46 protein-coding genes (1 of these 46 running past the window's edge) are annotated in these 57,671 nt (G+C 32.5%); 22 read left to right on the forward strand and 24 right to left on the reverse strand.

Annotation, left to right across the window (positions count from 1 at the left end):
* Positions 1-206: 206 nt before the first annotated feature.
* The 5 genes from AC4FRF_RS15425 to thrA all read right to left on the reverse strand — a co-directional run bounded on the left by AC4FRF_RS15425 (position 207) and on the right by thrA (position 6,045).
* Positions 207-518, reverse strand: coding sequence for a hypothetical protein (locus tag AC4FRF_RS15425; protein ID WP_491160806.1), 312 nt, complete (start codon positions 516-518; stop codon positions 207-209).
* Between the two features lie 38 nt (positions 519-556).
* On the reverse strand, positions 557-814 hold the full coding sequence (locus AC4FRF_RS15430; RefSeq protein WP_491160808.1) for a DUF7660 family protein: 258 nt from the start codon (positions 812-814) through the stop codon (positions 557-559).
* Between the two features lie 374 nt (positions 815-1,188).
* Positions 1,189-2,478 carry a threonine synthase gene (thrC, locus tag AC4FRF_RS15435; RefSeq protein ID WP_491160810.1) on the reverse strand — a complete coding sequence of 430 codons (1,290 nt, stop codon included), beginning with the start codon at positions 2,476-2,478 and terminating at the stop codon, positions 1,189-1,191.
* 116 nt (positions 2,479-2,594) lie between these two features.
* On the reverse strand, positions 2,595-3,515 hold the full coding sequence (locus tag AC4FRF_RS15440) for a homoserine kinase (RefSeq protein ID WP_491160812.1): 921 nt from the start codon (positions 3,513-3,515) through the stop codon (positions 2,595-2,597).
* Between the two features lie 82 nt (positions 3,516-3,597).
* Complete coding sequence (gene thrA / locus AC4FRF_RS15445; protein WP_491160814.1) at positions 3,598-6,045, reverse strand: bifunctional aspartate kinase/homoserine dehydrogenase I; 2,448 nt, start codon at positions 6,043-6,045, stop codon at positions 3,598-3,600.
* A 672-nt stretch (positions 6,046-6,717) separates the two neighbouring features.
* On the opposite strand from thrA, the gene AC4FRF_RS15450 reads away from it, so the two are divergent.
* From AC4FRF_RS15450 to AC4FRF_RS15460, 3 genes are all read left to right on the forward strand, one after another.
* The gene (locus AC4FRF_RS15450; RefSeq protein WP_491160816.1) at positions 6,718-7,362 is read left to right on the forward strand and encodes a DUF47 domain-containing protein; all 645 of its coding nucleotides are present in this window, start codon (positions 6,718-6,720) and stop codon (positions 7,360-7,362) included.
* Between the two features lie 29 nt (positions 7,363-7,391).
* Positions 7,392-8,726 (forward strand): inorganic phosphate transporter, encoded by a 1,335-nt coding sequence (locus tag AC4FRF_RS15455; RefSeq protein ID WP_491160818.1) that lies wholly within the window; start codon positions 7,392-7,394, stop codon positions 8,724-8,726.
* Positions 8,727-8,830: 104 nt separating this feature from the next.
* Positions 8,831-9,679 carry an EamA family transporter gene (locus AC4FRF_RS15460; RefSeq protein WP_491160820.1) on the forward strand — a complete coding sequence of 283 codons (849 nt, stop codon included), beginning with the start codon at positions 8,831-8,833 and terminating at the stop codon, positions 9,677-9,679.
* Here the strand turns inward: AC4FRF_RS15460 and rimK are convergent.
* Together rimK and AC4FRF_RS15470 are read right to left on the reverse strand one after the other, a co-directional pair.
* Complete coding sequence (rimK, locus tag AC4FRF_RS15465) at positions 9,676-11,049, reverse strand: 30S ribosomal protein S6--L-glutamate ligase (protein ID WP_491160822.1); 1,374 nt, start codon at positions 11,047-11,049, stop codon at positions 9,676-9,678. The genes AC4FRF_RS15460 and rimK overlap by 4 nt on opposite strands.
* A gap of 144 nt (positions 11,050-11,193) precedes the next feature.
* A complete protein-coding gene (locus AC4FRF_RS15470; protein WP_491160824.1) occupies positions 11,194-13,743 on the reverse strand; it encodes an ATP-dependent Clp protease ATP-binding subunit in 2,550 nt (849 codons plus the stop codon).
* 256 nt (positions 13,744-13,999) lie between these two features.
* Here AC4FRF_RS15470 and gyrA point away from each other — a divergent pair, with 256 nt between their 5' ends.
* The 5 genes from gyrA to AC4FRF_RS15495 all read left to right on the forward strand — a co-directional run bounded on the left by gyrA (position 14,000) and on the right by AC4FRF_RS15495 (position 20,067).
* Positions 14,000-16,642 carry a DNA gyrase subunit A gene (gyrA, locus tag AC4FRF_RS15475; RefSeq protein WP_491160825.1) on the forward strand — a complete coding sequence of 881 codons (2,643 nt, stop codon included), beginning with the start codon at positions 14,000-14,002 and terminating at the stop codon, positions 16,640-16,642.
* 41 nt (positions 16,643-16,683) lie between these two features.
* Complete coding sequence (locus AC4FRF_RS15480; RefSeq protein ID WP_491160827.1) at positions 16,684-17,958, forward strand: tetratricopeptide repeat protein; 1,275 nt, start codon at positions 16,684-16,686, stop codon at positions 17,956-17,958.
* Between the two features lie 160 nt (positions 17,959-18,118).
* Positions 18,119-18,700 carry a 5'-methylthioadenosine/S-adenosylhomocysteine nucleosidase family protein gene (locus tag AC4FRF_RS15485; RefSeq protein WP_491160829.1) on the forward strand — a complete coding sequence of 194 codons (582 nt, stop codon included), beginning with the start codon at positions 18,119-18,121 and terminating at the stop codon, positions 18,698-18,700.
* 47 nt (positions 18,701-18,747) lie between these two features.
* The gene (locus tag AC4FRF_RS15490) at positions 18,748-19,104 is read left to right on the forward strand and encodes a hypothetical protein (protein WP_491160831.1); all 357 of its coding nucleotides are present in this window, start codon (positions 18,748-18,750) and stop codon (positions 19,102-19,104) included.
* A gap of 165 nt (positions 19,105-19,269) precedes the next feature.
* Complete coding sequence (locus AC4FRF_RS15495) at positions 19,270-20,067, forward strand: hypothetical protein (protein ID WP_491160833.1); 798 nt, start codon at positions 19,270-19,272, stop codon at positions 20,065-20,067.
* A gap of 69 nt (positions 20,068-20,136) precedes the next feature.
* Here AC4FRF_RS15495 and AC4FRF_RS15500 read toward each other — a convergent pair whose 3' ends face one another.
* The 10 genes from AC4FRF_RS15500 to AC4FRF_RS15545 all read right to left on the reverse strand — a co-directional run bounded on the left by AC4FRF_RS15500 (position 20,137) and on the right by AC4FRF_RS15545 (position 28,337).
* Positions 20,137-20,661, reverse strand: a complete 525-nt coding sequence (locus AC4FRF_RS15500) for a hypothetical protein (protein WP_491160835.1) — start codon at positions 20,659-20,661, stop codon at positions 20,137-20,139.
* 12 nt (positions 20,662-20,673) lie between these two features.
* The gene (locus tag AC4FRF_RS15505) at positions 20,674-21,150 is read right to left on the reverse strand and encodes a hypothetical protein (RefSeq protein WP_491160837.1); all 477 of its coding nucleotides are present in this window, start codon (positions 21,148-21,150) and stop codon (positions 20,674-20,676) included.
* Position 21,151: 1 nt separating this feature from the next.
* Positions 21,152-21,748 carry a peptidoglycan DD-metalloendopeptidase family protein gene (locus tag AC4FRF_RS15510; RefSeq protein WP_491160839.1) on the reverse strand — a complete coding sequence of 199 codons (597 nt, stop codon included), beginning with the start codon at positions 21,746-21,748 and terminating at the stop codon, positions 21,152-21,154.
* Between the two features lie 205 nt (positions 21,749-21,953).
* Positions 21,954-22,691 (reverse strand): acyl-[acyl-carrier-protein] thioesterase, encoded by a 738-nt coding sequence (locus AC4FRF_RS15515; RefSeq protein ID WP_491160841.1) that lies wholly within the window; start codon positions 22,689-22,691, stop codon positions 21,954-21,956.
* A 34-nt stretch (positions 22,692-22,725) separates the two neighbouring features.
* Positions 22,726-23,649 (reverse strand): tRNA (adenosine(37)-N6)-dimethylallyltransferase MiaA, encoded by a 924-nt coding sequence (gene miaA / locus AC4FRF_RS15520; RefSeq protein WP_491160843.1) that lies wholly within the window; start codon positions 23,647-23,649, stop codon positions 22,726-22,728.
* 100 nt (positions 23,650-23,749) lie between these two features.
* Positions 23,750-25,111: an exonuclease domain-containing protein gene (locus AC4FRF_RS15525; RefSeq protein ID WP_491160845.1), complete on the reverse strand. Its 1,362-nt coding sequence runs from the start codon at positions 25,109-25,111 to the stop codon at positions 23,750-23,752.
* A 76-nt stretch (positions 25,112-25,187) separates the two neighbouring features.
* On the reverse strand, positions 25,188-25,850 hold the full coding sequence (locus tag AC4FRF_RS15530) for a YggS family pyridoxal phosphate-dependent enzyme (protein ID WP_491160847.1): 663 nt from the start codon (positions 25,848-25,850) through the stop codon (positions 25,188-25,190).
* 27 nt (positions 25,851-25,877) lie between these two features.
* A complete protein-coding gene (locus AC4FRF_RS15535) occupies positions 25,878-26,765 on the reverse strand; it encodes a 3-hydroxyacyl-CoA dehydrogenase family protein (protein WP_491160849.1) in 888 nt (295 codons plus the stop codon).
* Between the two features lie 3 nt (positions 26,766-26,768).
* Entirely contained in the window at positions 26,769-27,365 is a 597-nt protein-coding gene (locus tag AC4FRF_RS15540) for a hypothetical protein (RefSeq protein WP_491160850.1), read from the reverse strand.
* A 6-nt stretch (positions 27,366-27,371) separates the two neighbouring features.
* Positions 27,372-28,337 (reverse strand): Gfo/Idh/MocA family protein, encoded by a 966-nt coding sequence (locus AC4FRF_RS15545; protein WP_491160852.1) that lies wholly within the window; start codon positions 28,335-28,337, stop codon positions 27,372-27,374.
* A 122-nt stretch (positions 28,338-28,459) separates the two neighbouring features.
* On the opposite strand from AC4FRF_RS15545, the gene AC4FRF_RS15550 reads away from it, so the two are divergent.
* Positions 28,460-29,101: a protein-L-isoaspartate(D-aspartate) O-methyltransferase gene (locus AC4FRF_RS15550; RefSeq protein WP_491160854.1), complete on the forward strand. Its 642-nt coding sequence runs from the start codon at positions 28,460-28,462 to the stop codon at positions 29,099-29,101.
* Between the two features lie 20 nt (positions 29,102-29,121).
* Here AC4FRF_RS15550 and smpB read toward each other — a convergent pair whose 3' ends face one another.
* On the reverse strand, positions 29,122-29,580 hold the full coding sequence (smpB, locus tag AC4FRF_RS15555; RefSeq protein WP_491160856.1) for an SsrA-binding protein SmpB: 459 nt from the start codon (positions 29,578-29,580) through the stop codon (positions 29,122-29,124).
* Positions 29,581-29,650: 70 nt separating this feature from the next.
* Between smpB and AC4FRF_RS15560 the strand changes: the two genes are divergently transcribed.
* Positions 29,651-29,878 (forward strand): VF530 family protein, encoded by a 228-nt coding sequence (locus AC4FRF_RS15560; RefSeq protein WP_491160857.1) that lies wholly within the window; start codon positions 29,651-29,653, stop codon positions 29,876-29,878.
* 187 nt (positions 29,879-30,065) lie between these two features.
* On the opposite strand, the gene AC4FRF_RS15565 is transcribed toward AC4FRF_RS15560, so the two are convergent.
* Both AC4FRF_RS15565 and AC4FRF_RS15570 read right to left on the reverse strand, forming a co-directional pair.
* Positions 30,066-30,455 (reverse strand): DUF3575 domain-containing protein, encoded by a 390-nt coding sequence (locus tag AC4FRF_RS15565; protein WP_491160859.1) that lies wholly within the window; start codon positions 30,453-30,455, stop codon positions 30,066-30,068.
* A gap of 120 nt (positions 30,456-30,575) precedes the next feature.
* Positions 30,576-31,430 carry an aldose 1-epimerase family protein gene (locus AC4FRF_RS15570; protein ID WP_491160861.1) on the reverse strand — a complete coding sequence of 285 codons (855 nt, stop codon included), beginning with the start codon at positions 31,428-31,430 and terminating at the stop codon, positions 30,576-30,578.
* Between the two features lie 125 nt (positions 31,431-31,555).
* Here AC4FRF_RS15570 and AC4FRF_RS15575 point away from each other — a divergent pair, with 125 nt between their 5' ends.
* Together AC4FRF_RS15575 and cmk are read left to right on the forward strand one after the other, a co-directional pair.
* A complete protein-coding gene (locus AC4FRF_RS15575) occupies positions 31,556-33,814 on the forward strand; it encodes a M1 family metallopeptidase (RefSeq protein ID WP_491160863.1) in 2,259 nt (752 codons plus the stop codon).
* Positions 33,815-33,968: 154 nt separating this feature from the next.
* Entirely contained in the window at positions 33,969-34,658 is a 690-nt protein-coding gene (gene cmk / locus AC4FRF_RS15580; RefSeq protein ID WP_491160865.1) for a (d)CMP kinase, read from the forward strand.
* Between the two features lie 51 nt (positions 34,659-34,709).
* On the opposite strand, the gene AC4FRF_RS15585 is transcribed toward cmk, so the two are convergent.
* The 4 genes from AC4FRF_RS15585 to AC4FRF_RS15600 form a co-directional block, all read right to left on the reverse strand.
* A complete protein-coding gene (locus AC4FRF_RS15585) occupies positions 34,710-35,819 on the reverse strand; it encodes a PepSY-associated TM helix domain-containing protein (protein ID WP_491160867.1) in 1,110 nt (369 codons plus the stop codon).
* Between the two features lie 48 nt (positions 35,820-35,867).
* Positions 35,868-38,312 (reverse strand): TonB-dependent siderophore receptor, encoded by a 2,445-nt coding sequence (locus AC4FRF_RS15590; RefSeq protein WP_491160869.1) that lies wholly within the window; start codon positions 38,310-38,312, stop codon positions 35,868-35,870.
* A gap of 238 nt (positions 38,313-38,550) precedes the next feature.
* On the reverse strand, positions 38,551-38,988 hold the full coding sequence (locus tag AC4FRF_RS15595) for an Hsp20/alpha crystallin family protein (RefSeq protein ID WP_491160871.1): 438 nt from the start codon (positions 38,986-38,988) through the stop codon (positions 38,551-38,553).
* 337 nt (positions 38,989-39,325) lie between these two features.
* Positions 39,326-42,385: an SIR2 family protein gene (locus AC4FRF_RS15600; protein ID WP_491160873.1), complete on the reverse strand. Its 3,060-nt coding sequence runs from the start codon at positions 42,383-42,385 to the stop codon at positions 39,326-39,328.
* A 422-nt stretch (positions 42,386-42,807) separates the two neighbouring features.
* Between AC4FRF_RS15600 and rpsA the strand changes: the two genes are divergently transcribed.
* The 10 genes from rpsA to AC4FRF_RS15650 all read left to right on the forward strand — a co-directional run.
* Entirely contained in the window at positions 42,808-44,583 is a 1,776-nt protein-coding gene (rpsA, locus tag AC4FRF_RS15605; RefSeq protein WP_491160875.1) for a 30S ribosomal protein S1, read from the forward strand.
* A 285-nt stretch (positions 44,584-44,868) separates the two neighbouring features.
* Positions 44,869-47,031 carry a T9SS type B sorting domain-containing protein gene (locus AC4FRF_RS15610; RefSeq protein ID WP_491160877.1) on the forward strand — a complete coding sequence of 721 codons (2,163 nt, stop codon included), beginning with the start codon at positions 44,869-44,871 and terminating at the stop codon, positions 47,029-47,031.
* Between the two features lie 31 nt (positions 47,032-47,062).
* Complete coding sequence (locus AC4FRF_RS15615) at positions 47,063-47,998, forward strand: PorP/SprF family type IX secretion system membrane protein (protein WP_491160879.1); 936 nt, start codon at positions 47,063-47,065, stop codon at positions 47,996-47,998.
* Positions 47,999-48,008: 10 nt separating this feature from the next.
* On the forward strand, positions 48,009-50,033 hold the full coding sequence (locus AC4FRF_RS15620) for an OmpA family protein (protein WP_491160881.1): 2,025 nt from the start codon (positions 48,009-48,011) through the stop codon (positions 50,031-50,033).
* Positions 50,034-50,141: 108 nt separating this feature from the next.
* Complete coding sequence (locus tag AC4FRF_RS15625) at positions 50,142-50,603, forward strand: hypothetical protein (protein ID WP_491160882.1); 462 nt, start codon at positions 50,142-50,144, stop codon at positions 50,601-50,603.
* 484 nt (positions 50,604-51,087) lie between these two features.
* Positions 51,088-51,756, forward strand: a complete 669-nt coding sequence (locus tag AC4FRF_RS15630) for a TetR/AcrR family transcriptional regulator (protein WP_491160884.1) — start codon at positions 51,088-51,090, stop codon at positions 51,754-51,756.
* A gap of 55 nt (positions 51,757-51,811) precedes the next feature.
* Positions 51,812-53,146 (forward strand): TolC family protein, encoded by a 1,335-nt coding sequence (locus AC4FRF_RS15635; RefSeq protein WP_491160885.1) that lies wholly within the window; start codon positions 51,812-51,814, stop codon positions 53,144-53,146.
* An 11-nt stretch (positions 53,147-53,157) separates the two neighbouring features.
* Positions 53,158-54,252, forward strand: coding sequence for an efflux RND transporter periplasmic adaptor subunit (locus AC4FRF_RS15640; RefSeq protein ID WP_491160887.1), 1,095 nt, complete (start codon positions 53,158-53,160; stop codon positions 54,250-54,252).
* A gap of 6 nt (positions 54,253-54,258) precedes the next feature.
* Positions 54,259-57,312, forward strand: coding sequence for an efflux RND transporter permease subunit (locus AC4FRF_RS15645; protein WP_491160889.1), 3,054 nt, complete (start codon positions 54,259-54,261; stop codon positions 57,310-57,312).
* A gap of 35 nt (positions 57,313-57,347) precedes the next feature.
* Positions 57,348-57,671 carry the start of an SDR family NAD(P)-dependent oxidoreductase gene (locus AC4FRF_RS15650; protein WP_491160891.1) on the forward strand. The gene runs 480 nt beyond the window's last position, so only the first 324 of its 804 coding nucleotides appear in the window; it begins with the start codon at positions 57,348-57,350; its stop codon lies off the right edge, out of view.

A 57,671-nucleotide genomic window follows, 5' to 3' on the forward strand; every position in this document is an offset into this window, starting at 1 on the left:
CTTTATTTGGGTTGTAGATTATGAAAATTGGGAGGTTTTAAAGAAAAAAAGAGGTTTTTTCACAGCCTGACGTTTTGGCGCTTGGCGAAGAAGCGGATTTCGATGCACTGAACTGTCTGCCAGCACTGAACTTGTTACGAAGCACCAAGCTTCATTTAAGCACTGAACCCGCTTTTTTGCCAAACGCCTGTTAGCACCAGTTTTTTTCATTGTTTGTCAATTAAATTATATTCTTCAAGTGCGTCTGTCCAAATATTGTCTTTATTCAACCGAATTAGTTCTAAAACAATCTTTGTGATTTTTTCTTGGTCTAAGTTCTCCTTACTAATTTGTTCAACAAAGTCCTTCGATAATTGGTCGTCTATGCATTTTGCTTTAAAATCAAGATTACAACAACCATATCCGTCAAATGAAATTCTACATAAGTCAATACGTTTTTCTGTCGTGTAATTGAAGTCGAGAAACACGCAACCGTCAAGGCAACCTAAATAGAAGTCAGCTTTTCGACTATCTGGCATTGTTGTCTTGAAAAATTCAAAGTCTTGTTTCATTTCGGTTATTCGTAAATTTTGGCTCCTGAAATAATGTCTGCGAATGTTGCCCAGTCTGGTTTGTCAGCGCTTTTATTTTGCTTTGTGTTGTCGTAATAACCTTGTATGTCGTTTGCATAAGCACTCAATGCTTCTAGAAAGTCTGGAAGATTTTTGTTTTCCCAACTTTCAGGATTATCTATAAAGTCCTTGTGCAGTAAGTCAAGAAACTTAATGAAAGATTGTCTGTCGTTTACTCTAATATTGTCAAGTGTCTCGTACATAAAATTGGTGCTAACTAGTATATATGTCTTATAAAATCAGACCTATCACTCTATTATTGGGTGGATAGGTCTGACAACTTTCATATTTTATTTTTTATCAAATATATAGATATTTCATTACAAATCATCAAAAGGACTTTTGATTTGCTGTAAACTTTTTGTACTTAATCTGTTTTAATACCAATGTCAATTCTAAATTTTCTGCTATGCAGGGACTGAGTGAGGGATCAAGGCGGCATCCTCGAAGTGTAACGGAGAGATATAGCCGAAAGCCCGACCCAGTCTCGTCTTTTTTTGACGAGACTGGGGCACGCCCAAATAAAAAACGGCTAAAGATTACTCCTTAGCCGTTTCTATATTTGGATTTTGAAAGCTTAATTTAAAAACGCTTTCAATTCGTCGTAAGTTTTAATTTTTGTGCTTACTTTTTCTTTGTTTAATACGCTTTCAATTTGCGCAGGAATCGGTAAAGTCACTCCTAAAGCAGGTTCTACCACATCTAAAAACTTGATAGGGTGTGCCGTTTCTAAGAAAACTCCAATAGCATTAGGATAGTTTCGCAATTCTTTTTTCAGTCCTAAATAACCTACTGCTCCGTGTGGTTCGGCAATGTAACCATCGGTGTTGTAAATGGTTTTCATAGCTGCCAGCGTTTCTTCGTCAGTATAAGTATAAGAAGAAAAATCTTTTTTGAACTGCTCTAAATCGTTGCCATACATTTCCTGAATACGGATAAAGTTACTTGGGTTTCCTACGTCCATTGCATTAGAAATGGTTGCAATAGAAGCTTTTGGATCATAAATCCCGTTTACTAAAAATCTTGGCACCGTATCATTTACATTGGTAGCCGCAACAAAATGCTCAATGTTTAATCCCATTTTCTTGGCGATGATACCCGCACAAATATTTCCGAAATTCCCACTTGGGCAAGAAAATACTAATGGTTTGTTTTGTCCTTTCAAGGCTTTGTAAGCAAACAGAAAGTAGAACATCTGTGGTAACCAACGTGCAATATTAATCGAGTTAGCCGAAGTCAGGTTTTTATGTTTCAAGCTTTCGTCCAAAAACGCTTTTTTTACCATGTCTTGGCAATCGTCAAAAACGCCGTCAACTTCCAGTGCTTTGATGTTTTGTCCCAGCGTAGTTAATTGTCTTTCCTGAATGTCGCTTACTTTTCCGGAAGGGTATAAAATAACCACTTCAACTCCTTGAACTCCAAGAAAACCACTTGCAACAGCACCTCCTGTATCTCCAGAAGTCGCTACCAAAACGGTATTGGTATTGTCTTTTTTGTCTTTGTTGAAATAACCCAGACAACGCGACATAAAACGCGCTCCAACGTCCTTAAACGCCATCGTTGGGCCGTGGAATAATTCCAAAGAATAGATTCCGTTTTCTACAGGAACAACCGGGAAATCAAAGCATAATGTTTCGGCAATGATTTGTTTTAGGGTTTCCGTTGGGATTTCGTCACCCACAAATTGTTGAATCGCTTCAAAAGCAATTTCTTCGTGGCTTAAATTTTCAATATTATCAAAAAAAGATTGCGGAAGCGGCGTGATGCTCTCCGGAAAATACAATCCTTTATCGGCTGCTAATCCTTGTATTACGGCTTCTTGAAAAGAAACTTTAGGTGCGTTATGGTTTAAACTGTAATATTTCATTTTTTTAGTTCTTAGTTTTTTAGTCCTTAGTCTTTAAAAGATTTATAGTCCTTAGTCCTTAGTCCTTAGTTTTATTAATATTTCTAAGGACTAAGTACTCGGGACTAAACTACTTTTTAAAGAACTCTCATTCCTGTATCATTCACTTTACACACATGAATTTCATAAGGTAAATTCATGGTGTCGTAGACTTTGCTCATGCCTTTGGCGATTTTTTCGGCGGTGGCTGCCCCTCTGCTTAAAGCAAAAATAGAAGGACCGGAACCGGATATTCCTGAACCTAAAGCACCGTTTTCTAAAGCGGATTGTTTGATTAAATCAAAACCGGGAATCAATACGCTTCGCAATGGCTCTACAATTTCGTCATGCAAGGAACGCCCGATTAATTCGTAATCCTGCGTGTACAATCCCGCTACTAATCCACCAACATTTCCCCATTGCGTAATAGCGCTTTTTAGAGAAACGGTTTGTTTTAGTACCGAACGGGCATCAGAAGTTTTTAATTCAATTTGTGGATGAATTACCGTAGCATACAATTCGTCTGGACTGTCAATTTTGATAATATCCAAAGGATTGGAGCTTCTTACCAAAGTAAAACCTCCCAAAAGGGCAGGGGCAACATTATCAGCATGGGCATTTCCCGAAGCTAGTTTTTCCCCTTGCATGGCAAATTTCACCAATTCTTTTCGGGTAAATGGATTGCCTAATAATTCGTTGGCAGCAAAAACGGCTCCAGCCGAACTAGCCGCTGAACTTCCAATTCCGCTTCCTGCTTTGATGTATTTGTATATTTCAATTTCGAAACCAAAATCGGGATCAACTTCTTCCAGCATCGCTAATAAAGCTACTCCGGCAACGTTTTTTTCTGCTTCCAAAGGTAAATTAGCTCCCTCGATTTTAGTGATACGAACGCCTTTTTCAGTCGTTTTTCGAACAATCATTTCGTCACCTACATTATCCAAACACAATCCTAGAACGTCAAATCCACAGGAAAGGTTGGCAATAGTTGCAGGGCAAAATACTTTTACTTCATTCATAAATTTATGTTGTGGGTTGTCAGTTGTTGGTTGTCGGTTGATTTTTTAGCTATCAACCCTCAACTAATAACTTTCAACTAAATTATACATTTCCAATTCTAATTACATCGGCAAAAATTCCCGAAGCAGTAACCGCAGCTCCAGCACCAGCCCCTTTAATTAATAAAGGTTGGTCCACATAACGGTCTGTAAAGAATAAAACGATATTGTCTTTTCCTTCTAAGTTGTAGAACGGATGGTCTTTCGGGATGAATTGCAGGCCTACGCTAGCTTTTCCATTTTCAAATTGAGCCACAAATTTCAATCTACTGTCTTTTGCAATGGCTTCCGCCAAAATACCTTCAAAATGACTGTTATATTCAATCAATGATTTGAAAAATTCTTCGTTATTAGCTGTCGCCATACATTTCGCTGGAAGGAAAGCTTGGTTTTCAATATCTTCAATTTCCATTTTGTAACCGCTTTCGCGAATTAAAATCAGGATTTTTCTGGCTACGTCAATTCCACTTAAGTCAATTTTTGGATCTGGTTCTGTGAAACCTTGAACTCCAGCTTCTTTAACCACATCATGAAACGAATTGTCTTTGTCGAAATTGTTAAAGATAAAGTTTAAACTTCCGGATAAAACCGCTTGAATCTTATGTACTTTATCTCCTGATGCAATTAAGTTTTTAACCGTATCAATAATTGGTAATCCTGCACCAACATTAGTTTCAAACAAGAATGGCGCATTGTATTGACGAGATAATTTTTTCAGTTTTTTGTAATTGTCGTAAGCCGAAGCACAGGCAATTTTGTTACAAGTAACCACACCTACACTTTGTTTTAAGAAGTGTTCGTAAGTAGCCGCTACATCAGCATTAGCAGTAATATCTACAAAAATAGAGTTGCGTAAATTTAAGGCCGCTACTTTTTCAATAAATAATTCTTTGTTTGCTGTTTCACCATTTGCAACAACTTCTTGCCAAGCATCCAAATCTATTCCGTCATCATCAAAATGCATTTTTCTAGAATTAGACATAGCAATGACGCGAACGTTGATTTTTAGATTTTCTTTTAAGAATTTCTTTTGCTGGTGGATTTGCTCGATAAATTTTTCCCCTACATTACCCACACCCATTACAAACAGGTTCAATTGTTTGGTATTTTCTTCAAAGAAATTTTCGTGCAAGGTATTCAAGGCTTTCTTAACGTCTCTTTCATTAATTACAGCTGAGATGTTTCGCTCCGAAGCACCTTGAGCAATTGCTCTGATGTTTACGTTATTTTTACCCAGAGTACTAAACATTCTTCCGCTTAATCCTTGGTGGTTTTTCATATTTTCTCCAACCAATGCAATGATGCACAAGTTTTTCTCTACAATACATGGATCGATTTTGTTTTGGGCAATTTCGATTTCAAAAGCTTTGTTGATGGCATTTTCGGCCAAATCAGCGTCGCTATTCAAGATTCCGATACAGATAGAATGTTCTGAAGAGGCTTGAGTAATAAAAATTACATTAATGCTTTCTTGTGATAATACTTCGAACAATCTTTTAGATGAACCTGAAACTCCAATCATTCCTGGTCCTTCAAGAGTTACCAAAGTAATGTTTTCAATATGGCTAATTCCTCTTACTGGATTTCCATTTGAAGTAGAAACATCAGAAATAAAAGTTCCTTCTGCATTTGGTTCAAAAGTATTTTTGATATGAATTGGAATGTTTTTTGTTAAAACCGGCTGAATAGTTGGCGGATATAAAACTTTGGCACCAAAATGCGACAATTCCATTGCCTCTTGGTATGAAATAGTAGCAATAGGCTGAGCTTGTTTTACAATTTTTGGGTTTGCAGTAAACATTCCGTTTACGTCAGTCCAGATTTCCAGTTCGCTGGCGTTTAATGCTCCTGCTAAAATAGCAGCAGTATAATCGGATCCACCGCGACCTAAAGTAGTGTTGATCTCGTCTACAGAAGAAGCAATAAAACCAGGCATTACAACAACTTGAGATTCATTAGCATTAAAAAATGCAGTAGTCAATGCATTTGTTACGTCAAAGTTTACAGCTGCTTTTCCGTAATTGTTGTTGGTTTTAATCAACTCGCGGCTGTCTTTGTAGCTGCTATTTTTTAGGTTTTGTTTTAAAGCTTCGGCAATAATATAAGATGAAAGTAATTCGCCAAAACTTAAAATAGTATCTGATGTTCTTGCTGATAATTCGCCCAAAAGGAAACAACCGTCCAAGATAGTTTCTAAATGATTGATGATTCTTTTAATGTGGCTTAATAAACTGCTTTGTTCGCTTACAGGAATTAATTCTTTTAAAGCGTCTAAGTGTTTTTTCTCGATTTCAGCAACGATATCTTTGTAGGTTTCGTCATTTGAAGCTGCTTTTGAAGCTGCTAATTGCAATAAATCGGTTACTTTGCTAAGAGCAGAAACAACTACAATTAGTTTATCATTTTTAGCTTTGTTGAGAACAATATCTAGAACTAGTTTTATATTTTTTGCATTGGCAACCGAAGTTCCGCCAAATTTTAATACTTTCATTTTGTTTGTTTTATTTTAAAAATGCAATACTTTATATACACCCAACACCTTTCTTCTAATAAAAAAGTATGTATCAATCAGGATTATATGTAATAGTGAATACCCCTAAGGGGTAGTAGTAGTTGTAACAGAAATTGAAACCCAAATTTGAGTTGCTATCGGAGATTGATATTTAATTCTGTTGTCTTTCATAAGAGTTCCCAAAAATACAGTTTTTTATAAAAAGCAAAAACCTTTATTTGGTTTTTGTGAATAATTGTAAAAAAAAAGCAAATATATGTTTTTACTGCTTTTAATTATAGTGATTCTGCTTTAAATTTTTTGAAATAATCTGTTTTTTGTGAAAATAATAAGACTTAATTTTAAGAAATTTTGATTTGTTTGTCTTAGAGGAACCAGTAAAAAGTTTTTTTGGATTTAATGGACAGTGTTTTTTTTGTTCCAATGAGTGTTTTTTATTTTTCAGAATTCGGCAATCAAGTTTGTCGTTTTTTTAGATTTATAGTTTTAATGTGGTATATAAAAAGTAAAGTACTCTTATTTTGGTTGATTTCTATTAAAAAAATAATATAGAGCTAAAAAAAAAGTCTGTTAATAGCTTATTAATTTTTAAAATGACTTTAACATGAAATAAAAAAAAGTATTTTTGCTTTCTAAAAAATAAAGTAAAAAATGTCATTAAACAGTATTTTCCAATTTTTAGTACCGAAGGATAAAAAATTCTTCCCACTTTTTGAAGAAGCATCTAGTAACTTAATTGAGTTGGCTTCTAACTTGCACGAAGCTGTAAACCTTCCATTGAAAGAGAGAGAAGTGCTTTTTCAAAAAATCGACGAATTAGAACAAAGAGGTGAGGATATTACGCGTCAGACTAATTTAGAATTGAGTAAAAACTTTATTACTCCTTTTGACCGAGAAGATATTCACTCTTTAATTACTTCTATTGATAACGTAGCCGATCGTTTACACGGTGCTTCAAGTATCATGCGTTTGTATCAAGTGGATAAGATTACTAAATCAATTAGAAAATTGACAGAGATTAATCTTGAAGCTTGTCAAAATATAGAAACTGCGGTAAAAGAATTGAGAGATTTTAAAAATGCTCATAAAATTAAAGCGGCTTGTGCTAAGATTTCTAAGTTGGAAAACAAATCAGACAATGTGTATAACAAAGCTGTTTTTGAAATTTTTGAAAATGAAACAGACGCTAAGAACATTATTAAATACAAAGAAGTATTATCAATTCTGGAATCAGCTACTGACAAATGTAAAAGCGTAGCGAGTGTTTTAGAATCTATTTCGGTTAAACATTCTTAAATTTAATTTATTCTTTGAAGTAATAACCTATGACTTTACTTATAACAATTATAGTTTTAGCACTTATTTTTGATTACATAAACGGTTTTCATGATGCTGCTAATGCTATTGCAACGGTAGTTGCTACAAAAGTGCTAACTCCATTTCAAGCAGTGCTTTGGGCTGCTTTTTTTAATTTCTTAGCCTATTGGGTTTTTGGTTTTGGAGTGGCTGATACAGTGGCAAAAACAGCGCACACGATCGATATTAACTTAGTCGTGATTTTAGCGGGTGTTATTGCTGCAATTTGTTGGAACTTATTGACTTGGTGGTTAGGGATACCGTCGAGTTCTTCTCATACTTTGATTGGAGGATTTGCTGGTGCAGCTGTTGCACATGCTGTTTATATGCACGGTTTTTCAGATTATACAGTAGTAGAAGATGGTGTATCTATTACCAGGCATTGGTATAATATTGTAAACTGGTATGATCCGGGAAAACCAGGAGGATTACCATCTGGAGTAGTTATTATTATTGCATTTATTGTATTAGCGCCATTAGTAGGAGCAATTGCGTCATATTTAATTTCTATTTGGTTGCTAAATGCAGCTAGAAAAAGTATTTATCCAAAGATTTTTACGGTAGCCTTGATGCTTGCTACTATTTGGTTTGTAAACACAATGGTAACTACTGATATTGAAAAGCCAAGATTTGAATCTCATTTTTGGAGCATAGCTTTGGAACCACATAATATCAAATGGTTTTTAGTTGGTTTCATTGTATTGTCAGTAAGTACGTTTTGTTTATTTTTTAGTAGTTTGAGTCATCATCAATCAGAGAAAATGCTAAAAAAGATGCAATTGTTGTCTTCAGCAGCATTTAGTTTAGGACATGGTGGTAACGATTCTCAAAAAGTAATGGGAATTATAGCGGCAGCTGTTATTGTTTATATTAATAAAGAAGGTGTGCCATTAGAGTCCATGCCAAGTTGGTTAAAAGTAGCTTTGCCTGATGGAGAAACTCCTGGAATTATGCCAGAATGGATTCCGCTTGCATGTTATTCTGCTATTGCAGCAGGAACTTTGAGTGGTGGTTGGAAAATTGTAAAAACAATGGGGTCAAAAATTACTAAAGTAACTTCTTTTGAAGGAGTTGCAGCTGAAACAGCGGGTGCTTTAACCTTGTATTTTACAGAGCATTTGCATATTCCTGTAAGTACAACACATACCATTACAGGTTCTATCATTGGTGTTGGATTAACAAAACGTGTGTCTGCAGTTAGATGGGGAGTAACGGTAAGCTTGATTTGGGCATGGATTTTAACTATTCCTATTTCGGCACTTTTAGCAGCGATATGTTATTATCTATTGAAAATTTTCTTATAAAATAGTTTATCTATAAAAAGCCATCCGACGCGTCGGATGGCTTTTGTTTTTTTGAGTGCTTTTCTAAAACGAAAGCAGTCTTTTTTTGTTTAATTAAAGGAGGTATGTTATTCTTATTATTAAGTATTTTTTGCAGTGTTTCCGTGGGTGTGATTTTTAAAATTGCACGTAAGTGGTCTACTAATGCCAAGCAAGTTGTATTGTTTAATTATTTTTTTGCATTATTACTTTGTTATGTGGTTTTTGTGCCTGATGTTTATTCAGTCACAACTGATGCTCCTTTTTTACTTTATAGCAGTTTAGGTGTTTTGTTGCCAGTTGTTTTTTTATTTTTGATTGCTACCATTAAAAATATAGGCATTGTAAAGACTGATGCTGCTCAAAGATTGTCTTTGTTTGTTTCTATTTTGGCAGCTTGGTTACTTTTTAAAGAAGTGTTTTCTGTAACTAAAATTATAGGGATTCTAATTGGTTTTTTAGCTTTGTTTTGTGTCTTGAATAAAACTGCTGATGTTGTAAAATCAGATTTGAAATATCCTGTTTTGGTTTTTTTTGGATTTGGAACAATTGATATTTTGTTTAAAAAAGTTGCTGCTTTTACCGCTGTTTCTTATACTACTTCTTTGTTTGTTGTTTTTGGTATTGCCTTTGTTTTTATGTTGGTGATAGTGCTGTATGAAATTCTGGTAAAGAAAGTTCTTTTTAATAGTAAAAACCTAGTTTGTGGTTTTTTAGTAGGTGGATTTAATTTTGGGAATATTTTATTTTATTTGAAAGCACATCAAGCTTTTTCAACTAATCCATCAACTGTTTTTGCAGGGATGAATATGGGGGTTATCCTTTTAGGAAGTATAGTAGGGATTTTTGTTTTTAAAGAAAAATTGTCAAAACTAAATTATGCAGGGCTGCTATTAGCGCTGCTTTCCATAGTTTTTATTGTAGTTTCGGCTTAAAATTTATTGTTTGATTTAAAATTCTTCTCTATTGCTTTAATCATTTCGCCTGCAATATCTTTATTAGTTGCTGTTTCAATTCCTTCTAGACCAGGTGAAGAGTTTACCTCAAGCAATAAGGGGCCTTTAGAAGAACGAATAATATCTACACCAGCTACTTTAAGGTCCATGGCTTTTGCGGCCTTAACAGCTATCTTTTTTTCTTCTGGAGTAGCTTTTATGACAGATGCTGTTCCGCCAAGGTGAATGTTAGCTCTAAATTCGCCAGGCATTGCTTCACGTTGAATGGTAGCAACTACTTTTCCATCTACGACAAACAAACGCAAATCTTTTCCGTCGGCTTCTTTGATGAATTCTTGTACTAATATATTGGCATTTAGGCTTTTGAAAGCGTTGATAACACTTTCGGCAGCTTTTTTAGTTTCGGCAAGTACAACTCCTTTTCCTTGAGTTCCTTCTAATAATTTGATGATTAGTGGAGAACCACCAACCATTTTTATTAAGTCATCTGTATCTAAAGGAGAATTAGCAAATCCTGTGGTAGGAATTCCTATTCCGCTATGCAATAATAATTGTAATGAAAAAAGTTTGTCTCTGGATTGTGTGATTGCTGTTGAAGAGTTCAAGCAAAAAACATTTAAGGCTTCAAATTGTCTGGTTAAAGCGCAGCCGTAAAAGGTAATGCTGGGACGAATTCTAGGTATTATGGCGTCAAATTCATTCAGGATTTTTCCGCCACGATAATGGATTTCTGGTTTTTTAGCGTCCAGTTTCATGTAGCATTCTTTGATGTTTAAGAAATGCATTTCGTGTCCACGCATTTCTCCTGCTTCCATGATTCTTTTATTGCTGTATAATTCGGGATTGCTGGCAAGCAGACCTATACGTAAACCGCTTGGTGCTTTTTCAGAATCTTTATATATCTCTTTTAAAGTGTCAACTGATGGTTGTCCTAATAGAAATTGTTGTTCTGGGTCTACAAGGATTCTTCCGCTCATAGCCTCTCGGCCTAAAAGCATACGAAACCCCATGGTGTCTCTATTGGTTAGAGTCATTTCAATGGGCCAGGTTGTTTCGCCGATTTTCAGATTAGTTTGAATAACATAGCGTTGTTCTCTAAAACCGCTGGAACTTTTTACAATTCTTTTATCGATTAAAGGTGCTTCGCAATGTATGATAGTCTTAGAATTATTTTGAATAGGATTAATATCAAATTTAACCCAGTTGCTTTCATTTTTTATAAATGGAGCAATATTGATAGCGTGTAGGGCAGAAGTTTTTGCACCTGAATCAACTCTGGCTTTTATGGTTGGAATTCCTAATTCGGGGAAAGAACACCATTCTTCGCTACCTACGACAACTTTATTCATTTTGATTTTTAGTGTATTAAATTACTTTTGTAAAAACGCCAAATGTAGTTATTTGTTATGGAATTAAAAGGAAATTATGTTAAAAGAATAAACCCGTTAGGTTATTAAAACGTAACGGGTTTAGTTATGAAAAGGTTGGCAATTTTATAAATTAGTTGCTTCTCCAGTTTTGTGAATTTTCACAGTTAATTCTTGAGTGCCATCTTCAATATCCATAAAGATTTCGTCACCAGCTGTAATTTTTGAAGTGATGATTTCTTCTGCAAGGGTATCTTCAACATACTTTTGAATTGCTCTTTTAAGAGGTCTTGCTCCAAACTGCTTGTCGAAACCTTTTTCAGCAATAAAAGCTTTTGCTTTATCTGAAAGTTTTAAATTATAACCTAAATCAGAGATTCTTGCATATAATTTTTTCAATTCGATTTCAATAATTAAATCAATATCTTTTTTCTCTAAAGCGTTGAAAACAATAACATCATCAATACGGTTTAAGAATTCCGGTGCAAATGTTTTCTTTAAAGCGTTTTCAATGATGCTTTTTGAATTGTCATCTGCTTGAGCCACTTTAGCAGCGGTTCCAAAACCAACTCCCTGACCAAAATCTTTCAATTGTCTGGCTCCTACATTAGAAGTCATGATGATAATGGTGTTTTTGAAATCGATTTTTCTACCTAAACTATCGGTTAAGAATCCATCGTCTAACACTTGTAGCAACATGTTGAAAACATCTGGATGTGCTTTTTCGATTTCATCCAAAAGCACAACTGCGTATGGTTTTCTGCGAACTTTTTCGGTCAATTGTCCTCCTTCTTCGTAACCTACGTATCCTGGAGGTGCTCCAATTAAGCGAGAAATAGCAAATTTTTCCATGTATTCACTCATGTCAATACGTACTAAAGCATCTTCAGAATCGAATAATTCTTTGGCTAAAACTTTAGCTAATTGTGTTTTTCCAACTCCTGTTTGTCCTAAGAAAATAAAAGAACCAATAGGACGATTTGGATCTTTCAATCCAGCACGGTTTCTTTGGATAGAACGGGCAATTTTTACCACGGCTTCATTTTGACCAATTACTTTACTTTCTATAAGTTCTGGTAACTTCGCTAATTTGTTGCTTTCTGTTTGCGCAATACGATTTACTGGGATTCCAGTCATCATAGAAACTACATCGGCAACATTGTCTTCCGTTACTTGGATTCGGTTACTTTTAGCATCTTCTTCCCATTGTTCTTGCGCAACAGCTAAGTCTTTTTCAAGACGTTTTTCATCATCTCTAAGTTTAGCGGCTTCCTCGTATTTTTGTTTTTTAACAACAGCGTTTTTTAATTCTCTGATGTCTTCTAATTGACGCTCTAGGTCTAATATTTTCTTAGGAACTTCAATGTTGGTAATGTGCACACGAGAACCAGCTTCGTCCATAGCATCAATAGCTTTGTCTGGTAAAAAACGCTCCGACATATATCGGTTGGTTAATTTTACACAGGCTTCAATAGCTTCTTGTGTATAAGTGACATTGTGGTGGTCTTCGTATTTGTTTTTTACATTGTTCAAAATAGTGATTGTTTCTTCTACAGAAGTAGGTTCAACAATGATTTTTTGAAAACGTCTTTCTAAGGCACCGTCTTTTTCAATATATTGTCTGTACTCATCAAGAGTTGTGGCACCAATACATTGGATTTCACCTCTAGCCAAGGCTGGTTTGAACATATTAGAAGCATCTAAAGAACCTGTAGCTCCGCCTGCACCAACAATGGTGTGGATTTCATCAATGAAAAGAATGATGTCGTCATTTTTTTCTAACTCGTTCATAACGGCTTTCATGCGTTCTTCAAATTGTCCTCTGTATTTTGTTCCGGCAACTAAACTTGCTAAATCCAAAGTCACAACACGTTTGTTGAAAAGAATGCGAGACACTTTCTTTTGGATAATACGCAAAGCTAAACCTTCGGCAATGGCTGATTTTCCAACTCCTGGTTCTCCAATTAATAATGGGTTGTTCTTTTTACGACGGCTTAAGATTTGGCAAACACGTTCAATTTCTTTTTCGCGTCCTACAACAGGGTCTAGTTTTCCTTCTTCGGCCATTTCGGTTAAATCTCTACCAAAATTGTCTAAAACCGGAGTTTTAGATTTTTTATTGGACTTATTGGCTGGATTATTGAAATTGCCTTCTTTTAAACTGTCATCTTGTCCTAAATCGTCGTTGTAAGAGTCTGTAGCTCTCGGTAAGTTTTCTAAGAATTCTTCTTCGTTTGGTGTCATATTTAGATATTGTTCTTTAGCTACATCATAATCTATTTTTAGTTTATTCAATAGCTTGGTTGTAGGATCATTTTCGTTTCTTAAAATACATAGCAATAGGTGAGCTGTACTAACAGATGGACTCTGAAAGACTTTAGCTTCTAGAAAAGTAGTTTTCAAAGCACGCTCCGCCTGACGTGTCAAATGCAGGTTTTTCTTTTCTAAATTACTATCTATTCCTGGGATTGCAGGGCTTAGGATTTCTACCTTTCTACGCAAATGATCTAAGTCAATGGATAAATTGTTTAATATCTGTATTGCTTTACCATTACCATCTCTAAGGATACCAAGCATCAAGTGTTCTGTCCCAATGAAGTCATGACCTAGTCGTAAAGCTTCTTCTTTACTGTAGGTAATAACATCTTTTACTCTTGGTGAAAAATTGTCATCCATAATATTTATTTCTAGTATCTGTAAATTTAGTGAATTACTATTTGAAAAACAAAAACCGTACCTAAGTACTTATGTCAGCTAATTGACGAAAAAAAAGAGAAAAAAGCTTGGTTTTGTCTTTATTTTATTAAACAAAAGCCAATGTTAATTTGTTAATAAATCTTTGAAATTAGTATGCTGAAAAGCTTTCAAAAATTTCAAAAATCCGTATATTGGCACGTTTTGAAACGAATATAATTATTTAATATAACAACTTATGTCTGAAGGAGAAAAGTTAATTCCTATTAACATAGAAGATGAAATGAAATCAGCTTACATTGACTATTCAATGTCGGTAATTGTATCCAGAGCGCTTCCAGATGTTAGAGATGGCTTGAAACCAGTACATCGAAGAGTACTTTATGGAATGTATGATTTGGGAGTAACTTCAAGATCTGCTCATAAAAAATCCGCAAGAATTGTCGGGGAAGTTTTAGGAAAGTATCACCCACACGGAGATACTTCAGTTTACGATGCTATGGTGCGTATGGCACAAGAGTGGAGTATGCGTTATTTATTAGTTGATGGTCAAGGTAACTTTGGTTCTGTAGATGGCGATAGCCCGGCAGCTATGCGTTATACCGAGGCTAGAATGCGCAAAATTTCAGAAGAAATTATGGCGGACATCGAAAAAGAAACAGTTGATTTTCAATTGAACTTTGACGATACTTTGTATGAACCAAAAGTGATGCCAACGCGTGTCCCTACCTTATTAGTAAATGGAGCTACAGGTATTGCAGTAGGTATGGCTACCAATATGCCACCACATAACCTTACAGAAGTAATTAACGGAACATTAGCTTATATTGATAACAATGAAATTGAAATCGATGAGTTAATGACACATATTAAAGCACCTGATTTCCCAACAGGAGGTGTGATTTATGGATACGAAGGTGTTCGTGAAGCTTTTAAAACAGGTAGAGGTCGTGTAGTAATGCGTGCTAAAGTCACTTTTGAAGAAGTAGAAGGAAGAGAATGTATTGTTGTTACCGAAATCCCTTATCAAGTTAACAAAGCAGATATGATTAAACGTACTGCTGATTTAGTTAATGAGAAAAAGATTGAAGGAATTGTTAATATTCGTGATGAATCGGATAGAAACGGTATGCGTATCGTTTATATTTTAAAACGTGATGCAACGCCTAACGTAGTTTTGAATACATTATATAAGTTTACACAATTACAATCTTCTTTCAGTGTAAATAATATTGCATTGGTAAATGGACGTCCACAGATGTTGAATCTAAAAGATTTGATTCATTATTTTGTAGAACACCGTCATGATGTAGTGATTCGTAGAACTCGATTTGAGTTGCGTAAAGCAGAAGAAAGAGCGCATATTTTAGAAGGTTTAATCATAGCTTCAGATAATATTGACGAAGTAATTGCATTAATCAGAGGTTCTAAAAACACCGAAGAAGCTCGTGAAAAATTAATTGAAAGATTCAAACTTTCTGATATTCAGGCAAGAGCTATTGTTGAAATGCGTTTGCGTCAATTAACAGGTCTGGAGCAAGACAAGTTAAGAGCTGAGTATGAGGAATTGATGAAATTAATTGATCATTTGAAAGCTTTATTAGAGGATGTAAACTTAAGAACGAATTTAATTAAAGAAGAATTAGAAGAAATTCGTGATAAATATGGAGATGCTCGTCGTTCTCAAATTGAATATTCTGGAGGAGATGTTAGTATTGAAGATTTAATTGCAGATGAAAATGTGGTAATTACTATTTCGCATGCTGGTTATATCAAACGTACCAATTTGACAGAATATAAAACTCAGAATAGAGGTGGAGTTGGACAAAAAAGTGCTGGAACGAGAGATCAGGATTTCTTAGAGCACATGTTTGTGGCAACAAACCATCAATATATGATGTTCTTTACCCAAAAAGGAAAATGTTTCTGGATGCGTGTTTATGAAATACCTGAAGGAAGTAAAACAGCTAAGGGTAGAGCTATCCAGAACTTGATTAATATAGAAAGTGACGATAAAGTAAAAGCATTTATTTGTACGCAGGATTTAAAAGATCAAGACTATATTAAGACACACAACTTAGTAATGGTAACTAAGCAAGGACAGGTTAAGAAAACTTCTTTAGAGAAATATTCTAAACCTAGAGTTAACGGAGTTGCTGCAATTACGATTAAAGAAGGTGATGAATTATTAGGTGCTGAATTAACAAATGGTGAAAGCCAAATTATCTTAGCAGTTAAATCTGGTAAATTAGTTCGTTTTGAAGAAACTAAAACACGTCCAATGGGAAGAACAGCTTCTGGAGTTCGTGGAATTACATTAAAAGATGAGACTGATGAAGTAATTGGTATGGTTACTGTTGATAAGGAAAATATTACTGAGTCTCAAATCTTAGTAGTTACTGAAAATGGATACGGAAAACGTACTAAATTAGTAGATGAAGATGGGGAAGATGTGTACCGAATTACAAATCGTGGAGGAAAAGGTGTAAAAACTTTGAATATTACTGAAAAAACAGGTAAATTAATATCGATTAGTGCTGTTACGGATGCCGATGATTTAATGATTATTAATAAATCAGGATTGACTATCAGAATGGCTATCGAAGATTTACGTGTGATGGGAAGAGCTACTCAAGGGGTTAAATTAATTAATCTTAAAGGAAATGATTCCATTGCCGCTGTTGCTAAAGTGATGAAAGACGATGAAGAGGAAGTGGTAGTTGACGAAGAAGGAAACGTTATTCAGGCCGAAACAATTGAAAGAGTAAAACCTGTTCTGGAGGTTCTTGAAGACGATGGTGTAGTGGAAGAAGACGAAGAAGATGAAGACGAAATCGTAGAAGACGAGGCTGATGATTCTGAAGACGACGACGAGGCTTAAACAAAAATCAAATAAATTATAAATATTAAAAAATGAATAGTATGAATGGTAAATTTGTAATGCTATCATCAGTTTTATTACTTTCAGTAGCAACTTTTGCTCAGAAAAAAGAATTAAGAGCTGCTGATAAAGCTGCAAAAAGCGGCGATATGAAGGAAGTGTTGTCTATTTTGAAAGCAGCTGAACCAGTTATGGCAAATGCTTCTGACGAAGAAAAAGCACAAGCCTATTTTTTAGAAGCAAATGCATATATGGATTTTGTAGATAAAAAAGTTGATACAGATGCTAATATGGCTTTGGCTGCAGATACTTATAAAAAATTAATTGATGCTGAGAAAGCTTCTGGTAAAGCTAAGTACACAGCACAAGCGGCAGCTTCTATAATTAAGATTAAAGGTTTGTTTATCAACAGCGCAATTGCTGAGACTAAAGCTAATAATAACCTTGAAGGAGCTAAAAAATTATACGAGGCTTATTTATTGGATAAAAAAGATACTATCAATTTGTATTATGCTGCATCAACTTATGTAAGTGCTAAAGATTATGATAAAGCTATGGAGCTTTATAATGATTTAAAGAAAATGAATTATTCAGGTAAAGGAAAAGAATTTTTAGCTACTAGTAAAGTTAATGGAGAAGAAGTTGGTTTTGCTTCTGCTGCCGAAAGAGATAAAGCGGTAAAAATAGGAACTCACGAAAAACCAAGAACAGAGGAAATTCCATCTAAGAGAGGTGAAATTTACAAAAACATGGCTTTAATTTTAGTTGATAAAGGGCAAATAGCTGAAGCAAAACAAGCTGTTGCTGATGCTGTAAAAGCAAACCCTGATGATACATCGTTATTGTTAACGGAAGCAAACCTGTACTTACAAACGAAAGATTTTGATAAATACAAACAAATTATTACTGAAGTATTAGCTAAGAATCCTAATGATGCAGGACTAGTTTATAATTTAGGAGTTATTTCGGCAAATGCTAATAATAATGAAGATGCTGAGAAATATTATAAAAGAGCCATTGAAATAAAGCCAGATTACACAAATGCTTACATTAACTTAGCGGTTTTGAAATTGCAAAATGAAAAACCTCTTATTGAAGAAATGAATAAATTAGGTACTTCTGATAAAGATAACAAACGTTATGAAGTATTAAAAAAGAAAAGAGAAGACTTGTTTAAAAGTACTTTGCCTTACCTAAAAAAAGCATACGAGTTAGACCCAGAGAATGAAGATATTGCTAAAACACTTTCAGGTGTTTATGGTGCATTAGAAATGACTGCTGAAAAAAATGCTTTAAAAGCAAAAATGAAAAAATAAGTTATTCTAACTTTAAATCCAGAAAAGCCATCTTTGAATACAAAGATGGCTTTTTTTTTGTAGAAACAAAAAGGAGCAAAATTATTATAATTTGTAATTTTACGCCCTTAGGTTTTTAATCCATTAAAAACGATTGTATATAAAATAAGTACGCAGCAAAATGATAAAAATTAATAATTCTCAAGCATTTGCAATTGAAAATGTCCTTTTTGTATTTGCTTTAGAAATGGAAGCAGCTCAAGTTTTTGACAAGCACAACACATTGTTTGTAGGAGTTGGTAAAGTAAATGCTACTTACCAATTGACAAAAGCAATACATCACAAAAAGCCCGATTTGATTGTAAATTTAGGTTCGGCAGGAAGTAGTATATTTAAAAAAGGAGAAATTGTTTGTTGTACTCAATTTGTACAACGTGATATGGATGTTAGTGGTTTGGGATACGAGCGTTATGTGACTCCCTATACTAATGTTCCCTCAGTATTAGAATATGGTTTGCATATGGATTTGCTTCCGCATGGTGTTTGTGGAACTGGAGATAATTTTGAGATGGGGCATACAGAAACTAAATACGATGTAGTGGATATGGAAGCCTATGCTTTGGCAACAATTGCTATGAAAGAAAAAGTCCCGTTTTTATGTCTTAAATACATTTCAGATGGTGCCGATGATAATGCAGCTGAAGATTGGCCAATATTAGTTCATAAAGCAGCCTTAGCATTTGGAGAAATATTTCAAATTTAAGATTTAGAATTTGGATTTCTTACTCATTTCTTTTTACTTTAATGAAAATGGATACAGCGGTTTATAGAAAAATAGAAGCAATCATTGGAGTTTCATTTGTTGGAGATGAAATAGCAAACTCTGCTGTTTGTTTTGCTTGTAGTGAAGAGCTTAGAGCTGATTTTAGAATTCATTTTTCTGTGATGGATGTAGTTAATTATTTTTATGGAATTATTTATGAAAGCTACCAAGCTGATGAAATAAAAGCAAAGACCATTTTTGAGTTAAAAATCCCATTTCCTAAAAATGATTTGTCTTTTTGGAAGTATTCTTTTATAGGGCAAAATATTCGTTTAGAAAACACGTTGAAAGAATTAGATTACTTAGAAGTTTGTGAATTAAATTGGTGTGATACAATTGATTAAATGGGTAATTTTATCTCTATTTTAAACTATTTAGTATTAAAATAGAGGTAAAATGTTTACAGTTGTTAAGATTAAATTTTCTTTTTATTGTAAAGATTAGTTAAACTTTTTTGTCAAAATTAAATATGCAATAATTTTATGATAAGAATTTAAAAACGACTAATCATGAAATCGAAAAAGGTATTAAAAATCGCTGCAAGTTTGTTTCTTTTAGGGGCTTTCTGTTTTGTTTCTCTAAAAAGTTTTGCTCATTCACACACGAAATTGAGTATCCCAAAAGAAGATAATGTCAAAATAACAATTGACAAGAAAACCACAGAAGAAAGTTTTTTAGAAATACAAAAAATGCTGAAAGAGCATGGGATAGCTGTTCATTTTACACAAGTAAAAAGAAATAAATTAGGAGAACTTACAGGGTTAAAAATAGATTTGGAAGACGGAAAAAACGCTTCGGCTGAAAGTGAAATATCAAGTAATTTGCCCATTTCTCAAATCACATTTGGAAGAAAAGATGGTTTGCTTTTTATTTCTGAAGGAAAAGATGAATTTAATTTAATGGGCTTGTTCAACCAATCTAGCGGGATGAATTTTGGATTTGCAAATGATTCCATCATGAGGCAAAATTTTAATTTTTTCGGAAACCCAAACGCTGCTTTAAATGGAAAATCGGATTCTTTATTTTTTAATTCAAAAGGAATGAATTTTGATGAAATTAAAAAACAAATGGAACAATTTTTTAAGCAAAATGAAGCCGGAATTCCAAGTGGTTCTTATCAGTTTTATGATGACCCAAATACCAATAAATTGATTATTATTGATGGTAAAGAATCTGATTTTAAAACCTTGGATAATTTAGCTAAAGAAAATAAAATAGACGATGTTGCCAGTTTAAAATCTAAAACAGCCATGAGTATTTATGGTCAAAAAGCAAAGGATGGAGCTTTGATTGTAACCACTAAGTAATAGATTTTGTTATATAAAAAACCGTTGTTTTCTAATAGGACAACGGTTTTGTTTTTTATAAAATTGGTATCAATACAGTTTATTGATGGCATTGGCTGTTTCAAATATTTTTTTCTTATCATCATAATTCAGGCTGTAATAAGAGGTTTTGTTTAGAGCTGTAAAATTCCCCGTTTGACTACTAAAATCATTGGAGTTTCCTTTGATATTAAAGCGTAAAGACTCAATATTTAGTTGTCTAAGTTTATTCATTTCAGTAGTAGTAAATAGAAAATAAGAATTCAATTTACTATCACTATTTTCAAATAAACCTTTGTCTGTGCAGGCTATATAAGAGTTGTCACTTAGATAGAGATACACAGTTCCTGAAATAATAAACTTAGGATTAGTTGTCTCTACTGAAAGTTTCAAAATACCACCGGTTTCCGTTTTGGCTACTTGCACTTGAACTTCTCCGCTAAGTAAGTAGTTATTACTTAGAAAGTTCCAATTAGAGGTAGCTTTGTACGATTTATTGCCTTTAACAGTCATTGTTTCTTGACTTGAAGCAGCTACAGATATAAACAGCAAAAAGGTTAGTATTTTTAATTTCATTGAAGGAATGTTTTATTTATTATAGCTAAAATGATCTACCCAGTCTGATGTTTTTATGGCTGAGACCAGATTGTCTGCATTCATGAAAACACGCATTTCTTTGTTGGCTACTTTTTTGGTATAAAGCGCTCTAAAACGATATACTGTAGTTTGGTCGTTGGTGTTTTGATATACTTCAGCTAATTGTAGATCTTTGAAAGTGCCGTACCACATTCGGTATTTGGTACAGGTTTTAGTAAGTTTTTCTATGGTAATATTGTGAATAACAGATGCAGTCGCTTCACTGCTGTTAAAGGGTTTAAATTTAGAAGTGTTACAGGTCATTAAAACGCGTTTTCCTAATTCATATGCCTTGTTTTTTTGACTTGTATTGATTTGACTTGAAGTTAATTGTACAATTTCATCTGCTTTAGGTTCTTTTTGATGTGCTTTTTTTGATTTACATCCTACTACTGCAATTAGGCTTAAGATTACGATCAGTTTTTTCATTTTAGTTTTTAATTTTTAATAATAGATTCGGATCGGGGCAATTTTCTTTATAAAAATCTAAATCAGAAAGACTACAAACACCAGGGTAATCCCCAAAATAATTACCTATGTTTTTTATAATTTGAAAGTGTAAATGTGGAGCATAATCCCCGTTTTCAGATGGATTTCCTAATGTTGCCAGCAGTTGTCCTTTCTTGAAAGGCATTCCAATTTTTAGATTTTCTAGATTCTTTAACGACAAATGTCCGTATAAAGTATAAAAAGTTTGATTTTCTAAGTGGTGTTTTAAAATGATAGTTGGACCATAATCGCCAACTGTGTCATTATTTTTATAACTGTGAAGCCATCCATCTAGCGGGCAAATTACCGCTGTTCCAGCAAGAGTCCATAAATCAATTCCAATATGAATGTTGCGTTCCTCAGCTATTTCATTCTTAAAATTAGAACTTCTTTGGTATAAATTGCGTTTTTCAAGGTAACCTCCAAAAGCAATTTTGGAATCAAAAAACTGTTGTTGTTTTTCAATATAAGCTTCTACAGATGGTACTTCAGTTAGATTTATAGTGTTTAAATCTTTATTCGCTACTGATAAGTCCAAAGGAAAATAATCCTTTTGCGTATGTGCATTGGCTAATAAATGAATAGGATTACTATTTTTGAAAAGATTTTCGATAGTTATTTTTTTTGAACTTTAAAAATAAGACAAAAAAAGCCAAGCTGAAAAATTTAGCTAGGTTTTATAACTTTTAATTAGGAAAATTTAGGATGTTTTTTGGAATTGTATTTTGTGTATTCTTATTTTTCTACAAATTCAATTGTAGGGCATAACAATTTTTATCTTCTTTGGTAATACTAAAAACAATAACATCATCAGCAACATTTTCATGAATCATCACTTGGTCACGAAGCGAAAGTTCTTTCATAAAATTCATTTCAAAGCTTTTAATTTTTTGTTTTAAGATGATATTTTCATCTACTAAATCCATACACCATTCCAAGTATTTTACATTGTTAACGTGATTTACAATATCTAAATCGGATAGAATAACGGTTTTAGCAAAAACTTCTTCTTTTTCTGGATTAATATCAATCTTTGAAAACCCTTCTTTTGTAGCTTTTAAATCAGGAAATAATTCAAAATGTTCGTGCGGTAATGTTAGAAGTTCAGGACGACGTTTTGTAGTATTAAAAACGGCCCAAAAAGTCTCGCAGCCCACAATCTTTTTACCATTTACATACATTTCTAATGCACGCACAGAACGTGAGTTTTCTAAACTATTAATCCATGTTTTTACAGTAACAGTATCTTTCCATTTTGGCAAAGCACTGATTTCTACTCGCATTCGACTCAATACCCAAGCTTGGTCAAATTCCTGCATGTCTGTAAAACTAATTCCTCCAATTTCAGCATGTTCAGCAGCGGTAAGCTGTAAAAGATTGCATAATTCGGTATATTTTAAACTTCCCGAAGGTAAACATTGGGTAAAATTAATTTCGTAGTCTTTGCTTAATATAGATGTAAAGTTTGGTGCTACCGGCATGGAGTTTTAAAATTTCAGATTAACAATTTTTATTTTAGGATTTTGTTTGAACTTCAATATAATCAATTATTTTATGAATTGGAGTTTCAAAATGAAACCATTTGGTGTTTTCGTCTCTTTTGAACCAAGTCAATTGTCGTTTTGCAAAACGTCTCGTGTTTTTTTTGATTTCTTCGATGGCAAATTCTAAACTAAACTCTTTGTCAAAATAACTAAATAATTCGCGGTATCCAACGGTTTGTAGTGCGTTTAACTCTTTGTTAGGATATAGTTCTTTGGCTTCTTTTAGTAAACCTTCATGCATCATAATATCTACCCGTTGATTGATACGGTTGTACATCACATTCCTTTCGGCTTCCAGACCAATAAGAATAGGAGTGAAGCTTCTTTGGTTTTTCTTTTGGTTTAAAAAAGAAGAATAAGGTTTTGATGTACCAATACAAACTTCTACAAATCGCATCATGCGCTGTGGATTGAGTAAAGTTTGCGGGTTTTCAGAATTTATTTTTTCAAAATAATCGACATCTAGATTTTTAAGTTGCTCTTGTAAATAACCGATACCTAGTTTTTCATAATTAGCATTCACTTCTTGACGAACTGTAGGATCAATTTCAGGAAAATCATCAAAACCTTGTAAAATAGCATTCACATACAAGCCTGAACCACCTACAAGAACGACATAATCGTTGGTTTTGAATAATTTTTCAATGGTATCAATGGCTTCTTTTTCGAAATCGCCAACAGTGTAATTTTGAAAAATAGATTTGTTTTGAATAAAATGATGCGGAGCTGCAGCCAGTTCGGAAGCATTTGGAACAGCGGTTCCAATAGTCATTTCTTTAAAAAACTGACGGCTATCGCAGGAAACAATTTCGCAATTATAATGATTGGCTAATTGAATACTTAAAGCTGTTTTTCCTATGGCTGTTGGCCCTATTATGGTAATTAAGTACTTCATTTATTCGTTTTCTAAGGTAGGTTTGTATTGGGCGTAAAAAAAATAGCTTTTACAGACTACGGAATCTTTTGTATGCTAATAACGATGCAGTCTTCTGTTTTTATAGGTGAATAACCTTTAAAGCTTTGTTTTTTCTGATGTATGTTTGAATAATGCGTTGTATGTCTCTGTTGCTTTCCATCGGAATTAAGATGTTTTTCAGAATAGAAGCATTGTTAATTTGGTAATTCAAATCATAAAAGGCATAGCCTTTAAATACTCCGTTTTCAACTAAAATAGCACTTCGTTCATTTACATTTCTACCTCTGTCAATAATAATCATATTTTTATTATCAAAGCTATTTTTGTCTATGAATCGCTGGATACGTTCGTTGTATTCCGTAGATGGAATTTTACCCACGCAGGCACCATCACATTCGTTGATAGTATGCTGAAAACAATTGGTTTTGGTTTCGTATAAACCAGTTAATTTTTGACACAATTGATAATCAGCTGTAATGCGAAATAGGGCATTTTTTCCATCGGCTGCATTGACATAGGAAAGTATTTCTTTTTTTCTTCCATCCGTTTTTTGAAGTTTTAAACGCAAATAACCTTCACTGTCTTTTTCAGAATAAATAGCCCAAGAAAAATGATTCTTTCGCGACATTCTGTTATAAATAGGTTTGTTTGTTTTAATTTCTTGTGCTTCTTTTATCAGTGCAATAAGTTCGTTTCCGGTTTCTTCATAAGTTACAGTAAAAACTTCGGCTTGTATTTTTTTAGCACTTTTGGTAATTCCTGTAAAATGCTGATTGACTCTTTTTTTGATGTTTCGGCTTTTACCAATAAATATAATTTTACCCTCTTCGTTGTGGATGTAATATACTCCTGTTTTTGAGGGTAATCCATTAATAATATCTAAGAGTTTAGGTGCAATTCCTTTTTTTATTTCCGACTTGATTAAACTAGTAATAATTTCTTTTTCTACGTCTTTGTCCAAGAGCATTTTAAAGAGTTTTACAGTAGCCATTGCATCACCACTGGCACGATGTCTGTCGGCCATGGGGATTCCTAAGGCACGAACTAATTTTCCTAAACTATGGGAAGTTTGCTCTGGTAATAATTTTTTGGATAATTCAACCGTACAAAGGGTTTTTGCATTGAAGTCATAACCCAAACGACGAAATTCAGTTCTTAGAATACGATAGTCAAAATCGGCATTGTGAGCCACTAAAACACAATCGGTAGTGATTTCAACGATGCGTTTAGCAACTTCATGAAATTTTGGAGCCGAACGAAGCATAGCATTGTTAATTCCTGTCAATTTTACCACAAAAGGCTGAATAGGGATTTCAGGATTAACTAAACTGATAAATTGATCCACAATTTGGTGGCCGTCAAACTTATATATAGCAATTTCGGTAATTCCCTCTTCATTGAATTGCCCTCCGGTAGTTTCTATGTCTAATATTGCGTACAAAATAGTGTTCAGTGTTCAGTTTTTAGTGTTCAGTTATTAAATCTGAAATAAAAAATCGTTTATTGTCAATTTAAAATCAATATCTGCTTCCAAAGATACTGCTTCCTACTCGAATCATGGTGCTTCCGCATGCAATAGCCAGTTGATAATCGCCGGACATTCCCATGGAAAGTGTAGTAAATTTTAATGTTGGGACTGACTGCATTTGAATGGTATCAAATATAGCTTTCAAATGAGTGAATTCTTGTTTTATTTTCTCTTGATTATCTGTAAATGTTGCCATTCCCATCAATCCTAAAATACGAATATTTTTCATTCCCTGAAATTCAGTTGAGTTTAAAAGAATTTCAAGTTCTTGTTCATCAAATCCGAATTTGGTTTCTTCTTCAGCGATGTGCATTTGTAATAAACAATCAATTACCCGATCATTTTTTTGAGCTTGTTTGTTGATTTCTTGCAATAATTTCAAGCTGTCTACACCATGAATTAAGGTAACAAATGGTGCCATAAATTTCACCTTATTGGTTTGAACATGACCTATCATATGCCATTGAATGTCTTTAGGCATGCATTCCCATTTTTCAACCATTTCCTGGATTTTGTTTTCACCAAAAATTCTTTGGCCAGCATCGTAAGCTTCCATTAAATCCGATATAGGTTTGGTTTTAGAAACCGCAACTAGTGTTACGTTTTCGGGTAATGAGGATTTTATATTTTGTAAATTTTTCGCAATTGACATCTTAAACTTTTTGTTTAAATTTTTATATTAAAGAAACTGTTTAGCAACTTTTTCGGCTTTTTTATTTTCTGAATAATCATAAAAACCTTCTCCTGATTTTACTCCAAGTTTTTTGTCATTCACCATATTGACTAATAGCGGGCTAGGAGCGTATTTTAGATTTTTAAAACCGTCGAACAGAACATTCATTATCGAAAGACAAACATCTAGACCAATGAAATCGGCCAATTGTAAAGGTCCCATTGGGTGTCCCATACCTAATTTCATCACAGTGTCAATTTCGATCACACCTGCTACATTGGTATGTAAAGTTTCAATGGCTTCATTAATCATCGGCATTAAAATCCTGTTAGCAACAAATCCTGGAGCATCATTCACTTCCACGGGATTTTTGCCTAGTTTTTTGGCTAAAGTCATAATGATTTTTGTTACTTCATCACTGCTTAGACTTCCTCGAATTACTTCTACCAAAGGCATAATTGGAACAGGATTCATAAAATGCATCCCAATTACCCGTTCTGGATGTGTTACCACGGTTGCAATTTGAGTAATCGAAATAGAAGAAGTATTGGTTGCTAAAATGGTGTTATGTGAGCATAATTCATTTAGTTTTTTAAATATTTTCAATTTTAAATCCAAATTTTCTGTAGCTGCTTCTACTACTAAATCTGCACCAACCACACCGTCTTCGATATCAGTATAGCAAATAATATTAGTAATGGTTTTCATTTTATCTTCGATAGTAATGCTTTCTTTAGCAAGCATTCTATCTAAGTTGGTAAAAATAGAAGTCATTCCTTTTTCCAAAGCAGCTTCGGAAACATCAACCAGTTTTACTGTAAAACCATTTTGTGCAAAAGTATGCGCAATTCCATTGCCCATAGTTCCTGCACCTATTACTGCTACTATTTTCATTTGTTAAATGCTAGGGTTAAAGTTGAAATATTTATCTAAATCTTCTTTAATTTCATCAAATTCGTATTGTGTAATGTATTTATTTGTATAGAGCCAAACGTACCTTTCATATTGAACATTGTATGGTAATACAGGATCAACTTTAAAATATTTTCTTTTAAAAAAATTAATTTGTTTTTTGAAAATCAAGTCGATAAATTCATCAACTTCTTTTTTGTTTTTATCTGTATATATAAAATAAAATAGTTTTGATGAACTAATATGTTTTTCTTTATGTTTTTTTGCGTATTGAACACCAGGGATTATGAATGGAAGAAATATTAGGTATGAAATAATTTCCATAGCTAAAGGAGGTGCATTTTGAATTTTTGCAATGAGACAGATTATTAAAAAAACATTAAAAAGGATTGAAGTGAAAAGTCCCATAGAAACTCTATCTAAATTACCTTCTTCAATGTGCCAATTTTTCTTTATATCATCTAATGGAATGTTGTAATTTAATTTATGCTTAGCTGTATGCATGTCTACAACAATTTCATCTTCTAAAATTTCAAATGATTGTTTTTGATTTCTAAATTTAATATCTAATTTGTTTTTCATTTAAGATTATTTCTTAAAACAAGCTATAATTTGATGTGCAACTCTCAAAGCTTCGGTAGCCTGATTTAAGGTTACAATTGGTGTTGTATTATTATTAATAGCATCCGCAAATGTTTCTAACTCGTCTAATATAGCGTTGTTTTGTGTTACTTCAGGATTTGAAAAATAGATTTGTTTTTTAACTCCTTCGGCATTTTGTAAAATCATATCAAAATCTCCAGGAATTTCCGGAGCATCTTTCATTTTTACCACTTCACATTTTTTTTCTAAAAAGTCAACAGAAATGTAAGCATCTTTTTGAAAAAAACGTGTTTTACGCATGTTTTTCATCGAAATTCGGCTTGCTGTTAAGTTGGCCACACAACCATTTTCAAATTCGATTCGAGCATTGGCAATGTCGGGTGTTTCACTGATTACCGAAACGCCACTGGCACTGATATTTTTCACTTTAGATTTTACTACGCTTAAAATCACATCAATATCGTGAATCATTAAATCTAAAACCACGGGAACATCAGTTCCACGCGGATTGAATTCAGCCAAACGATGCGTTTCAATGAACATTGGATTTTCGACCATGTTTTTAGTAGCAATAAAGGCAGGATTAAAACGCTCCACGTGTCCTACTTGACCTTTTACCTTGTATTCATTTGCTAAAGCAATAATTTCTTCGGCTTCTTCAATGGTGTTAGAAATGGGTTTTTCGATAAAAACGTGTTTTCCTGATTTTATGGCTGTTCTAGCGCATTTGTAGTGCGAAAGGGTAGGGGTTACAATATCAATTACATCTACAGCATGAATTAACTTGGCAATCGTGTTAAAGTTTTGGTATCCAAACTCTTTTGAGATTTTTTCGGCGTATTCTTGATTTTCATCATAAAAACCAACTAATTCGTATTTTTCAGATTGTTGTAATAAACGCAAATGAATTTTACCTAGATGCCCAGCACCTAAAACTCCTACTTTTAGCATGATAATGTATTTTTAACAAAAGTAGGAAATTCAAATTTAAATATAGAATAATTGATTTGGATTTTGGGTTTTGCTTTTTGGATTTTTTACTGTTATTTTTACCAAAAAATAATACTCCAACATTGAAAGATACAGCAAAACATCAAGGACTTCGCAATCAATTAGTAAGCACTTTACAGCAAAAAGGAATTACTGATTTGAAAGTGCTTGATGCGATAAAAAAAATCCCAAGACACCTTTTTTTGAATTCTAGTTTTGAAGATTATGCGTATCAAGACAAGGCATTTCCTATAGGAGCAGGGCAAACTATTTCGCAACCCTACACGGTGGCATTTCAATCTCAATTATTAGAAATTAAGAAAGATCATAAAGTTTTAGAAATAGGGACTGGTTCTGGTTACCAAACAGCAGTTTTGTGTATGATGGGGGCTAAGGTATATAGTGTAGAAAGACAAAACGAATTGTTTAAACAAACATCAGCTTTGTTGCCTAAATTAGGGATAAGACCTAAACATCTTACTTTTGGAGACGGTTATAAAGGATTACCAACTTATGGTCCTTTTGATAGTATAATTGTAACTGCAGGAGCTCCTTTTATTCCACAACCTTTAATGGCGCAACTAAAAATTGGAGGAAGATTGGTAATTCCGTTAGGTGAAGAAGTTCAAATTATGACATTACTGATTCGGAAAAATGAAACCCAGTTTGAAAAACACGAGTTGGGAGAATTTCGATTTGTTCCGTTATTGGAAGATAAAAACTAATTATAAAAAAGCTTTTAAAATTAATTAAAAGCTTTTTTTATTCTGTCCAAATCACGTTTGGTATCTTGTTCTTTCAAAGATTCACGTTTGTCGTAGTTTTTCTTACCCTTACAAAGTCCAATTTCTAATTTGGCTATTCCTTTTTCATTGGTAAATAATCGCAAAGGGATAATAGTTAGTCCTTTAGCTTGTACACTTCTGGCTAGGTTCTTTAACTCACGTTTGTTTAAAAGTAGTTTTCTTTCACTTCTGGATTTGTGATTGAATTGATTTCCAAAGGCGTATTCCTCTATATAGGTATTTATGGCAAAGAGTTCGTTATTTGCGTTAAATTCACAAAAGCTTTCAGTTATATTGGCTTTTCCTAATCGTATCGATTTGATTTCTGTTCCCGCTAGTACAATTCCAGCAGTAAACTTTTCGATTATTTCATAATCAAAACGCGCTCTTTTATTTAGTATGTTGACAGTTTTTAGCATAGGATTGCAAATGTAGGAACAATTACTAAAATTCCACAATTTTTAAGTAAAATTGATTTAAATTTGCTTCATGGAAAAGCAAATTTCAAACGATCCGCTTCATGGAAAGACATTAAAAACGATACTGGAAAAGTTAGTTGATTTTTATGGATTTGATACTTTAGGTGAATTAATAAAAATCAAATGTTTTACGGATAATCCAAGCATCAAATCCAGTTTGACTTTTTTAAGAAAAACCGATTGGGCTAGAAAAAAAGTAGAAGAATTATATATTAAATCATTACCTAAGTTTGATTAAATTGTAATTACAACTTGTATGAAATCATAATGCCACCTCTGTAAGGAAGCCATTCACCACTTTTATTATAATCTGTTTTGTTTTCATATCTTCCAGGAGTTCCATCGGTATAATATCCTTTGTAGGATCCTTGATGCCATCCTCCGCCAATAAAAGCATCTAAAGTAAACTTATCACTTAGCTTTTTTTAATATCCAATAGTAGCTCCTATACGATAACCTAATCCTTCTTCATACTTATTAGTTCCCCAATAATTCCATTTTTGTAATTTATAAATATCTGGACCAGCATGAGCTCCAACATAAAAACCATTATATTTTTCTTTAAAATGATAACGGTATTCAGGAGTAAGCATATAGGCTTGCATTGGTTTTCCATCAAATGATTTCCAAAAGGAAGCAAAAATATCAACGCTAAAAGTTGATTTAGCTCTAATACTTGTTTCGATACCTACTTGAGGAACGCCTACTAAAGCAGATAATCCATTAATTTTAATATAAGATTGACTTTGTGTTTTTATTGAAAATAAAAAAAAAATAGAGAAGCTGAGTTTTTTCACAGTTATATTTGCCAGCATTTTTTGATGTAAAATGGCAGTTAAGTAGGCAAAAGTATGTTTATTAGTGTAAAGTATTTACTATAATTATGTTAATTGTGATGGGAGAAGTAAATAACCGGGATTCTGCAAATATTAATTTTAAAAAAGTGTAATGCTGAAGTTTGAATTAAAGACTTCATTAGCTTCAATGATTTGAATTCCTTCTTTTTCAAAAAGATTTCCTGTAGCTTGATTAGTGTCAGAATAACCATACCAAGGTTCAATACATAGAAAAGGAGCGTTTATTTTTGTCCAAATTCCTAAATGAGGAAAACCTTGAAAATGAACTTTCAAAAAAGGCTTTTGTTTTTTGGAAATAGTTATACTTTTGGATGCTAGTGTTTTAAAAATCAAAGCGTCATTCTCAAATAAAGAATAGTTTAAATTGATGTAATTTCCATTTTTTATTAATGTTGCTGTTTGATTTGAAATTAAATCATTTTCTAATAAAGAATAAACAAGAGGTTCTTCTTTTTCAAATTCAAGTTCGTAGTCTTCAAAATTGCCTTCTAAGGCAAATGCAGGATGTGCTCCGATAGAAAAAGGCAATTCTGAGTCATTCTTGTTGATTACTTTGTAAGTAACGTTTAATCTTGTATTCTGAACAGAATAATGAATCTGAAATTCGAATTTGAAAGGGTAGACTTTTAGCGTTTCGCTTGAAGATTGAATTGAAAAAGTAGCACTATCTTCTTTTTGTTCAATTAATTCAAAATTCATATCACGGGCAAAACCATGACGAGGCAGCTTATAACTCTGGTTATTGATTTGATAAGAATTGTTTTTAAGTGTTCCAACAATTGGGAATAAAACAGGAGAATGTTTACCCCAGAAAGAAGGATTTCCTTCCCAAATGTATTCTCTATTGTCTTTGTTAGATTGTAAGGAATAGAGTTCGGCTCCTTGATGATTTATTTTTGCAGTTATAAATTGGTTTGAAATTGTTGTTGTCAAAATGATAATAGTTTTAGATGTAAATTTAGTTGTGATAAAGATATTTCATAAAATTTAATTAAAGCTTAAACTATATAGAACTTATTTGTGATTTTTTTTATTAATTTGTTTCAAATTGGAAAATTATGAAAATAAATGGATTCAAAGCTGTTTTTAAAATAGCTATATTATTAGGAGTTTCCTCTCTAACTGCACAAGAAACTATAGTAGATAAACAAGTTTCAAATTACAATTATCGTGATGCTTTTGCACCATTTTTTTATTCTAAAAATGGAACAACAACACGGTCAGCCAGTGGGAAGCCAGGAGCAGAATATTGGCAGAATCGAGCTGATTATCAATTGACTGCTAGTTTGAATGCCCAAACTAATGAAATCACAGGTACCGATGTGATTACATATACGAATAACAGCACAGACAACATGTCTTTTTTATGGCTGAATTTAGATCAAAATCTTTTTAAAGGAGATTCCAGAGGTGAAGCCGTTGTTCCTGTAACAGGAAGTAGGAACGGTCGTCAGGGACAAATTTTTGATGGAGGACATAAAATTAAATCGGTTAAAATTGTTAAAATCGATAATAAGAAAGTAGAAGATATTGAGGCTAAGTATATAATAACTGATACTAGAATGCAGCTTTTTCTTCCAAAAGAATTAAAATCTAAGGGAGGAAAAGTAGAATTTAAAATTGAGTTCTCTTATATTTCTCCGAATGAAGGTTCTGATAGAACAGGAGTTTTAGAAACTAAAAACGGGAAAATTTTCACTATTGCACAGTGGTATCCTCGTATGTGCGTGTATGATGATGTAAGAGGTTGGAATACAAATCCATATCTGGGCGCTTCTGAGTTTTACTTGGAATATGGTAATTTTGATATTTCAATTACAGCTCCGTCTAATCATATTGTAGTTTGTTCCGGGGAATTGCAAAACCCAAAAGAGGTGTATTCTGCTGAAGAATTTAAGCGATTTAATCAAGCTAAGAATAGCGATAGCACTGTAATGATTCGTTCGCTTAGTGATGTAATTGCAGCTAATAATACTGCAGCAGCAACAACTAAAACTTGGCATTACAAATTGAATAATGCTCGCGATGTTTCTTGGGCTTCATCATCTGCATTTATTTTAGATGGTGCTCAAATTAATTTACCAAGTGGTAAAAAATCGTTGGCCTTGTCTGTTTATCCCGAAGAAAGTGCTGGTAATGAAGCTTGGGGGCGTTCTACCGAATATGTAAAACATTCGATAGAAAATTATTCCAAAAGATGGTTTGAGTACAGTTATCCGGTGGCTACTAATGTGGCAGGAAACGAAGGAGGGATGGAATATCCAGGAATTGTTTTTTGTAGTTGGAAATCAAAAGGAAAGAGATTATGGGGAGTTACCGATCATGAATTTGGGCACAACTGGTTTCCTATGATTGTAGGTTCTAACGAACGCTTGTTTGGTTGGATGGACGAAGGTTTTAATACTTTTATTAATTCATTGAGTGATATTGATTTTAATAATGGAGAATTCAAAGACGAAAAAGAAGATATGCATGATAGTGGCGCTTCTTATACTGATCCTGAATTAGAACCTATTATGACTTCGCCAGATAATATGAAAGAAGCTAATATTGGTGATTTGTGTTATTCTAAACCAAGTGCGGGATTAGTGATTTTAAGAGAACAAATATTAGGAGAAGAGCGTTTTGATTTGGCTTTTAGAACTTATATCAACCGTTGGGCTTTTAAACATCCGCAGCCGGATGATTTCTTTAGAACTATGGAAAATGTAGGAGGAGAGGATTTAAGTTGGTTTTGGAGAGGTTGGTTTGAAAACAACTGGCGTTTTGATCAAGGCATAAATTCAATAAAATATATTAAGAACAATCCAGCCAAAGGGGTGTTTATTACGATTGAAAATTTCGAAAAAATGCCGATGCCTGTAGTTTTAGATATTAAATTAAAAAGTGGGAAAGTGGATCGTGTAAAATTACCGGTCGAAGTTTGGCAGAAAAATGTAAAATGGACTTTTAAACACAATTCTACGGAAGAAATTGATAGCATTACTTTAGATCCGGATCATGTTTTCCCTGATAGTAATGAAACTAATAATGTGTGGACGGCAGCTTCAGGTTTAGTAGAGAAAGATGTGATTTATGATGCTTATTTAGGGGTGTTTTCTAATACTAGATTGCCTTTTAAAATTACTATAACAGAAAAAAATACTTTGCTGAATGTTGATATTCCAGATTTCTCTAGTTTTTCAGTAGAGTCAATTGGAAAAGATACTTTTGAATCAAAACGTGCTGGTTTGAAATTTAAATTTAATGAAGACAAATCTGGTTTTGATATGCTTGTAGGAGATGGAAGAACAATTCCTTTTACAAGAGATAAATAAAATAAAGACTAAATTTTGATGTTAAAACGGTTGTTGGAATTTTCAACAACCGTTTTTTTTTTTGTGCTAATAATATCAAGTTTTTCTTTGTTTGCTATGTTTAAAAAGATGTACTTTTATTGCTTTTTACAATCAACATTAGAATAATTAGATTTTGGATAAAAAAATAACCATTGCAATTGATGGGTTTTCATCAACAGGAAAAAGTACTTTGGCAAAACAATTGGCAAAACAACTTGGCTATGTATATGTAGATACTGGAGCAATGTATCGTGCTATTGCTTTTTTTTCGATGCAAAAAGGTTTTATAAAAACGGATTATTTTGACAAAGAAGCCTTAATTAATAGTCTGCCAAGTATTCAATTGCAATTTCAATTTAATCCCAATTTAGGTTTTGCCGAAATGTATTTGAATGGAGAAAATGTAGAAAAGCAAATCCGCACCATTGAAGTTTCTGGTTTTGTAAGCAGAGTGGCTGAAATTCCTGAGGTTAGAAGCAAATTAGTAGAACAACAACAACAAATGGGAAAAAACAAAGGAATTGTAATGGATGGAAGAGATATTGGAACCGTTGTTTTTCCGGATGCCGAACTCAAAATTTACATGAATGCCAGTGCGCAAACCCGCGCTCAAAGGCGTTACGATGAATTGATTCAAAAAGGAGATTCGGTAACTTTTGAAGAAGTATTTAAAAACGTAGAAGAGCGTGATTATATCGATACCCACAGAAGTAATTCGCCTTTAGTTAAAGCGGAAGATGCTATTGAAATAGATAATTCTAATTTAAACAGGGAAGAACAGTTTGAATTGGTTTTAGATTTGGTCAAGCAAAGAATCAGTTAATTCTTCAAGTGATTTAATTTCGAAAAAAATAAAAATAAGGCTCTTTGAGTTTTAATGTTTTTTTCTTTTTCGTCCCCACCAAATTAAAAATCCTGTAATTGGTGCACTAGCAGCAAAAAGGCATACTAAAAAAGCAATAATTTTAGTGGGTAAACCATAGATACTACCAGTGTGTATAGGATAAATAAGTCTTCTTAATTTATCTCCTTTTGTAAAGGATTCATAGGGTTTTGTTTGAATTATTTTAGCCGTATATCGGTCGAAATAAGCAATACTGGATTGATTAGGAATTGTTTTTTCCGTATTTTCTTTGGTTGCTAAAATACTACTAACCGTGTCGTTTGGCATTCTTATCTGAACGTTCCCTTGGTACGAATAGATTTCATTTGTTTGATCTAAAATACTTTGATAGAAAAATGTTTTATTATTTATAGTATCAACTTTAGGCGGATTGGTTACTTTAATGGATGGTTTTTTGGAAATGCCATCCGTTAGATAATAAAGACTGTTTTCAAACCATTTAAACGACCAAGTTAGTCCTGTAAGCGCAATGATCAATAAAAATAGAAAACTGTAAAAACCAAGAACAGAGTGAAAATCCCAGTTGATTCTCTTGAATGAAGCATTCCATTTAATTGTCAGTCGTTGTTTTAAGTTTTTGAGTTTTTTTGGCCACCATAAAAATAGGCCACTTAATAGTATAATAATGAAAATTAAGCAAGAACAACCTGTGATGAATTTTCCAGTTTCTCCAAGTAAAAGACTGCGATGTAATTTATTGACAATGGAAAAGAAATGTCTTTTTTGCTCCATACTACTGACGATTTTTCCGGTATAAGGATTCACAGCAAAAAAGAAAGTGTTGTCTTTGGTATTTTTGCCCATTACAAGAACGGTACGTTCAGGATCATTAAAAGTATAAATACGGTTAATAGTGTCTGTTGCGTATTCTTTTTTTAATGTATTTATAGCATAATCTATTGGTTTTTTAGACTTTCCAATAGTTTCTACTTTGTAAAATTCGGGGTGAATTAAAGGATCAATTTCTTCTTCAAAAACTAAAATACTTCCGGTAAGAGCTACAATAAATACAACAAGCCCGGACGCAAGTCCGAGCCATAAATGTATTTTTCCAATGCTTTTCTTGATTTGTTTATTCATACTAATTTTGTTGAATAAGTATTTTTTGGGATTGCAAATAAAAGCGATTTAAAAAGAATAACCTAAGGTTAATAACCAGTTTTTAGGCGCTCCTGGGAATAATCGAATGTAATCATATCCACCTACCCAATAGGTTTTATTCGCAATATTATTGGCATTCAACTGGATTTTGAATTTGTTAATAGTGTAATACAAAGCAGCATTCATTACGGTATAACCTGGAATTGTTTGGGTAGCACTAATGCTCAGGTTACGTCGGGTAACAAAATTAGAACCAAAAGCCAGTCCAAAATCTTTCAAAGCTCCTTCGGTAAAATTATATCTTGACCAAATATTCCCTTGATGTTTAGGTGTATTTGGTTTTTGTCGGCCTATTTCACTAGCTACCGGACTATCGGTAATACTGGCTTCGTTGAAAGAGTAAGCTGCCGAAATACTCCATTGATTGGTGATTCGACCATTAAGGTCAATTTCGATTCCTTTGGATTCCTGTTCACCAATAGCTCGCATTAAATCCACATTGTTGGAATCATTGGCGCTATACAAGCTATTTTTTTCTTTGATTTTATAGAATGCTAAAGTCACATACAAACTTTCGTTAAACCATGATGATTTTCCACCAAATTCAATCATATTGCTTTCCAGTGGATCAAAAGGGCCACCAGCATTTGGATTAGAAAGTACCGATGCCGTTTGCGGATTGTATCCTTTTACATAAGTACTGTAAAGATTAATATTTGGCGTCAGAGTATAAGTAAGTCCCACACGTGGCAAAAAGGAATGTTGTTTTACTTTCTTTTCATTGTCTTTGGTGTAGTTTTCTCTATCAATATATTCGTCATAGCGCACACCAAGTAAAGCTTTCAGTGGACCTAATTTTATTTGATCTTGCAAATAGATTCCATAGGTAGAGTAAAAAGTAGGGTCGTAAGCTCTTGTAGTATAAAAATATTTACTCATATCCTTAAGTTGTTGAGAACTTAATGGGTCAGACAAGTCAAAATGAGCGACATTGGGAACAGGATTTCCGTCAGCATCTAATAAATAAGCACTACTATTATTGGGATTGTAAGTGTTAATAGCACCAGTATTGGCTGCATTTCTATAGCCTTTTGCCTCCAACTGAGAAGCTCCAGCAGGAAGTTGTTCCTGAGCATAGTCATACCCAAAAACTAAGTTGTGATCGAGTATTCCTGTTTTGGTTTTATAAACAAAAAAGCTTGAAATATTATCAATGTATCTTTTGCGTTTTCGCATAAAAACCTGCATTTCAATTTCAGTTGGAATAGAAACTCCAGCACCATCTACAGCATATTTATTAGCACCGCGATGCTCTAATAAATCTTCATTGTATCCTGTACGAATATAAGATGCCGAAAAAGAAAGATTGTCACTTAATTGATGATTTAATGAAGTTGTAAGAATATAAGTTTCTTCATTTAAGTAATCATTGGTAGCGTTTAATGATTGTCTAATATTAGTGGAATACAAGTCATTTTCATAAGTAGATTGTCCTCTGTCTAAAGTACTTTTAGAACTGTTGTAGATTAAATCAAAATTTACACGCGTTTTGTCATTAGGCAGGAATGAAAAGGAGGGAGCAATGACGATGTTTTTGTCAAATTGTAAGTCACGAAACGAATTGGCATTTTCGTAACCAACATTCAAACGGTATAAAAGCGTTTTGTCTTCATTAAGTGGTCCCGTAAAATCTCCTAAAGCTCTTAGGGTATTAAAACTTCCGGTTGAAAAACTGATGCTATTAGCAGCCTGATCCAATGGTTTTTTAGTAACTCTGTTCACCACACCACCCGGAGAAGCATTTCCGAAAAGGGCAGAAGAAGGACCTTTTAAAACCTCTACACGTTCAAGGTAATTGGTTAAGGGCTGTTTCCAGAAACCCGTAGAAGTTCGTAATCCGTTTAATAATTGGGTGTTGCTTTGTCCGTTAATTCTAAATCCTCTGATGGAAATATCATCGTAAAAGGTGAATTGTGTTACGCCACTAAAATTTTTGACCAATTCTCCCACGCGCATCGTTCCCTGATCGGCAATTAATTCTTTTGTAGCATAAGAAACCGATTGTGGCAGGTCTTTTAATGCAATTTCAGTTTTTGCACCAATAAAAGAACGGGTATTTTTATATGACTTTTCTTTTCTACCGATAATTTCCACCGTTTGTAAAGCATTTATGTTTTCTTTCAAAGTAACATTAATGATTGTATTTTCGTTCTCGGTTAAGGTGACTTTTTTTTCCTGACTAATGTATCCTAAAGCTGTAAAAAGTAAGGTATAGGTTCCGGAATTTAAATTTTTAAGTTCGTAATTTCCATTTTTATCAGCATCTGCCTGACGATTGTTTTCTTTAATTATTACGGTTGAAAATAAATAATCCGGAGTGTTTTCGGTTCTTATCTTTCCTTTTACAGAACCACTTTGTGCGCTTACTATCGTTGTTAGACTTAATAGGGCTATTATGCAAAATTTTCTCATGGTAGAAATATTAATTTTTTTGCAAATTTATTTTTATTTAGAATAAATACAAATAAAAAACAGTTATAAAATTGATTTATTTTGTAGTTGTTTGATTATTAGCGGTTTATTTGATTGGAAAAAAGTGAATAAAAGTTGGTTTTTTTAAAGTTTCGTTAGTTTTGGGATACTTGAAAACAAAAAAAACTGTCCGAAAATTATTTTTGGACAGTTTCATTTTTTTGTTGTAGACAACAGTTTATTTAACACTGATAAGTTTTGGAGATTTTGGTTTTACGGCTTCTTTTTTAGGGATATCAATCGATAAAATTCCATTTTCATATTTGGCTACAATTTTTTCTTCATCCACAAGTTCCGGAAGCGTAAAGGAACGGCTAAAAGACTGGTAACTAAATTCCTGTTTGGTAATTCGTTCTCCATCTTTGAGTTCGTTGTTTAGTTTTTTTTCTGAAGAAATCGTTAATAAATCATTATTCAGTTCAATTTTGAAATCTGATTTTTCAAATCCCGGAGCGGCTACTTCTACCAAAAAAGCATCTTTTTTATCTTTAATGTTTAAAGTAGGTAGTGTAGTGTTGGTTATTGAAAAATTGTCTCTATTCCAACCTTCAAAATCATTATTAAAAAATCTGTCAAATAAACTAGGCCATTGGTTTTGATATCTAACAACTGTCATAATAATAAAATTTTAAGTTAAACAATCTTTTTATAATTGAATAGCAAAGAAAATACCATTTGGAATAAACTGACAATAAGTTAGTTGTTGTGTTTTTTGATGTGATTTTTATTCTGAAAATTTTATTAATTTTTAAGAAAGAAATGTCAATTTTTCAGTTTTTGAATGGTTGTTTTTTTAACGCAGACTTGTCATCCTGAAGAATGAGGGAACTTATTAAGTTGTTCGATTTTGTTTTTAAAATTGTAGTTTCTAGTGTTTAGACTTATGGTTAATCAAGATGCCACACTAAAGGATTGATTTTGTTGAATTTTATTTCGTGCGGCAACGAGGGTAATCAGATGTTAGTCGGGATTGTTTCCTTTTCTTTTTTTAACCTGAAATATATTTTCATAAGCTCTATATCGTCATTGTTTATTAAATATTTTTCAAGAGTAGGAATTATATAATCTACTTCTTTAAATTTTTCAAAAAAACATTTAGAGTTTGTTGTTTTTAACCATTCAGGGTTAAATTGATTGGGTGGAAAATTGCTAAGATTGAATAAAAATTTAAAATAGTCATCTTTTATTTCTATACTTTCAAAATCTTTCAGATCTATAATTTTTAAATAAACCAGACGATAAAAATTAATAATATTGTAATCTATTGTTTTTTTATATTTTCCGTTTTTACTTTTATAATTGATTAGAATTTTTTGTATTTCTGTTTTGTATTTTTTTAGAATTTGTGGTTCAATTAGTATTTTATTGTAAATTGCTCTAAAAAGCATAAATAATTCAGCTTCTTCTGAAATCAGAAAACTTCTGAGTTTGTCTTTAAATTTTATTTTAAGTTCTTCATCTAAACATGCATATACTATATGATAATTCGATTTACTATTGTTAATTTCAAACTGATTTATGTCAAAAAGATTTGTTGTAAAATTTTCATCTTTAGCATTTAAAACATCTAAAATACATTCGTAGTTTTGATCAAATCGGTTGTTTGAGTAATATATATGCAACGTATTTAAGAGTGAATCACTATCAATTTCTGAGTATTTTTTTAATAATAATTTGCCTAAATATTGATAATCAAAAACGCTATTGAATTTTACAAATTTTATGAAAATGTTTAATTTTTTATATAATTCATTCAGTTGGTCATTAGGGAATTTAAAGTATGTTAATACTAAGCAAATATTATCAAGTTGTTTTAAAACTAATATTCTAAAATTATTGATTGAACTTAATTTTGCAACAACTAAGCGATTTTTAATCGGTTTTGATGAATAATGATTGCGTGATGTAACAGAATCTAATAAATTTGATATGTACAAGAAAATTTTAGAAATACTTTCATTTGAAATTTCAATATTTTCAAGTTTGTTTTCTCTAATGAAAACATCTAGCTTTTCTGTTTCTGCATATTCAATAATTTCCTTAATTAAAAAATGATTATAACTTTTCATGTGAGGTGTAAGAAAGAAAGAATTTTCAAAGTCGTTCTCCAGAAATTTCATAGAGTATGCAACTACAAAAGCATTAATGGATTTTTGAATTGCTTTATTTATTCTAGAATAGCCATTAATATTAATGAAATTTAATTCTCTGTAATTTTCTAATTTAATAATAGATTTGTATAGATTATTGATGTCGTTATTTGAAGAACCACCTCCGCGTTCTATTAATTTTTTTGTTTCGGGTATTTCTTGATATTTTTCATCAATATCATCACATAAACGTTGCATGTAAATGCCACTTCTAATTTCTCTTAGAAGTTCATATACTTTTTCGTCTACTAGATATTTTATTTTAAATAATTCTTTGTCTAAATCTATGTTTTTTTTAATTTTTTTCACTTTGGCATAGTCGGTTTCGTTTACGTAATCTTCGTAAAAAAAATTCTGAAACTTAGCTAACCAATGCACATTATAAATAGCTATAAAACTTACTTCGAACCGTTTTTTTTTGTTTGCTTTATAATAAATTTGTTGGAAAGCACAAAGAGATTTGTAGTTATATTTTAACTTGTAAAGTGTGTTAGCGTAATTTAAATCATCTGTTAAATTGGAAGAACTTGTTATGACATATTTTTCAATTTTACCAATAATATCTGAATATTTGTATGAATTTAGATTGCAACTTAAACAATCACAATTATCATCTAAATTTATTTTAGTTTTTAAATCAATTAAAGTATTTTTTATAAAATCATGATTAGTATTTGAATCTGAATTTTGTTCAGGTAATGCGATATAATAAACACCTGAATACCATAATCGTTCTAAACAATAAAGAATTTTTTCTTTTTGAATATCATCAAAAAAACTATCTTCTTTTCCTTGAAATTTAAGAATTAGATTGTATAATTCATTATTAAAACATATAAATATGTTGTCTCTAATGTTTAATGAAGATTTTGTGTTTTTGTTTAGTGGATATAAATTAGATAGAAAGTTTTTTGGTAAAACTCTAAAATAATGAAATTTTTGAAATGTTCTGTGTAGTTCTTCAATGATTTGATTGTTATTTAATATCTCGCCAAGATTATTTTTATGTTTGTCTAAATTGAATTCATTGAGATAATTTAATAATTTATAAGCTTTAGAGCTATGTGAACTTAATTTAAGTTGTTCGTCATCATAATTACTATTCAAATCAGGTATTTCTTTGTCAGCTTGAGTATAATTAATGATATTAATTCCTAAGTTTTTATAGTACATTTTCTCAGATTCAGAAATTGAATCTGATATATCTAACATATAAGCACTTTGATGATGTTTTTTTAAAATGTATTGCACATCGCGACTTAATAACTTTAAATTTATATCAGAAAAACTATATCCTACAAAAAGGATAACTTTATTACTGAACAGTGATTTTACAAATATTTCCTTAAGCGTATTTGTTTTCGAAAATTCTAAATAATCTGTTTCTTTTAAGACAATATTGTGGTTTTCAAAATCACCATGATATTTAATTATTAGATTTTTATGTTTTGCATATGGTAAATCTTCATCTTTTACAACTAATGAAAAAGGTAATCCTTCATTTTCTGTAAATTGTTCAAAAAAATTATCATAGTTTGTTGTAACGATATGTTGAGGATTAAGTTGAAATATTAACTCATGTAAAGGATTATAACTATTTTTACTATTATTGTAAATAAGACTTTTTATAATGTCATAATATTCTTTTTCGCCTTTTTCATTAAATAACAACTGAGCAATTTTTAAAGCATCATTTTCTTTTGTAGCATCGAAATTTAATTTTGTTTTTATACCATTCAATAAATCATTCCAAAGTGGAATACCCGATTCTACAGACACACCTGAACCAGCAAAAACAACTAATTTATCATTAAGTATTGCTTCTTTTAAAAAAGCAATTTTATTTATAGTTTCGTTATTCATTTATTTTAATTAATTATTGTGTCGTAAAATCATATTTTGATAATCAAATATATCAAAATATTTTTACAAAATCTCTTCTGAAAACAAAACGTCCTAAATAGCCCTGATGGAAGTGGCATCCTCTTGTCTCGTCCTAAAAGACGAGACAAGAGATAGAACGGACAGCAGGAGGTAAGTTCATTTGGAAATCAGTGCTTTCTGCTTCTAAAACCGATAAAAATCATTGTTTAGGTTATTATTTGGTTTACTTAGTGATTATCAGCGTGATTTGTTTTGTGATTACAAATAAAAGTTTTAATTTTGCACACCTTTTGGTGAATAAGAGTTTCCTTTAGGTATCAACTAATTATACAAACAACTTCTGTTGTTTTCTATCACATTAAGAAACTCGAGCGAACACAGAATACAAATTTTTTATCAGCATGTCTGAACAAATTAAATCACAAGAAGAGTTTTTAGCAAATTTTAACTGGCACAACTTTGAAGAAGGTATTGATGCAGTAGATGAAAAAAACTTACAAGAGTTTGAAGAACTAGTATCTAAAACTTTCATTTCTACTGATCAAGAAGAAGTAGTTGAAGGAGTTGTAGTTAGAATTACAGATAGAGACGTTATCGTTGATATCAATGCTAAATCTGAAGGTGTTATTTCTTTAAATGAATTCCGTTACAATCCAAACTTAAAAGTAGGTGACAAGGTTGAAGTATTAATTGACATCCGTGAGGACAAAACAGGTCAATTAGTATTATCTCACCGTAAAGCACGTACTATTAAATCTTGGGATAGAGTTATTGCTGCTAATGAAACTGGAGAAATCGTTAATGGTTTCGTTAAATGCAGAACTAAAGGTGGTATGATCGTTGACGTTTTTGGAATTGAAGCGTTCTTACCAGGATCTCAAATTGATGTTAAGCCAATTAGAGACTACGACGTTTACGTAAACAAAACTATGGAATTCAAAGTGGTAAAAATCAACCACGAATTCAAAAATGTTGTTGTATCTCACAAAGCTCTTATCGAGGCTGATATTGAAGTACAGAAAAAAGAAATCATCGGTCAATTACAAAAAGGACAAGTATTAGAAGGTGTTGTTAAAAACATTACTTCTTACGGTGTATTTATTGACTTAGGTGGTGTTGATGGATTAATCCACATTACTGACCTTTCTTGGTCAAGAATCAACCACCCATCTGAAGTTCTTGAATTAGACCAAAAATTAAATGTTGTAATCCTTGATTTTGATGATGAGAAAACAAGAATTCAATTAGGATTGAAACAATTAAACGCTCACCCATGGGATGCATTAGATGCTAACTTGACTATTGGTGATAAAGTTTCTGGAAAAGTAGTTGTTATTGCTGATTACGGTGCTTTCATCGAAGTTGCTGAAGGTGTTGAAGGTTTAATCCACGTTTCTGAAATGTCATGGTCTACTCATTTACGTTCTGCTCAGGATTTCGTAAAAGTAGGTGATGTTGTTGAGGCTCAAATCTTAACTTTAGACAGAGACGATCGTAAGATGTCATTAGGTATCAAACAATTATCTCAAGATCCATGGACTGACATTACTTCTAAATACCCAGTAGGTTCTAAACATACAGGTATCGTTAGAAACTTTACAAACTTTGGTATTTTCGTAGAATTAGAAGAAGGAATTGATGGATTAATCTACATCTCTGACTTATCTTGGACTAAGAAAATCAAACACCCATCTGAGTTTGTAAACGTTGGTGAAAAACTTGACGTAGTAGTATTAGAGTTAGATGTTGAAGGACGTAAATTATCTTTAGGTCACAAACAAACTACTGCTAATCCTTGGGATCAGTATGAGGATTCATTTGCTGTTGGAACGATCCACAACGGAGAAATCTCTGAAATTGTTGACAAAGGAGCTACTGTAGAATTTGGAGATGATATCGTTGCTTTCATTCCAACTCGTCACCTTGAAAAAGAAGACGGTAAGAAATTGAAAAAAGGTGAATCTGCTGATTTCAAAGTAATCGAATTTAACAAAGAATTCAAAAGAGTAGTTGCTTCTCACACTGCTATCTTCCGTGAAGAAGAAGAGAAAAACGTGAAAGCTGCAACTGAAAATGCTTCTGCTGCATCTACTAACGCACCAGCTGCGACTTTAGGAGATAACAATGATGTATTAGCTGCATTGAAAGCTAAAATGGAAAAATCAGAGAAAAAATAATTCTTAAGGTTTTTTAAATATAAAAAGTCCCGCAATGTGCGGGACTTTTTTTGTTTAGTATTGTAAGTTTTTTGAGGAAAATAGTTTTTGTAATTTTACTAAAGTGATTGTGTTTTTTTAGATTTGATGATTTTGATTGAAAATTTATTAGCAATATAATTTCTAATAAAAGTTTATTAAGCTGTTTTTTTTGATGTATTTTGTCGATTTTTTTGGATATTATTGATGCTTTATTTCTTACATTAGCATCAAATTACCGTAGGTGCAATCTAAAAAACCGTGAGTATGATAATAAAACTACTTTTGTTTGTAAAAAATAACTTTATAAAATTTTCTTTTCTTTTTCTATTCTTTTTATCCACAGTTAGTTATTCGCAATGTGCAGGAGAAGATGCAAGTGTAACCATTTGTAATATCCAAGATCCTGTTAATAGTAGTATTAACCTTTTTAGTCTTTTAGGAGGAAGTCCAACTTCAGGAGGAACTTGGGTAGACAATTCAAAACCGCTTGAAGATAATACTTTTAATGGATTTTTGAATGCCCAGGAGTTACGAAATAGCGGTGTTTATAGTTATACTTATACTGTAGCTTCCAGCTCAGGTTGTGCTGATAATAATGCAACTGTAACCCTAAAAATTGGCCCTTACACGGGAGTTCCAAGTCCTAATATTTCTACTTGTGATGATGTTGAATTGTTTAGTTTGTTTCAAGCTTTTGATGGGACGCAACTACCTCCGCAACAAAATGGTAGGTGGACTGCTAATACTAATGCTGCTTCTTTGGTAGGAAGTACAATCAAACCATTTGTTTTGGGAGTAGGAACTTATTCTTATACGTATACTATTCCGGAATTAGATTCTTGTCCGGAACAATCAGCTACAATTTCAGTATCTATTTTTAGAAAACCGATTTCAGGAATACCTTCTAGTTTAAAAATTTGCAGTACTAATGACTTAACGGTCTATAGTAATTTAAATTTAAATGAGCGATTAGCTAATGAAGATACTGGTGGTAAATGGACAGAGGAATCGGGTACAAGTGAATTGTCAAATACTGTAGATAATATAATTGATGTAGCTCATATTTATAATACTTTAGGTGCAGGAACTTATAGTTTTGTATATACTGTTTTATCTTCAAATCCTATTTGTACGAATTCAAAATCGACAGTCCAAATTATTATTGAAGATCCATTGGATTTTACAGGAAGTACTTTAGTGGTGAATTCGGATATTTGTGAAGACGAAATAGCATCTGCAACTTATTCTGCAACTTTGACCAAAGGGCCTCAGCCTATTCCTGATGGGAATTATAATGTAACATATTCTATAAACAATGGCAGTACTACAAAAAACATTACCGTTAATGGAGATTTTGTAAGCGGAACTTTTGTTTTTGATGTTGATCGTTTAAATCTTCCTGCAGTAGCCAATTATACTTTTACAATTAAAAATATTGTAAAAACATCGTCTTCGGGCATTTGTAATAATATAATTGGAGTTATTTCAGATGTTTTATCCATTTCTCCATTGCCTAAAATTAATACAGCTACTGTTACAATCAACCCAGTTTGTAGTGGTTATGATGCAGAAGTTGAAATTTCAGGCAATACAAATTTATCCAATGGGAATTACAGAATAACCTACAATCTTTCAGGAGACAATTCAGCCAATAATCAACAATTAGAATTTACGGCAGTTAATGGAGTTGCAATGTTTGCTATTCCAGCTCAATTAATTCCTAATGCAGGAGTGAATACCTTATTTTCTATTACTAATATTGTTAACATTGATACTGGTTGTGCAAATCCGGTAAGTTTATCTAAAGCTTTTACTGTTAACGCTACACCAGATGTCTCAGGAATTTCTTTAGATATAAAGAATGAATGTTTAGAGGGAGATACGGTGGTTGAGTTATCTGGTTTAGGAGATGTAACTAATCTTACTTTTGATTATTCGTTAACAGGAGCAAATGTAGCTTCGAATCAAACAATTAGTGCTGAAGTTAATTCAGGAAAAGCGAGTTTTATTATACCAATGTCGGTTTTAGAAAATATTGGAACTACAAATTTTACTCTAAATTCTTTAATGGATGATTCAAATGCTTGTAGTGCTATTGTGGTAGATAATAACACTGCTTCATTTACATTAGACAAGTGTATTGTTTTTATTCCAGATGGCTTTTCGCCAAATGGAGATACTGTAAATGATACTTTTAGAATTCCTCAAATTGAATTTTTGTATCCTGATTTTTCATTAGAAATTTTTAATAGATATGGCAATATACTTTTCAAAGGGAATAAAAATAAACCGGCCTGGGATGGTAGAAATTCAGATTACAAAATAGGAATTGATGGAGTAGCTCCAAACGGAGTTTACTTTTATGTTCTTCATTTTAATAAAGGGAATAAAAAACCAGTTCAAGGAAGTTTTTACCTAAACCGATAGTTGATTTTTATTACATTAAACTACACTTCGAATGAAAAAAATACTATTAAGTATCAGTTTTTTACTTTTTATAATAAAAGTCTCAGCACAGCAAGATCCTGAATATACTCATTATATGTACAATATGAATGTGGTAAATCCGGCTTATGCTACAGGTACACAAGCCATGTTAGATTTAGGAGTTTTATACCGTTCTCAATGGGCTGGTGCTGTAGGAGCTCCTAAAACCTTTAACTTTTTTGGTCACATTCCTTTGAATAAGAAAGTAGAAATGGGCCTTTCTATCATTTCAGATGACATAGGGGATGGAGCAAAAAAAGAAGATAACTTTTATGCTGATTTTGCTTATGTTCTGGATTTGAATACTACTTCAAAATTATCATTTGGTTTAAAAGCGGGATTTACTTCGTTTAAAACTAATTTTAATGGATTTCAATTTGAAAGTGGGGATTCGTCTACTGATATGGCTTTTGCAGAAAATATAAATAACGTTTTTCCTAATATTGGAGTAGGAGCTTATTATTTTACAGATAATTATTATTTAGGTTTATCAGCACCAAATCTACTTTCTTCTAAACACATCGAAGAACGTGCTGGAATTAATGCTTTTGGCTCCGAAAAAATCCACATGTTTTTTACAGGAGGTTATGTTTTTGACTTGTCTGAAACATTTAAGTTAAAACCAGCTTTTATGACTAAAATAGTGGAAGGTTCAGCTGTTTCTTTAGATGTTTCTGCCAATGTTTTGTTTAATGAAAAATTTGAATTGGGTGCTTCGTATCGATTTGATGATTCGGTGAGTGCTTTAATGAATGTAAAAGTTTCTCCAAGTATTAGTGTGGGCTATGCTTACGATTATACAACTTCTAATTTAGGTCAGTTTAACTCAGGGACACATGAAATTTTTATGTTGTTTAACATTGATTTATTAGGCAAAGGATATGATAAATCACCAAGATTCTTTTAATATGATAGCAATGAAAAGAATATACCTCATTTTAATTGTACTAAGTTTACAATTTACTCAAGCGCAAACACAAGATTTATTAAGAGCCAAACGCTTATTTGACAGAACTTATTACAGTGATGCTATTCCACTGTATGAAAGTATTATGAAACACAATCGCTCTTTGGAAGTTGTAAAAAACTTGGCAGATAGTTATTATTATACCAATGATTATGCAAATGCACAAAGAAATTATCGTTTTCTAATTTCTAGATTTCCAGAAGCAATAGATTCAGATTACTATTTTAAGTATTCACAAACTTTGAAAGCTTCCGGTAATTATGATGAAGCAAATAAGGTAATGCGTGATTACTTTTTGAGTACCAACAATCAAAAAGCGATTGCTAATCTTGAAAAAGACAATTTGATTTTAGAAAATATTGCTGCTTTAGGCGATCGTTATGATATTAAAAACATGAGTATCAACACGCCTAACTCAGAATTTGGAGTAGTACCCTACAAGCAAAAATTAGTTTTCTCGGCAGTTATTAGAAAACCTTATGCTTTTGAAAAAGTGTACAAATGGAACAACGAAAGTTATCTGGATTTAATGGCTGTTTCTCTTAAAAATCCACAGTTGGATTCCATTCGAAAATTTGCTGTTGAATTGGATACTCCTTTACACGAAGCCAATGCCGTTTTTACTAAAAATGGAAAAACAGTATATTTTACGCGTAATAATTCTAAAGATGGTGTAAAAGCAAAAAACGAAAATAAGGTTTCGATGCTTCAAATTTTTAAAGCCGAATTGATTGATGGAAAATGGCGAAATGTAACGGCTTTACCTTTTAATAGTGATAATTATTCGGTGGAACATCCTGCTTTAAGTCCAGATGAAAAAACCTTGTATTTTGCTTCAGATATGCCAGGTTCTTTAGGTTCGTTTGATATTTACAGTGTAGCTATTTTAGGTTCAGATTACGGTACCCCCAAAAATCTTGGAGCTACTATTAATACTGATAAAAAAGAACAATTTCCATTTATTTCTAAAGATAACAAACTGTATTTTTCGTCTAATGGACACGCTGGTTATGGATTTTTAGATGTTTTTGTATCAGAAATTAAAAACAATGAATTTTCCACTCCGTTGAACCTTGGTTTTCCAGTTAATTCCGGTTATGACGATTTTTCTTTTGTAATTGATTCGGATACAAAACACGGTTATTTTGCATCGAATAGAAAAGGAGGAAAAGGAGCTGATGATATTTATGAAATTAGTGAAATTCAGCCTTTAGTAGTCGAGAATTGTATGCAGTATATTTCAGGAATTATTACCGATATCGATAGTAAACTTCCGTTAAATAAAGCAATAGTAAGTTTAAAGGATGCAAATAACAAAGAAATTGAAACAGTTATAACTACTGCCGATGGACGTTTTTCTTTTTCAGTAGATTGTGAAAAAAGTTATGCTGTACACGCTTCTAAAGACGATTATACAAAAGCTTCTAAGTTCTTAAAAATGTATAAGGATAGAAAGAAAGTTAATGATGCTTCAATGGCTTTAAAATCTCCTGAAACAGTTAAAAAAGAAGAATTAGCTATTATTGCACAAAAGCAAAAAGAAGCTGAAATCAAGAAAAATGAAAAAATAGCTGCTATTGTGGCTGCCGAAAAAGATATTGTAAAAGACAAAGAGCGCCTATTAATAAAAACTGAACCGATTTATTTTGATTACGATTTATGGTATATTAGAAAAGAATCAAAACCTATTTTGAATAGAGTTATTGAATTGATGAAAAAATATCCAGACATGGTAGTTGAAATAGGTTCTCATACGGACAACCGAGGAAATGATAAGTATAATTTAGAACTTTCTACCAAAAGGGCTAATTCTACCAGAGATTATTTTTTAAGTCAAGGTATTCCAGCCAAGCGAATTTTTGCAAAAGGCTATGGAGAAACCGTTCAAATTGTAAAATGTGAACCTAGTGAATCTTGCACTGAAGAACAACACGAATTGAACCGTAGAAGTGAGTTTGTGATTAAAAATTTATAAAAGTAATATTTACTTGTAAAAAAAGGTTTTCAAAAATTATTTTTGAAAACCTTTTTTTATTTGCGTAAATTCTTATATATTTAGATTCTAATTAACAATTAAAATTTTATGGAAGAATTTACAACATCAGAAAAACCAAATTTACATTTAACAGAAGAATCAAAGGCATATTTGAAAGAAATAGCCAAATGGGCTTATTTTTTAGCAATACTAGGTTTTGTTGGCATCGGAATACTAGTGCTCTTCGCTTTATTTTTTGGAGCTATTTTTTCAAGATTAGGATCTTTTGGAGGGAATTCATTTCCAATGCCTATGATGGCTGGAGGTTTTATTACCGTTATATATTTATTACTTGCGGTACTTTATTTTTTTCCCGTTTATTATTTATTCCAATTTGCATCAAAAGCAAAAGCAGCTTTTTCAATTATGAATAATGAAAAACTAACAGAATCTTTAGAATACTTAAAATCTCATTATAAATTTATGGGGATAATGGCAATCATTGTATTCTCTTTTTATGGGGTTATATTTTTGTTCTCGATGATTGGATTTCTGTTTGCGAGTTTTTAAAACATACAAATAACAATATTTATGTAATCCCAATTCTTTTTATAAGGATTGGGATTTTTTTAGTATACAGTAGGGTAACGGTTATAATACCAGCCAGAGACCTTGAAAAAGCAAAGCAAAATTTAATTGGTATTAACAATGGGGAAATAGAAGCTTTGAATCAGACTAATCCTGTTTCTATTAATGCTTTTGTAAATAAGTTTTAGCATCCCAGAGACCTTTGCAGATGCTTATAAACAAAGCAGCTGTTATGTGGATGCCATTGTTGTGTGATGAACGAGGTTATAAAGAACAATTTTCAGGCAATCATCTGGGGCATTTTTAATTGACAGCTTAGTAAAACTTCTACAGAGCTTTCGAGAAAACAAAAAAGTACTTAAAACCAAATAACTTATGTTTTCTGTTCAGTCATTCAGATTTTTTGTATTAAAAAACCTTAATTTAGTGAAACTAGTTTATGTTTTTTAAATTCTTTTTAAAAAAAATGAACATTGTTCAAAAAATAAACATATCTTTGCTGAAGAATTTATTAGATATGAGTGTAGCAGACAGAAAAGCAAGAGAAAAAGAAGCTTTAAGAGAACTTATCTTAAAAGGAGCTAAAAAACTATTTTTAGAAAAAGGAATAGAACAAACAACAATTCGAAATATTGCTGACGAAATAGATTATAGTGTAGGAACGGTATATGTTTATTTTAAAGATAAAAATGCCATATTACATGATTTACATTCCATAGGATTTCAAGAATTGGGTGGTTACTTTCAGGAATTGTTTAGTATAGAAAACCCAATGGAACGACTCCGAAAAATGGGATTTATCTACATCAAATTTGCATTGGAAAATCAGGAAATGTATGATCTGATGTTTAATGTAAAAGCGCCGATGGAATTTATTGAGAATTCAGAATGTTCTGTATGGAACGAAGGAGATAACACTTTTGGAGCACTAAAAACCACCGTTGCGCAATGTATGGAAAAAGGACATTTTGTAGGCAATAGATTAGAACCATTGGCTTTTATGATTTGGAGTTTGGTTCACGGTATGTGTTGCTTAGAAATTCGTCAAAGAACAAAAGGGGTAAAGTTTACTAATCCCGATACTATTCTTTATGACGGATACAATGAATATTTAAAAATTATAGAAAAACTATAGTTTTTTTTTGATTTTAAAAATGAACACTGTTCAATTAATAAACAATGTAATTAAGATGAAAAAAGTATTAATTCTAATGAGCATTTTACTTGGGTATCAGGGATATTCACAGAGTAAGTTAGACAGCTATATTGAGGCTGGGCTAAAAAATAATGAGATAATAAAGCAAAACAATTTTGATATAAACAAAAGCATGTATGCTTTAAAAGAAGCACAATCGTTGTTTTATCCGACTGTATCTTTAAATGCAAATTATACTGTTGCAGATGGGGGAAGAACCATTGATATTCCTATTGGGGATTTGCTAAATCCAGTATACAGCAGTTTAAATCAAATTACAAATTCTAACGCTTTTCCTAGTCTGCAAAATCAATCCGTTTTAATCAATCCGGATAATTTTTATGATGCTAAAATTCATACCACGATGCCATTGTTGAATTTTGAAATTATCTATAACAAGAGAATTAAAAGTCAACAAAATTCTTTGCAAAAAATCGAATTGGAAATCTACAAAAGGGAACTGGTTAAGGAAATTAAAATAGCCTACTACAAATACTTACAATCTGTTGAAGGTGTTAAGATTTACGAAGAGGCTTTAAAATTGGTTAAAGAGAATCAAAGAGTGAATCAATCGTTATTTAAAAATGATAAAACAAACCGAACAGCAGTTTTAAGAAGTGATAATGAAGTAATTAGAATTCAGGCTAATTTAGAAACGGCCAAACAAACCAGTAAAAATGCACAAGCCTATTTCAATTTTTTATTGAACGAAAAATTAGACGCTACAATTGAAACAGACCAAATTGAAACATTACCGGGTGATTGGGGTGCAGACAATACTCAAAATAGAGAAGAAATTAAAAAACTCAATCAGGTAAAAGAATTAAATGAAACTGTTGGCAAACTTACCAAATCATATTGGTTCCCCACTTTAAGCGGATTTGCCGATTTTGGTTTTCAGGATTTTGATTTTGAAGTAAATAAAGATTCTCGCTATTATTTTGCCGGTTTAGGTTTACAGTGGAATATTTTTTCAGGTAATAAAAATAAATTCAAACTGAAACAAGTAGAACAGGATACCCAAAAAATCAGTTCACAAATTGACAATGTGAAACAACAATTATTACTTCAGTATCAGATTTCACAAAATAATTTGAAATCCGCTTTGGAACAATTCAATGCCAATAAAAATCAAAAAGTAGCTGCAAAAAAATACAATGAAGATATAACTAAGTTGTATAAAGAAGGTCAGGCCATTTATATAGAATTGCTCGATTCTCAAAATCAATGGGTTAATACTCAGCTAAGTACCAATATAGCACTTTATAATTCCTGGATTGCCTATGCCGAATTAGAAAGAGCCAACGCCACTTTTTCATTAAACAATTAAAAATTAAGATCATGAAATCAACAACTTACGAATACAAAAAGAACAATTTTAGGTTTAAGAGTAATAAATCAAGTATTATTTTTCTTTTCTTATTAGTACCTCTTTTTTATGCTTGCAAAGAAGAAAAAAAGGAAAACAATCCATTTGAAACTGCGGATATTATTCCAATTAAAACAGCAACAGTGGAATCATTAGCATTTACCAGCAATATAAATGCATCTGGATTGGTAACCACAGAAAACCAGGCCAATTATGGTTTTAAAATTGGAGGTGTAGTTAGTCGCATTTATGTAGAGGAAGGTCAGTTTTTTAAAAAAGGCCAACTTTTAGCCACATTAGACCAAACAGAAATCAATGCAGGTTTAAATCAAGCAGACTTAAATGTTAAAAAATATGAACGTGACTATACACGTGCTGTTAATTTATACAAGGACAGTGTTTATACTTTGGAACAGCTTCAAAATACAAAGACTGGTTTAGACATTGCTAAAAAGCAAAAAGAAGCAGTTGCGTTTAATTCTCATTACTCTAAAATATATGCTACTGCCGATGGTTTTGTCGCTAATAAGATAGCAAATGAAGGCGAAGTAGTTGGCCCAGGGTCTCCAATTTTAGCAATAAATGAAACAAAGCAAAACAACAATTATCTGTTGAAAGTGGGATTAACTGATAAAGAATGGGCTTCTGTAAAAATAGGTCAGAAAGCCATGGTTACCCTTGACGGATTTCCTGATGAAAAATTTGAAGCCAGCATTTTTAGAAAATCGCAAGCGGCAGATGCTGCTCTTGGATCTTTTCAAGTTGAACTAAAACTGAATATGAAAAATCAAAAACCAGCTGTAGGAATGTTTGGTAAAGCAGAAATACAAACCGATAAAGCCGAAGATTTTATGGTAATTCCCTACAACTCGCTTATTGAAGCCGATGGCAACAACGCTTTTGTATTTGTAGTGGAAAATAACAAAGTAAAACGTCAACCTATTACCATCAACAAATTTGACAATAACAAAGTCTATGTAAAAGATGGCCTTCAAAAAACAGACCAGATAGTCATTTCTAACAGTGCCTATCTCAACGAACAATCAACGATAAAGATCATTAAATAAGCAATCATGAAGATTACAAACTTTGCCGTTAAGAATTATCAGTTCACACTGATTATCTTTCTTCTTGTTGCAGTTGTAGGGTTTCTTACCTTATTCACCATGCCAAGAGCCGAAGATCCTTCCACGCATCCACCGCAATATTTAATTACGGTTATTTATCCGGGTACGAGTCCAAAAGATATGGAAGAACAGGTAGTAAAACCTATTGAAAATAAAATTTACGGACTGGAGAACATCGAAAAAATACTAACAACCGTAGAAGATGGTGTTGCCGCTTTTCAGGTGAAATTCAAATACGGAGTTGATGTAGATAACAAGTATCAGGAGATTTCCACAGAAATGAACGCCCTAAAAAACAGTGAACTTCCAAAAGATATTTATCAGATTAAAACGGAGAAAATTTCGTCTTCGGATGTTAATATTTTACAAATTGCTTTGGTTTCAGAAAACGCTTCAGACAAAAAATTACGCGATGAAGCGGACAAATTGAAAACAAAAATTGAAAAAATAACCAATCTAAAAGACGTCGAATACGCTGGAATTCCGGAACAGGAAATCCGTGTGGATTTGAACATGGAGAAATTGGCACAATTAAAAATTCCATTAAATATAGTGATGGGAAGTTTACAAAGTGAAGCTGCCGATATTCCCGGTGGAAGCATCGACCTGGGGAGCAAAGTTTTCAACGTAAAAACGAGCGGTAAATTCAAAAATGCCGATGATGTTGCTAATACAGTTGTTTACAATGCCAATGGAAAAATCATCTATATGAAAGATGTAGCCGAGGTAAGTTACAAGTCGGAAGTGGTACATCATATTACCAGAATCAACGGACACCGCTGTGTTTTGGTTTCAGCCGGAATGAAAGACAATGTTAACATAAGTGATGTTCAGAAAGAATATTTGCCGCTAATTGATGAATTTGCAAAAGAATTGCCTTCAAATATCAAACTGATTAAAAATTTTGACCAGGCGGATATGGTTTCTAAACGATTGGGACATTTAGGTTTTGATTTTGGATTAGCCATTTTATTAGTTATCGTTACCTTGATACCTTTAGGAGCAAGAGCATCCGGTATTGTTATGATTTCGATTCCTTTATCATTAGCTTTAGGATTAATAGCAATGAATGCTTTGGGTTATTCTTTAAACCAATTAAGTATTGTGGGCTTGGTTGTTGCTTTAGGATTACTGGTTGATGATAGTATTGTGGTTGTAGAAAATATTGAACGTTGGCTCCGTGAAGGACATTCTAAAATGGATGCCGTTTTGAAAGGTACAAAGCAAATAGGTATTGCTGTTGTGGGGACTACCGCTACTTTGGTAATCGCCTTTTTGCCACTGGCTTTTCTTCCGGATATGGCAGGGGAGTTTATTCGAAGTTTACCAATGGCGGTAATTACGAGTGTATTGGCTTCTATGCTTGTGGCTTTGACATTGGTTCCGTTTTTAGGAAGTCGATTCTTAAAAACACACGAACACGAAGGAGGAAACATTTTTCTACAGTATTTGCAAAAATTCCTTACCAGATCGTACAAAAATATCATGCCTAAAACGTTGAAATTCCCAAAAACTACGATTACCATTTCTATATTTTTAAGTGTTCTTGCGTTTGGACTGTTTTCTGTAGCTGGATTTAAATTATTCCCTACTTCTGAAAAGCCGATGTTTCTAATCAATATAAAAATGCCGCTTCAAGCCAATATTTCAGAAAGTGACAGGGTAGCAAAAATCCTAGAAGCCGAATTAAAAAAACATAAGGAAATTGTGTATTTCACTTCAAATATTGGACACGGAAATCCGCAAATTTACTACAACGTGCATCCACAGGACAGAAAATCTGATTTTGCTCAAATTTTCGTTCAATTGGAAGAGGAAGCAAAACCTTCAGACAAAACCATTCTGATTGAAGAATTGCGTGAAAAATTCAAAACAATGCCTTATGCTAAAGTGGAGGTAAAAGATTTTGAGCAAGGAACACCATTGGAAGCCAATATTGTGGTGCGCTTATTTGGCGAAGACCAGGAAGTTTTACGCAAGCTATCTGCTCAGGTAGAAACTATTTTACGAAATCAGGAAGGAACGGTTTATATCAACAACGAGTTGAATACCTATAAAACAGATGTCAAAATAAAAATTAATAAAGAAAAAGCAAGAACTTTGGGCGTACTAACAAGTGAGGTCGATAAAGTCATTCGTCTTGCCGTTGCCGGTTTAACCGTTGGAGATTATATAGATAATCGAGGTGATGCCAGAAATGTGACCATCACTTTGCCAAGAGATAAATTTTCCAATCTTGATGCACTGAAAAATTTATATGTAAACAATGTTCAGGGAACACCAATTGCACTCAATCAAATTGCAACAGTATCTTTTGAAACAGCACCTACTGCGATCAACCATTTTAACAAATCACCTTTTTCAAAAGTTAGCGCCATGACAAAAGAAGGTTATTTAGCCAATGACCTGTTGGTGGATATTATACCACAATTGGATAAACTTAAAATGCCAAAAGGTTATTATTACAAACTATCCGGAGAAAAAGAATCAGAAGGGGATGCGTTAGGAGGTAATTTTCTGTCGGTGATTATATTGAGTACCTTTTTATTTATAGCGGTTTTGTTGCTGCAATTTAAGACGTTTAAAGGTATCATCATCGTCATGTCTATCATTCCTTTGGGGGTTTTAGGAGGTGTACTGTTCTTAATAGCTTCAGGAAACCCAATGTCGTTGGTTGCTATTATTGGTTTCATCGGATTGTCTGGAATTCAGGTAAAAAACTCTCTGCTCTTAGTCGATTTTACAAACCAATTAAGACAGGAAGGAAAATCCATTGATGAAGCGATTGCGATTGCAGGAGAAACCCGTTTTCTTCCGGTAGTTCTAACCTCGGTTACTGCAATTTGTGGTTTGATTCCGCTGGCGGTGAACCCCAATCCTCAAATATCTCCATTGGCGATTGTATTGATTGGTGGGTTGATAAGCTCTACCATTCTTGCAAGGATTGTAACACCCGTAATGTATAAACTGATGCCTCCTAAACTTGAGGAAATAGATTAAGAAATTATAAAATGTATGTATTAAAAAATATCAAAATGAAAAAAACAATTTTAATAACAGGTGCAACATCAGGCTTTGGCTTGAAATTAGCAAACAAATTACACGAACAAGGCTACAATGTAATTGGTACTGGTCGTAATCCGGAAAAACTACAAAGCACAGTTCCTTTTAAGCTATTACCACTAGATATCAGTAATGACGATTCTATTACTTCTTTTACAAAAGAACTTTTTTCGCAAATAGAAAAGTTAGATATTTTAGTAAATAATGCGGGTTATTTCATAACAGGACTTGCAGAAGAAACTCCAATTCATGTTGGGTTAAAACAATTTGAAACCAACTTCTGGGGTACCGTAAAA

This window comes from Flavobacterium sp. ST-158, assembly GCF_058309975.1.

Bases quoted from the DNA above. Each gene is read 5' to 3' on its own strand.
- AC4FRF_RS15530 (WP_491160847.1), bottom strand. From the start codon at position 25,850: ATGTCAATTGCGAAAAATTTACAAAATATAAAATCCTCATTACCCGAA.
- AC4FRF_RS15425 (WP_491160806.1), bottom strand. From the start codon at position 518: ATGCCAGATAGTCGAAAAGCTGACTTCTATTTAGGTTGCCTTGACGGT.
- AC4FRF_RS15575 (WP_491160863.1), top strand. From the start codon at position 31,556: ATGAAAATAAATGGATTCAAAGCTGTTTTTAAAATAGCTATATTATTA.
- AC4FRF_RS15495 (WP_491160833.1), top strand. From the start codon at position 19,270: ATGAAATCGAAAAAGGTATTAAAAATCGCTGCAAGTTTGTTTCTTTTA.
- AC4FRF_RS15590 (WP_491160869.1), bottom strand. From the start codon at position 38,312: ATGAGAAAATTTTGCATAATAGCCCTATTAAGTCTAACAACGATAGTA.
- miaA (WP_491160843.1), bottom strand. From the start codon at position 23,649: ATGAAGTACTTAATTACCATAATAGGGCCAACAGCCATAGGAAAAACA.
- rimK (WP_491160822.1), bottom strand. From the start codon at position 11,049: ATGAATAAAGTTGTCGTAGGTAGCGAAGAATGGTGTTCTTTCCCCGAA.
- AC4FRF_RS15630 (WP_491160884.1), top strand. From the start codon at position 51,088: ATGAACATTGTTCAAAAAATAAACATATCTTTGCTGAAGAATTTATTA.
- smpB (WP_491160856.1), bottom strand. From the start codon at position 29,580: ATGCTAAAAACTGTCAACATACTAAATAAAAGAGCGCGTTTTGATTAT.
- AC4FRF_RS15620 (WP_491160881.1), top strand. From the start codon at position 48,009: ATGAAAAGAATATACCTCATTTTAATTGTACTAAGTTTACAATTTACT.
- AC4FRF_RS15505 (WP_491160837.1), bottom strand. From the start codon at position 21,150: ATGAAAAAACTGATCGTAATCTTAAGCCTAATTGCAGTAGTAGGATGT.
- AC4FRF_RS15540 (WP_491160850.1), bottom strand. From the start codon at position 27,365: ATGAAAAACAAATTAGATATTAAATTTAGAAATCAAAAACAATCATTT.
- AC4FRF_RS15450 (WP_491160816.1), top strand. From the start codon at position 6,718: ATGTCATTAAACAGTATTTTCCAATTTTTAGTACCGAAGGATAAAAAA.
- AC4FRF_RS15585 (WP_491160867.1), bottom strand. From the start codon at position 35,819: ATGAATAAACAAATCAAGAAAAGCATTGGAAAAATACATTTATGGCTC.
- AC4FRF_RS15645 (WP_491160889.1), top strand. From the start codon at position 54,259: ATGAAGATTACAAACTTTGCCGTTAAGAATTATCAGTTCACACTGATT.
- thrA (WP_491160814.1), bottom strand. From the start codon at position 6,045: ATGAAAGTATTAAAATTTGGCGGAACTTCGGTTGCCAATGCAAAAAAT.
- AC4FRF_RS15480 (WP_491160827.1), top strand. From the start codon at position 16,684: ATGAATGGTAAATTTGTAATGCTATCATCAGTTTTATTACTTTCAGTA.
- AC4FRF_RS15565 (WP_491160859.1), bottom strand. From the start codon at position 30,455: ATGCTGGCAAATATAACTGTGAAAAAACTCAGCTTCTCTATTTTTTTT.
- AC4FRF_RS15625 (WP_491160882.1), top strand. From the start codon at position 50,142: ATGGAAGAATTTACAACATCAGAAAAACCAAATTTACATTTAACAGAA.
- AC4FRF_RS15485 (WP_491160829.1), top strand. From the start codon at position 18,119: ATGATAAAAATTAATAATTCTCAAGCATTTGCAATTGAAAATGTCCTT.
- AC4FRF_RS15535 (WP_491160849.1), bottom strand. From the start codon at position 26,765: ATGAAAATAGTAGCAGTAATAGGTGCAGGAACTATGGGCAATGGAATT.
- AC4FRF_RS15560 (WP_491160857.1), top strand. From the start codon at position 29,651: ATGGAAAAGCAAATTTCAAACGATCCGCTTCATGGAAAGACATTAAAA.
- AC4FRF_RS15500 (WP_491160835.1), bottom strand. From the start codon at position 20,661: ATGAAATTAAAAATACTAACCTTTTTGCTGTTTATATCTGTAGCTGCT.
- AC4FRF_RS15440 (WP_491160812.1), bottom strand. From the start codon at position 3,515: ATGAATGAAGTAAAAGTATTTTGCCCTGCAACTATTGCCAACCTTTCC.
- AC4FRF_RS15610 (WP_491160877.1), top strand. From the start codon at position 44,869: ATGATAATAAAACTACTTTTGTTTGTAAAAAATAACTTTATAAAATTT.
- AC4FRF_RS15595 (WP_491160871.1), bottom strand. From the start codon at position 38,988: ATGACAGTTGTTAGATATCAAAACCAATGGCCTAGTTTATTTGACAGA.
- AC4FRF_RS15545 (WP_491160852.1), bottom strand. From the start codon at position 28,337: ATGCTAAAAGTAGGAGTTTTAGGTGCTGGGCATCTAGGTAAAATTCAT.
- AC4FRF_RS15455 (WP_491160818.1), top strand. From the start codon at position 7,392: ATGACTTTACTTATAACAATTATAGTTTTAGCACTTATTTTTGATTAC.
- AC4FRF_RS15470 (WP_491160824.1), bottom strand. From the start codon at position 13,743: ATGGATGACAATTTTTCACCAAGAGTAAAAGATGTTATTACCTACAGT.
- AC4FRF_RS15615 (WP_491160879.1), top strand. From the start codon at position 47,063: ATGAAAAAAATACTATTAAGTATCAGTTTTTTACTTTTTATAATAAAA.
- AC4FRF_RS15600 (WP_491160873.1), bottom strand. From the start codon at position 42,385: ATGAATAACGAAACTATAAATAAAATTGCTTTTTTAAAAGAAGCAATA.
- AC4FRF_RS15490 (WP_491160831.1), top strand. From the start codon at position 18,748: ATGGATACAGCGGTTTATAGAAAAATAGAAGCAATCATTGGAGTTTCA.
- AC4FRF_RS15460 (WP_491160820.1), top strand. From the start codon at position 8,831: ATGTTATTCTTATTATTAAGTATTTTTTGCAGTGTTTCCGTGGGTGTG.
- rpsA (WP_491160875.1), top strand. From the start codon at position 42,808: ATGTCTGAACAAATTAAATCACAAGAAGAGTTTTTAGCAAATTTTAAC.
- gyrA (WP_491160825.1), top strand. From the start codon at position 14,000: ATGTCTGAAGGAGAAAAGTTAATTCCTATTAACATAGAAGATGAAATG.
- thrC (WP_491160810.1), bottom strand. From the start codon at position 2,478: ATGAAATATTACAGTTTAAACCATAACGCACCTAAAGTTTCTTTTCAA.
- AC4FRF_RS15640 (WP_491160887.1), top strand. From the start codon at position 53,158: ATGAAATCAACAACTTACGAATACAAAAAGAACAATTTTAGGTTTAAG.
- AC4FRF_RS15430 (WP_491160808.1), bottom strand. From the start codon at position 814: ATGTACGAGACACTTGACAATATTAGAGTAAACGACAGACAATCTTTC.
- AC4FRF_RS15515 (WP_491160841.1), bottom strand. From the start codon at position 22,691: ATGCCGGTAGCACCAAACTTTACATCTATATTAAGCAAAGACTACGAA.
- AC4FRF_RS15635 (WP_491160885.1), top strand. From the start codon at position 51,812: ATGAAAAAAGTATTAATTCTAATGAGCATTTTACTTGGGTATCAGGGA.